Annotated in this window: 58 protein-coding genes and 1 pseudogene; 21 read left to right on the forward strand and 38 right to left on the reverse strand. The window is 52.2% G+C overall.

Going from position 1 to position 57,091, the window contains the following annotated elements:
* Positions 1-225: 225 nt before the first annotated feature.
* From hypF to hycA, 13 genes are all read right to left on the reverse strand, one after another.
* A complete protein-coding gene (hypF, locus tag A1SC_RS11125; RefSeq protein WP_016262462.1) occupies positions 226-2,478 on the reverse strand; it encodes a carbamoyltransferase HypF in 2,253 nt (750 codons plus the stop codon).
* A 151-nt stretch (positions 2,479-2,629) separates the two neighbouring features.
* Positions 2,630-3,157, reverse strand: coding sequence for an electron transport protein HydN (hydN, locus tag A1SC_RS11120; protein ID WP_001078778.1), 528 nt, complete (start codon positions 3,155-3,157; stop codon positions 2,630-2,632).
* Positions 3,135-3,467 (reverse strand): hypothetical protein, encoded by a 333-nt coding sequence (locus A1SC_RS25655; RefSeq protein ID WP_071985576.1) that lies wholly within the window; start codon positions 3,465-3,467, stop codon positions 3,135-3,137. Before A1SC_RS25655 ends, hydN begins: the two co-directional genes overlap by 23 nt.
* 21 nt (positions 3,468-3,488) lie before the next feature.
* Positions 3,489-4,244 (reverse strand): hypothetical protein, encoded by a 756-nt coding sequence (locus A1SC_RS11115; protein ID WP_001516942.1) that lies wholly within the window; start codon positions 4,242-4,244, stop codon positions 3,489-3,491.
* 42 nt (positions 4,245-4,286) lie between these two features.
* Positions 4,287-4,757, reverse strand: coding sequence for a hydrogenase maturation peptidase HycI (hycI, locus tag A1SC_RS11110; protein WP_000132959.1), 471 nt, complete (start codon positions 4,755-4,757; stop codon positions 4,287-4,289).
* On the reverse strand, positions 4,750-5,160 hold the full coding sequence (hycH, locus tag A1SC_RS11105; RefSeq protein ID WP_001291934.1) for a formate hydrogenlyase assembly protein HycH: 411 nt from the start codon (positions 5,158-5,160) through the stop codon (positions 4,750-4,752). The genes hycI and hycH overlap by 8 nt, the downstream gene beginning before the upstream one ends.
* Positions 5,157-5,924: a formate hydrogenlyase subunit HycG gene (hycG, locus tag A1SC_RS11100; protein WP_000067394.1), complete on the reverse strand. Its 768-nt coding sequence runs from the start codon at positions 5,922-5,924 to the stop codon at positions 5,157-5,159. Before hycG ends, hycH begins: the two co-directional genes overlap by 4 nt.
* Positions 5,924-6,466 carry a formate hydrogenlyase subunit HycF gene (gene hycF / locus A1SC_RS11095; protein WP_000493799.1) on the reverse strand — a complete coding sequence of 181 codons (543 nt, stop codon included), beginning with the start codon at positions 6,464-6,466 and terminating at the stop codon, positions 5,924-5,926. The genes hycG and hycF overlap by 1 nt, the downstream gene beginning before the upstream one ends.
* 9 nt (positions 6,467-6,475) lie before the next feature.
* Positions 6,476-8,185 (reverse strand): formate hydrogenlyase subunit HycE, encoded by a 1,710-nt coding sequence (gene hycE, locus A1SC_RS11090; RefSeq protein WP_001288146.1) that lies wholly within the window; start codon positions 8,183-8,185, stop codon positions 6,476-6,478.
* A gap of 17 nt (positions 8,186-8,202) precedes the next feature.
* Entirely contained in the window at positions 8,203-9,126 is a 924-nt protein-coding gene (hycD, locus tag A1SC_RS11085; protein WP_001516944.1) for a formate hydrogenlyase subunit HycD, read from the reverse strand.
* A gap of 2 nt (positions 9,127-9,128) precedes the next feature.
* Positions 9,129-10,955: a formate hydrogenlyase subunit 3 gene (gene hycC / locus A1SC_RS11080; protein ID WP_016262463.1), complete on the reverse strand. Its 1,827-nt coding sequence runs from the start codon at positions 10,953-10,955 to the stop codon at positions 9,129-9,131.
* Positions 10,952-11,563, reverse strand: coding sequence for a formate hydrogenlyase subunit HycB (gene hycB, locus A1SC_RS11075; protein WP_016262464.1), 612 nt, complete (start codon positions 11,561-11,563; stop codon positions 10,952-10,954). The genes hycC and hycB overlap by 4 nt, the downstream gene beginning before the upstream one ends.
* A 124-nt stretch (positions 11,564-11,687) precedes the next feature.
* Positions 11,688-12,149, reverse strand: coding sequence for a formate hydrogenlyase regulator HycA (hycA, locus tag A1SC_RS11070; protein ID WP_000158067.1), 462 nt, complete (start codon positions 12,147-12,149; stop codon positions 11,688-11,690).
* A gap of 212 nt (positions 12,150-12,361) precedes the next feature.
* Here hycA and hypA point away from each other — a divergent pair, with 212 nt between their 5' ends.
* The 7 genes from hypA to A1SC_RS11035 all read left to right on the forward strand — a co-directional run bounded on the left by hypA (position 12,362) and on the right by A1SC_RS11035 (position 18,604).
* On the forward strand, positions 12,362-12,712 hold the full coding sequence (hypA, locus tag A1SC_RS11065; protein ID WP_001516945.1) for a hydrogenase maturation nickel metallochaperone HypA: 351 nt from the start codon (positions 12,362-12,364) through the stop codon (positions 12,710-12,712).
* A gap of 3 nt (positions 12,713-12,715) precedes the next feature.
* Entirely contained in the window at positions 12,716-13,588 is an 873-nt protein-coding gene (gene hypB / locus A1SC_RS11060; RefSeq protein ID WP_000337678.1) for a hydrogenase nickel incorporation protein HypB, read from the forward strand.
* Positions 13,579-13,851, forward strand: coding sequence for a hydrogenase 3 maturation protein HypC (gene hypC / locus A1SC_RS11055; protein ID WP_000334875.1), 273 nt, complete (start codon positions 13,579-13,581; stop codon positions 13,849-13,851). The genes hypB and hypC overlap by 10 nt, the downstream gene beginning before the upstream one ends.
* Entirely contained in the window at positions 13,851-14,972 is a 1,122-nt protein-coding gene (hypD, locus tag A1SC_RS11050) for a hydrogenase formation protein HypD (RefSeq protein ID WP_001212982.1), read from the forward strand. Before hypC ends, hypD begins: the two co-directional genes overlap by 1 nt.
* On the forward strand, positions 14,969-15,979 hold the full coding sequence (gene hypE, locus A1SC_RS11045) for a hydrogenase maturation carbamoyl dehydratase HypE (protein WP_001059917.1): 1,011 nt from the start codon (positions 14,969-14,971) through the stop codon (positions 15,977-15,979). Before hypD ends, hypE begins: the two co-directional genes overlap by 4 nt.
* Before the next feature lie 73 nt (positions 15,980-16,052).
* Positions 16,053-18,131: a formate hydrogenlyase transcriptional activator FlhA gene (flhA, locus tag A1SC_RS11040; protein ID WP_001516947.1), complete on the forward strand. Its 2,079-nt coding sequence runs from the start codon at positions 16,053-16,055 to the stop codon at positions 18,129-18,131.
* 44 nt (positions 18,132-18,175) lie between these two features.
* Positions 18,176-18,604 carry a TOBE domain-containing protein gene (locus A1SC_RS11035; RefSeq protein ID WP_001516948.1) on the forward strand — a complete coding sequence of 143 codons (429 nt, stop codon included), beginning with the start codon at positions 18,176-18,178 and terminating at the stop codon, positions 18,602-18,604.
* Between the two features lie 40 nt (positions 18,605-18,644).
* Here A1SC_RS11035 and A1SC_RS11030 read toward each other — a convergent pair whose 3' ends face one another.
* The gene (locus tag A1SC_RS11030; protein ID WP_000015482.1) at positions 18,645-18,989 is read right to left on the reverse strand and encodes a nitrous oxide-stimulated promoter family protein; all 345 of its coding nucleotides are present in this window, start codon (positions 18,987-18,989) and stop codon (positions 18,645-18,647) included.
* A gap of 31 nt (positions 18,990-19,020) precedes the next feature.
* Positions 19,021-19,190, reverse strand: a pseudogene (locus tag A1SC_RS25485) (hypothetical protein).
* 75 nt (positions 19,191-19,265) lie between these two features.
* On the opposite strand from A1SC_RS25485, the gene mutS reads away from it, so the two are divergent.
* Positions 19,266-21,827, forward strand: a complete 2,562-nt coding sequence (gene mutS / locus A1SC_RS11025; protein ID WP_016262466.1) for a DNA mismatch repair protein MutS — start codon at positions 19,266-19,268, stop codon at positions 21,825-21,827.
* Between the two features lie 41 nt (positions 21,828-21,868).
* On the opposite strand, the gene A1SC_RS11020 is transcribed toward mutS, so the two are convergent.
* Positions 21,869-22,402 carry a hypothetical protein gene (locus A1SC_RS11020; RefSeq protein ID WP_016262467.1) on the reverse strand — a complete coding sequence of 178 codons (534 nt, stop codon included), beginning with the start codon at positions 22,400-22,402 and terminating at the stop codon, positions 21,869-21,871.
* A 92-nt stretch (positions 22,403-22,494) separates the two neighbouring features.
* Between A1SC_RS11020 and pphB the strand changes: the two genes are divergently transcribed.
* The gene (gene pphB, locus A1SC_RS11015; protein ID WP_016249119.1) at positions 22,495-23,151 is read left to right on the forward strand and encodes a protein-serine/threonine phosphatase; all 657 of its coding nucleotides are present in this window, start codon (positions 22,495-22,497) and stop codon (positions 23,149-23,151) included.
* A gap of 50 nt (positions 23,152-23,201) precedes the next feature.
* Here pphB and ygbI read toward each other — a convergent pair whose 3' ends face one another.
* Positions 23,202-23,969: a DNA-binding transcriptional repressor YgbI gene (gene ygbI / locus A1SC_RS11010; protein WP_001516952.1), complete on the reverse strand. Its 768-nt coding sequence runs from the start codon at positions 23,967-23,969 to the stop codon at positions 23,202-23,204.
* Positions 23,970-24,164: 195 nt separating this feature from the next.
* On the opposite strand from ygbI, the gene ltnD reads away from it, so the two are divergent.
* The 5 genes from ltnD to A1SC_RS10985 all read left to right on the forward strand — a co-directional run bounded on the left by ltnD (position 24,165) and on the right by A1SC_RS10985 (position 29,201).
* On the forward strand, positions 24,165-25,073 hold the full coding sequence (ltnD, locus tag A1SC_RS11005; RefSeq protein WP_016262468.1) for an L-threonate dehydrogenase: 909 nt from the start codon (positions 24,165-24,167) through the stop codon (positions 25,071-25,073).
* Positions 25,070-26,332, forward strand: a complete 1,263-nt coding sequence (gene otnK, locus A1SC_RS11000) for a 3-oxo-tetronate kinase (RefSeq protein ID WP_016262469.1) — start codon at positions 25,070-25,072, stop codon at positions 26,330-26,332. Before ltnD ends, otnK begins: the two co-directional genes overlap by 4 nt.
* Complete coding sequence (locus A1SC_RS10995) at positions 26,329-26,967, forward strand: 3-oxo-tetronate 4-phosphate decarboxylase (RefSeq protein WP_001278988.1); 639 nt, start codon at positions 26,329-26,331, stop codon at positions 26,965-26,967. The genes otnK and A1SC_RS10995 overlap by 4 nt, the downstream gene beginning before the upstream one ends.
* A gap of 4 nt (positions 26,968-26,971) precedes the next feature.
* On the forward strand, positions 26,972-27,748 hold the full coding sequence (locus A1SC_RS10990; protein ID WP_016262470.1) for an HPr family phosphocarrier protein: 777 nt from the start codon (positions 26,972-26,974) through the stop codon (positions 27,746-27,748).
* Positions 27,749-27,836: 88 nt separating this feature from the next.
* The gene (locus A1SC_RS10985) at positions 27,837-29,201 is read left to right on the forward strand and encodes a GntP family transporter (protein ID WP_000104436.1); all 1,365 of its coding nucleotides are present in this window, start codon (positions 27,837-27,839) and stop codon (positions 29,199-29,201) included.
* A gap of 258 nt (positions 29,202-29,459) precedes the next feature.
* Here the strand turns inward: A1SC_RS10985 and rpoS are convergent, their stop codons facing one another.
* From rpoS to cysD, 12 genes are all read right to left on the reverse strand, one after another.
* The gene (gene rpoS, locus A1SC_RS10980) at positions 29,460-30,452 is read right to left on the reverse strand and encodes an RNA polymerase sigma factor RpoS (protein ID WP_000081550.1); all 993 of its coding nucleotides are present in this window, start codon (positions 30,450-30,452) and stop codon (positions 29,460-29,462) included.
* A 62-nt stretch (positions 30,453-30,514) separates the two neighbouring features.
* On the reverse strand, positions 30,515-31,609 hold the full coding sequence (nlpD, locus tag A1SC_RS10975; protein WP_306667652.1) for a murein hydrolase activator NlpD: 1,095 nt from the start codon (positions 31,607-31,609) through the stop codon (positions 30,515-30,517).
* Between the two features lie 184 nt (positions 31,610-31,793).
* The gene (gene pcm / locus A1SC_RS10970; protein WP_000254703.1) at positions 31,794-32,420 is read right to left on the reverse strand and encodes a protein-L-isoaspartate O-methyltransferase; all 627 of its coding nucleotides are present in this window, start codon (positions 32,418-32,420) and stop codon (positions 31,794-31,796) included.
* Complete coding sequence (gene surE, locus A1SC_RS10965) at positions 32,414-33,175, reverse strand: 5'/3'-nucleotidase SurE (RefSeq protein ID WP_001516955.1); 762 nt, start codon at positions 33,173-33,175, stop codon at positions 32,414-32,416. The genes pcm and surE overlap by 7 nt, the downstream gene beginning before the upstream one ends.
* Positions 33,156-34,205: a tRNA pseudouridine(13) synthase TruD gene (gene truD / locus A1SC_RS10960; protein ID WP_000568971.1), complete on the reverse strand. Its 1,050-nt coding sequence runs from the start codon at positions 34,203-34,205 to the stop codon at positions 33,156-33,158. Before truD ends, surE begins: the two co-directional genes overlap by 20 nt.
* Positions 34,202-34,681 (reverse strand): 2-C-methyl-D-erythritol 2,4-cyclodiphosphate synthase, encoded by a 480-nt coding sequence (gene ispF, locus A1SC_RS10955; protein WP_001219242.1) that lies wholly within the window; start codon positions 34,679-34,681, stop codon positions 34,202-34,204. Before ispF ends, truD begins: the two co-directional genes overlap by 4 nt.
* Positions 34,681-35,391 (reverse strand): 2-C-methyl-D-erythritol 4-phosphate cytidylyltransferase, encoded by a 711-nt coding sequence (gene ispD, locus A1SC_RS10950; RefSeq protein ID WP_000246161.1) that lies wholly within the window; start codon positions 35,389-35,391, stop codon positions 34,681-34,683. Before ispD ends, ispF begins: the two co-directional genes overlap by 1 nt.
* Positions 35,392-35,409: 18 nt before the next feature.
* Positions 35,410-35,721, reverse strand: a complete 312-nt coding sequence (gene ftsB / locus A1SC_RS10945) for a cell division protein FtsB (protein WP_000517476.1) — start codon at positions 35,719-35,721, stop codon at positions 35,410-35,412.
* Between the two features lie 193 nt (positions 35,722-35,914).
* Entirely contained in the window at positions 35,915-36,238 is a 324-nt protein-coding gene (locus A1SC_RS10940; protein WP_001246116.1) for a DUF3561 family protein, read from the reverse strand.
* Between the two features lie 49 nt (positions 36,239-36,287).
* On the reverse strand, positions 36,288-36,893 hold the full coding sequence (cysC, locus tag A1SC_RS10935; protein ID WP_001173652.1) for an adenylyl-sulfate kinase: 606 nt from the start codon (positions 36,891-36,893) through the stop codon (positions 36,288-36,290).
* Positions 36,893-38,320, reverse strand: a complete 1,428-nt coding sequence (cysN, locus tag A1SC_RS10930; protein WP_016262471.1) for a sulfate adenylyltransferase subunit CysN — start codon at positions 38,318-38,320, stop codon at positions 36,893-36,895. The genes cysC and cysN overlap by 1 nt, the downstream gene beginning before the upstream one ends.
* A gap of 1 nt (position 38,321) precedes the next feature.
* The gene (gene cysD / locus A1SC_RS10925) at positions 38,322-39,230 is read right to left on the reverse strand and encodes a sulfate adenylyltransferase subunit CysD (protein ID WP_001072281.1); all 909 of its coding nucleotides are present in this window, start codon (positions 39,228-39,230) and stop codon (positions 38,322-38,324) included.
* 251 nt (positions 39,231-39,481) lie between these two features.
* On the opposite strand from cysD, the gene iap reads away from it, so the two are divergent.
* Complete coding sequence (iap, locus tag A1SC_RS10920) at positions 39,482-40,519, forward strand: alkaline phosphatase isozyme conversion aminopeptidase (protein ID WP_000490394.1); 1,038 nt, start codon at positions 39,482-39,484, stop codon at positions 40,517-40,519.
* 115 nt (positions 40,520-40,634) lie between these two features.
* Here the strand turns inward: iap and A1SC_RS10915 are convergent, their stop codons facing one another.
* The 4 genes from A1SC_RS10915 to cysJ all read right to left on the reverse strand — a co-directional run bounded on the left by A1SC_RS10915 (position 40,635) and on the right by cysJ (position 45,375).
* Positions 40,635-40,787 carry a Hok/Gef family protein gene (locus A1SC_RS10915; protein ID WP_000956462.1) on the reverse strand — a complete coding sequence of 51 codons (153 nt, stop codon included), beginning with the start codon at positions 40,785-40,787 and terminating at the stop codon, positions 40,635-40,637.
* A 263-nt stretch (positions 40,788-41,050) separates the two neighbouring features.
* Positions 41,051-41,785, reverse strand: a complete 735-nt coding sequence (gene cysH, locus A1SC_RS10910; protein ID WP_001516956.1) for a phosphoadenosine phosphosulfate reductase — start codon at positions 41,783-41,785, stop codon at positions 41,051-41,053.
* Positions 41,786-41,869: 84 nt separating this feature from the next.
* Positions 41,870-43,582 (reverse strand): assimilatory sulfite reductase (NADPH) hemoprotein subunit, encoded by a 1,713-nt coding sequence (gene cysI / locus A1SC_RS10905; RefSeq protein WP_001516957.1) that lies wholly within the window; start codon positions 43,580-43,582, stop codon positions 41,870-41,872.
* Positions 43,582-45,375: an NADPH-dependent assimilatory sulfite reductase flavoprotein subunit gene (cysJ, locus tag A1SC_RS10900; protein ID WP_016249126.1), complete on the reverse strand. Its 1,794-nt coding sequence runs from the start codon at positions 45,373-45,375 to the stop codon at positions 43,582-43,584. The genes cysI and cysJ overlap by 1 nt, the downstream gene beginning before the upstream one ends.
* Before the next feature lie 315 nt (positions 45,376-45,690).
* Here cysJ and queD point away from each other — a divergent pair, with 315 nt between their 5' ends.
* The 4 genes from queD to A1SC_RS10880 all read left to right on the forward strand — a co-directional run bounded on the left by queD (position 45,691) and on the right by A1SC_RS10880 (position 48,278).
* Positions 45,691-46,056 carry a 6-carboxytetrahydropterin synthase QueD gene (gene queD, locus A1SC_RS10895; protein ID WP_001329795.1) on the forward strand — a complete coding sequence of 122 codons (366 nt, stop codon included), beginning with the start codon at positions 45,691-45,693 and terminating at the stop codon, positions 46,054-46,056.
* A 77-nt stretch (positions 46,057-46,133) separates the two neighbouring features.
* Positions 46,134-47,435: an FAD-dependent oxidoreductase gene (locus A1SC_RS10890; protein ID WP_016262472.1), complete on the forward strand. Its 1,302-nt coding sequence runs from the start codon at positions 46,134-46,136 to the stop codon at positions 47,433-47,435.
* Positions 47,426-47,686, forward strand: coding sequence for a ferredoxin family protein (locus A1SC_RS10885; RefSeq protein ID WP_000109517.1), 261 nt, complete (start codon positions 47,426-47,428; stop codon positions 47,684-47,686). The genes A1SC_RS10890 and A1SC_RS10885 overlap by 10 nt, the downstream gene beginning before the upstream one ends.
* A gap of 16 nt (positions 47,687-47,702) precedes the next feature.
* A complete protein-coding gene (locus A1SC_RS10880; RefSeq protein ID WP_001130283.1) occupies positions 47,703-48,278 on the forward strand; it encodes a glycerol-3-phosphate responsive antiterminator in 576 nt (191 codons plus the stop codon).
* A 128-nt stretch (positions 48,279-48,406) separates the two neighbouring features.
* On the opposite strand, the gene A1SC_RS10875 is transcribed toward A1SC_RS10880, so the two are convergent.
* From A1SC_RS10875 to A1SC_RS10855, 5 genes are all read right to left on the reverse strand, one after another.
* Positions 48,407-49,267 carry an electron transfer flavoprotein subunit alpha/FixB family protein gene (locus tag A1SC_RS10875; protein WP_001103599.1) on the reverse strand — a complete coding sequence of 287 codons (861 nt, stop codon included), beginning with the start codon at positions 49,265-49,267 and terminating at the stop codon, positions 48,407-48,409.
* The gene (locus A1SC_RS10870) at positions 49,264-50,043 is read right to left on the reverse strand and encodes an adenine nucleotide alpha hydrolase family protein (protein WP_016262473.1); all 780 of its coding nucleotides are present in this window, start codon (positions 50,041-50,043) and stop codon (positions 49,264-49,266) included. Before A1SC_RS10870 ends, A1SC_RS10875 begins: the two co-directional genes overlap by 4 nt.
* Entirely contained in the window at positions 50,021-51,358 is a 1,338-nt protein-coding gene (locus tag A1SC_RS10865) for an MFS transporter (protein ID WP_024191904.1), read from the reverse strand. Before A1SC_RS10865 ends, A1SC_RS10870 begins: the two co-directional genes overlap by 23 nt.
* A gap of 93 nt (positions 51,359-51,451) precedes the next feature.
* A complete protein-coding gene (locus A1SC_RS10860) occupies positions 51,452-52,906 on the reverse strand; it encodes an FAD-binding oxidoreductase (RefSeq protein WP_001516963.1) in 1,455 nt (484 codons plus the stop codon).
* 69 nt (positions 52,907-52,975) lie between these two features.
* Positions 52,976-53,761, reverse strand: a complete 786-nt coding sequence (locus A1SC_RS10855) for an SDR family oxidoreductase (protein WP_000021321.1) — start codon at positions 53,759-53,761, stop codon at positions 52,976-52,978.
* 318 nt (positions 53,762-54,079) lie between these two features.
* On the opposite strand from A1SC_RS10855, the gene A1SC_RS10850 reads away from it, so the two are divergent.
* Together A1SC_RS10850 and A1SC_RS10845 are read left to right on the forward strand one after the other, a co-directional pair.
* Entirely contained in the window at positions 54,080-55,357 is a 1,278-nt protein-coding gene (locus A1SC_RS10850) for an MFS transporter (RefSeq protein ID WP_001164860.1), read from the forward strand.
* 26 nt (positions 55,358-55,383) lie between these two features.
* A complete protein-coding gene (locus tag A1SC_RS10845) occupies positions 55,384-56,862 on the forward strand; it encodes an FGGY-family carbohydrate kinase (RefSeq protein ID WP_000039760.1) in 1,479 nt (492 codons plus the stop codon).
* The last annotated feature ends 229 nt before the right edge of the window (positions 56,863-57,091 follow it).

Below are 57,091 nucleotides of genomic sequence, written 5' to 3' on the forward strand. Positions count from 1 at the left end.
CCTACTGTGCCCAAAATGTCGGATGCGACGCTGGCGCGTCTTATCCGACCTACTACGGAGAGCGCATATGTTGGTCACATAATACGTTCATGACGCATCCACCTACTGTGCCCAAAATGTCGGATGCGACGCTGGCGCGTCTTATTCGACCTACGGGGAGCACATGTGTAGGCCGGATAAGGCGTTTACGCCGCATCCGGCAATGGTGTCCAAATGCAACACGTTTTATCCGTTCTGGACTTCTTCCGCCAGCCAGCGAGCCGCAGCAATAACCCCCTGCCCCAGAGATAATCCACCATCACCCGCAGGTAAACTCTGCGGGAAAAGCAATGTGAAATCAGCGAGATAATGCGCCAGACGTGCACGCAGCAGGCGGTTATGAATAACCCCGCCGCTGAATACCAGCGTAGTGATACCGCGCATCGTAGCCTGCTCGCGCATCAACTCGGCAAACCCCTGCGCCAGCGCATCATGAAACGCCCACGCCCGTTGATTAACCGGAGCTTGCCAGTTCAGCCACTGCCGCCAGAAAATGGCGAGATCCAGGTGATTATTGACCAACGGCATTGTCACCGGATGCTTCACGCCGTGGCATGAAGACGCCAGCGCCTCCAGCGTACAAGCCGCTTCCCCTTCATAACTTAACGTGGCTGGCGCACAGCCCAGCGCCGCCGCCACGGCATCAAACAAACGCCCGCACGATGACGCCAGCGGCGCGTTAATGCCTCGTTCAATGGCCCGCGCCAGCACGCTCCAGTTTTGCTGTTGCACACTTACCGTTTCAGGATAATTCTGCCACTCCGGCACAAAGCGCAGGCACTGCGCCAGCAGGTTACGCCACGGCTGCTTTGCGGCAAGATCACCACCAGGAAGCGCCACTGCAGGCAAGCCGCCCAGGCGCTCGCATTCACGATAGTTCACCCGCAGGCACTCGCCGCCCCACAAAGCGCCGTTCTCGCCCATACCGATACCGTCAAGCGTCAAAGCAATGACATCACCGCCATCCAGCGGCCAGTTATGCTCCGCCAGACACGCCGCCGCATGAGCATGATGATGCAACACCGTTTGCGTCGGCAGATTCATTTCACTCGCCCACTGGCTGGAGACATAGCCCGGATGCGCGTCATGCACAACACATTGCGGGGTGAAATCGTAGATGTTCTGCATCAGGCGTAACGCTTCGCGCCACTGCATCTGGATACCATCGTCGCTTAAATCGCCCAGATGCTGACTCAACACGGCTTGTTCACCGCGCACCAGGCTGAAGGTGTTTTTCAGATCTGCGCCAAGACACAGCATCGGCGGCACATTTTTAAAACCCGGCGGCAAAGCCAGCGCATCCGGTACATAGCCACGCGAACGGCGCAACATTTCGCCACTTTCGCGCACTACCGAGTCATCCATCCGCTGCACAATATCGCGGTTATGCAACAAGAATCCGTCGGCAATGTCCTGCAAATCCTCCAGCGCCTGTTCATTGCTGATAGCCGGAGGTTTGCCACTCAGGTTGCCGGAGGTCATCACCAGCGGGCATTGCAGTTCCTGCAACAACAAATGTTGCAGTGGATTCGCAGGCAACATCACCCCAACTTCGTTAAGGCATGGGGCAATATCGTCACAAAGTTCGGGAACGTATTTTTTATCCACCAGCACAATCGGCGCGGCAGGCGTGGTGAGCAACTGACGGACAGCCTCTGGTAGGTTTTCTACCGTTGGCAACATAACCGCCAGCGGTTTCGCCGGGCGATGTTTGCGCGCTCGTAGTGTTGCTATCGCGTCACTGTTACGTGCATCACAGGCGAGATGAAATCCGCCAATCCCTTTGATGGCGACGATTTTTCCCGCTTTTAACTGTGCTATAGCAGCCTGTAAAGCAGCCTCTTGTTTGGCATGTACATCATTACTTACCCATTCAAGATGCGAACCACATTCCGGGCAAGCCACCGGCTGGGCATGGAAGCGACGATCGAGCGGGTCGCGGTATTCTTTGTCACAGGCCGGACATAACGGAAACGCAGCCATCACGGTAAATGGGCGGTCATAAGGCATCGCGCGAATAATGGTGAAACGCGGGCCGCAGTGGGTACAGTTGATAAACGGATAACGATAACGCCGTTCGCCCAGGGTATTCATTTCAGCAAGACAGGCAGGGCACGTGGCGGCATCCGGAACAATTTGCGTATTCATGGTGCCGCCTGTGCTCTGGCGGATAGTGAACTCAGTGGGCAGTTGTGACCAGATAAACGGCTCACGCTCAACGCTATCAATACGCGCCAGCGGCGGGCAGTGTTGATGCAATTGAACAAGAAACGTTTGCGGATCTTCCAGCAGTCGGACTTCCACGCCATCGCCGTCATTACAGACATCGCCGTGAAGATTTAATTGCTGTGCCAGTTGCCAGACAAACGGACGAAAACCAACGCCCTGCACTTTGCCACGAATACGCAGTTGAACACCGCAAGATGTGTTTTTTGCCATTGAGTTATTCCCGCCATCATGAATCCATAACCCACCCTACCGGATGCGACAGCATCGCATCCGGTAGTCACAGGTCAGCAATATCGCCCGCTCCGTATTCTACGAATATTTCGGGGAATTCCTTTGATGCCAGAATAGTTATGTAAGATTTTTAGAACATCATCGCCGTGCGGCGGCGTTTTTCTGCGCTCAGTTGCTCAAGTTTATTACGATCGACACAAATCAGCGCATGCGTCGGGCACGCAGCCATACACGCAGGGCCGTCTTCACGGTGGTTACACAGATCGCATTTATTGGCTTCGGCTTTATCGGCACGTACATTCAGCCCCGCGCCGCTGTTGCGAATCACCGGACGCACCACCACTTCCATCGCGCCGTACGGGCAAGCCACAACGCAGGTTTTGCAACCAATGCAGCGTTCCTGCATGACATGAACAAACCCTTTATCACGGCTGATAGCACCATTCGGGCAGACATTAGCGCACGGAGCATCTTCACACTGACGACAAACAGTAGCAGTGGAAATGTTCACACCTTTAATGACATGGATACGCGGTAAAAAAGTTTCCGGAGTCAGCGAAGCGCAATCCTGATTTTCCTGATGAGAAACCACGCACGCTACTTCACAGGTACGGCAACCAATACATTTACTCGCGTCAGCAATGATGAAACGGTTCATCAAATTCTCCAGCAATGACAGTTAATGCGCCGATACATTCATAAATCATGCCAGTTTTTAATTTGCTGTTATATAAGGAAAATAATTTTCTGGGGCCGACAAAAACACTGTCATCGACACTAGTGACGATGACATGTGATGACGGTAAGGCAATGAGAGAATCGCAGTGAATCAATTTTCTGATGAATGTTTTATCGTCGCCAGTATAAAAAAGTGATTGCCAGTAATGGTGAAGATTTAGATTAGGCAACCCTGCCGGATGCAGCTTACACGTCGCACGAACCATCCAGGCCCGATAAACGTAGCGCATCAGGCAATTTAGCGTTTGCTGTCAGAGCTGATTCACCCCATCAAGCACATCCCCCTTTATCAAACAACGCTGCGTCAGCGCCAGATCTTCCGTTTGCGGGTCGCGCCCGGCGATGGGTTTGATGATGAGTTTACGGTTGGGGGTATAAGCAAAACGCGTGAGAGCGGGATAGCTTAACTTGCCAAACCAGCCGTGAACGCGCTGCCATTTGGCGTCTTTTACCTGATACAGACTGGTTATCCAGTAACCAGAATCAAACTGCATATCCAGCAATTGCGTGTGACCATTGCCTTGCAAATCCAGCAAATCATCTACGCCAGTTTTGCTTGCGGTGTAAAAACCATCGACCTGGAAAACACACGGGCGACCTTGCTGATTAAAGGTCATCAGGATCAAAAACGAGGAAGGCGCCAGCCCGTTTCCCGAAACGCCTCGCCAGATAACCAAATCCTGAATGCCATTACGATCGAGGTCAGCACGGTAAAATTGCGCATTACCCGCCATATTTTGCAGCACACCCACAGGCACAAACCAGGATTTACCAGCGCGGTCTTTAGCGGTTAATTGCCAGTAATCCTCTTCATTTGGCATCTTCTCAAGCGTCACGCCAGCAACGCCCACTTTTCTAAAATGCCAGTTTTGATCGGTAAAATAAGGCATGGTCAGGAGAGATTTCAGCGCACGCTTTTGCGCGTATTCGCTGTCACTCATCGGCAGATATTCGGTAAAGCTGGTGGCCTGCGCAGGCAGCACAAAGCCCAATAAAAAAGCGCACATCCCTGTCCTGATTTTCAATTCCCTGAATTCCTTAACGAAGAACTACTCTTCTTCCGCCGCTAACTGCGCAAATCCGCCGTTTCCTTCCCAGCCTTCCAGCCGTTGATAAACGGTTTCCACCGCATCTTTAATCGGCTGGGTCATCGGGTAGTAAAAGCCGACGATATCCGGCTGGATGCCGAGGAAAATCACTTCGCCAATATCTTCTTTCAATTGGTCGATAAGGTAATTCAACGGCATGTTATGGGTCGTCATCATAAACATCTCAGCGATGTCATCCGGATCGATGATGCGGATCTCGCCGGGGTTTAGCCCCATATCAGTGGCGTCGACAATCAGCAGTCGTGTCGGGCGCAGCTCGCGGATGGCGACAATGTCGTTTTCCGGTGCGCTACCGCCGTCAATCACCACCCAGTTACCTTTCGGCGCGGCGGCACACTTTTCTGCCAGCAACGGGCCCGCGCCATCATCGCCCATCATGCTATTGCCAACACAAAGTAAAACGTCAGTCACGCAATCTCCTCACCATCAAATAGATGGCGTTTTCCTGATGAATATCATGCAGCATACTTAACAGCATTGTACTCCATTCCTTCTGCTGCGAAGTTTGCGCTGCCCGGGCTTTATCGAATGCATTGGCCAGCATCGGCACATGGTTAATGTCGATGACGATCTCACCGTATTTCGGCACGCCTTCCATTTTTCGGCGGGCTTCGCTGCCCGCCTCCAGTGTCGCAATCCATGCCAGGTATTCATCCCACGGGCAGGTAAGCGCCGCTTCCAGGCAATCGATAACCCCAAGGTGGTGACCAATCGCCAGGCTGTAATAGACCACCTGCTGCGCCTCAGAAGGCGTGGCATCGTTCTCATCAATAAATTTACGGCTCAGTTGACTGAACACCACCTTTTCACTCATCGGATACGCGCCTCTTCAACAACATGATTCAGATGGCTGACAATCTCGTTCAGACGCGGATCGTTTTCCGCCTCCAGCCAGCGTGCAACCTGCTCTTCGCCCTGCCCTAACTGCGTCAGGAAATCATCAGCAATCTGGCGACCGTAACGGTAACCCGCCAGGCGGCGCGCTTCGCGATCCACTTTTACGCGCAGCGGCTGCACCATTTCCGGGTGCAGGATTTCTGCTGGTTGTTCATCCAGTTCGCCGGGGCCACGGGCGTGGATTTTCTGTTCCAGCAAACCGAGCGCCATCGCAAAGCCGTACAGCGTGGCGGCAGGCGTTGGCGGGCAACCCGGAATGTAGACATCCACCGGGACGATTTTATCTGTACCGCCCCACACGCAGTAGAGATCGTGAAAAATGCCGCCGCTGTTACCGCAGGCACCGTAGGAGATACAGATTTTCGGGTCCGGCGCGGACTGCCACGCACGCAGCGCAGGGGATCGCATTGCACGGGTGACCGCGCCGGTAAATAGCAAAATATCCGCATGACGCGGGGACGGAACGACTTTAATGCCGAAGCGTTCTGCATCGAACAGCGGCGAAAGCGTGGCGAAAATTTCGATTTCACAGCCGTTACAGCCGCCACAGTCCACGCGGTAAACGTAGGCAGAACGTTTGATTTTTTTCAGTAACGACGCCTTCATGCTGGCGATGGATTCATCCACCGTCATCGGGACCGGAATGCCGTTGGCGTCACGGGGGCCTAATAAATTGCTCATCAGATGGCCTCTTTCATATGGCGAGTCAGTTCAATACGGTCGGACGGCACCAGGCATTTCTGGCGCTTACATTCCGGGCAAGTCTCAAAGCTTTCGCGGTGGTTTTCCGCGCGGCTGTCGCCGTTGTGCTTAAGCAGCGCAATGGCGTAGTCGATCTCTTTCTGTACGGCGAAAGGACGATTGCAGACGCGGCAGTTGCACAGCGCGAAACGGGACTGTTGCAGGAAGTCTTCTTTCTTCCACACTGCCAGTTCGTACTCTTGCGACAGTTTAATCGCCGCTGTCGGGCAGACTTCTTCGCAGCGGCCACAGAAGATGCAACGACCAAGATTGAACTGCCACGCCAGCTCACCAGTGGCGAGGTCGGTTTCAACCGTTAAGGCGTTTGACGGGCAGGCATTGACACAGGCCGCACAGCCGATGCACTGCTGCGGGTTCTGCTCTGGCTTACCACGGAAGTTTTTATCAACCGCAATCGGCTCCAGCGGATAAGACGAGGTCGCCGTGCCGGTTTTGATGACTTTTTTGATAAAGGTAAACATGGCGATTCCTTATTTCAGCGGCGAGTTTTTACGCTCAATGCTGTAGCGCTCAAGTTCTTTGTACGGCACCACTTTGCTCTTCTTCTTACGCACATCGACCACGGTCATGCGGTCGGTACAGGAGTAGCAAGGGTCGAGGCTACCGATAATCAGCGGTGCATCAGAAACGGTGTTGCCACGCAGCATATAGCGTAGAGTCGGCCAGTTAGCGTAGGTTGCCGCGCGGCAGCGCCAGCGGTACAGCTTCTGGTTGTCGCCGGTCATGCTCCAGTGAATATCATCACCACGCGGCGCTTCGGCAAAGCCCAACGCAAAACGGTGTGGAATATAGGTGAATCCTTCCACCGCCAGCGGGCCACCTGGCAAGTTATCCAGGCCGTAGTCGATCATATTGAGCGAAGTAAAGACTTCGTTGATACGCACTTTCAGACGCGAAATAACGTCACAACCCTGTTCGCTGTGTACTTCCATCGGCAGCAAGCCATAACCAACAAACGGGTGATCGGCACGGGTATCACGAGCGTGGCCGCTGGCGCGAACCATCGGCCCAACGTTACTGAAGTCGCGGGCGATTTCTGGATCAAGACGACCAATTCCGACGGTGCGCTGTTCCATGTTTGGCGTACTCAGCAGCACATCCACCAGTTCCCGCACTTCACGACGCATTTGCTGCGCCAGTTGGCGGGTCTGGATCATGTCATCTTTCAGTAGATCGCGACGAATCCCGCCGATCAAGTTCAGACCGTAAGTTTTACGCGCCCCGGTGAGGATCTCCGCCATTTTCATGGAGGATTCGCGCACGCGGAAGAACTGCATAAAGCCGGAGTCAAAGCCAGTAAAGTGGCAGGCAAGGCCGAGGTTGAGCAGATGCGAGTGCAGACGTTCCACTTCCAGCAGAATGGCGCGGATCATCTGCGCACGCTCTGGTACCTGAATGCCCATCGCGTTTTCCACCGACGTGGTGTAGGCGGTGCTGTGGGCGAAGCCGCAGATCCCGCAAACACGGTCAGAGAGGAACGTCACTTCGTTATAACCCATGCGGGTTTCCGCCAGTTTTTCCATGCCACGATGGACGTAGAACAGGCGGTAGTCGGCGTCGATAATGTTTTCGCCATCGACGAACAGACGGAAGTGCCCCGGTTCGTCAGAAGTGACATGTAGCGGACCAATCGGTACAACGTTATTTTTCTTATCACCCAGTTCGTTGATGAACTCGTAGGTTTCAGCATCGGTGGTCGGTGCCGGACGCTGACGATAATCCATGCTGTCTTTACGCAGCGGGTAGAGTTCATCCGGCCAGTCATCCGGCAGCACCAGACGACGTTCATCCGGCAGGCCAACCGGAATCAAACCGTACATATCGCGCACTTCACGCTCGCCCCACACCGCCGCCGGAACGCGCGGCGTCACGGACGGATATTCTGGTTTGTTGGCGTCAACTTCGACACGCACGGTTATCCAGCACCTGGTGCCCTTCTCCATCGACAGCACGTAGTAAACGGCATAATGGCCATTCAGTTTGCGCTCGTCGTTACCAAACAGCACCGACAGCCAGCCACCCTGTTTGTAGTAGAGAAACTCCACCACTTCCGGCAGGTAGTTCACCTTTACGGTAACGGTAAGCTGATCTTTGGTCTGCCAGGCGTGGTCCAGCACGACGCCCGGAAATGCCTCATTCAGCGCGGCGAGATAATGTTGACCTAATTTTTCTTCAGACATGCTCAAACTCTCTTTAATCACGCCGCCAGCAAGGAGACGAACGCTAAAAATGCAAAGCCAAAACCAGCCCAGGTCATGCGCGGAGTAATATCAAGACGCAGACGGGCCATGCTGTTTTCGAATAGCGCGATAACCAGTACACCGACCACCAGTTTGACGATGGCAATCACCAATGCCAGCAGCAGCCCACCGGCGGTGAAGGTTTCCATTTGTCCCCACGGGATAAACACCCCGACGAACATCTGCAACACCACCAGTTGTTTCAGGCTGATCCCCCATTTCATTACGCCAAAGCCGCTACCGCTGTATTCAGAGAGCGGCCCTTCCTGCAACTCCTGCTCGGCTTCCGCCAGGTCGAACGGCAGTTTGCCCATTTCGATAAAGGTGGCGAATGCACAGGCGCAGAGCGCCAGCACCAGTGGAATACTTTGGCTCAGCGGCCAGTGATAAACGGTGTCGGTGATGTTGCTGATGTTGGTGGAACCGGCAACCTGTGCGGCGACCCACAGCCCAAGCAGCAGCATCGGCTCAACCAGCACACCCAGCATCGCTTCACGGCTCGCGCCGATAGCGGTAAACGGGCTACCGGTATCCAGACCGGAAATGGCAAAGAAGAAACGCGCGATAGCGAAGAGATACAGTAAGGTGATCAAATCACCCAGTTGCGGCAGCGGAGAACCGACGGTCACTACCGGTAACGCAGTGGCGATAGTCAGCATGACGCCCACCATCACATACGGCGTCAGGCGAAACACCCAGCCAGAGGCATCCGGGCCAACGCTCTGGCGACCCAGCAGTTTGATAATGTCGCGATACTCCTGCAGCACGCCTGGTCCGCGACGGTTATGCAGACGGGCGCGCGCCACGCGGGTAATACCGGAGAGCAGCGGCGCAACGGCAAATAACACCAGCGCCTGAATTAACGGATACAAAACACTCATTCTCAGGCTCCTCGTGAAACAATAATCACCACCAGTACCGCCAGTTCAACCAGCGCCATCCGGCGGAACAGCAACGCACTTCCCTCGCTCTGCCAGCCCGGCACCAGCGACACCGGATTCAGCACTTTGCGCAGTTTCAGCACCGGCGCAAACGCCTGTTTCACCGGCATGGCAAAACCGTGAGCAGTAATCACCATTGATTTTTCGTGGTCATAGCCACACACCCATGCCGCGCCACGGGAACGTGACGGCAGACGGTCGCCTTTGCAAATCGCCATAATGATGAATGGCAGCAGCGGGCAGGCAATCAGCAGCAACGTGATCATCGGTTGAGAAACGGTGGTGTTAGCAGGCTCCAGCGGCAGAGGTACAGCAGCAGACAGCATCGGCAGCAGCCACGGCGCAGCAACACCGCCAATCACGCAGCAAATCGCCAGTGCCACCACACTTACGCTCATCAGGATCGGCGCACAGGTGGCGTTTTCGGCTTCTTTGGTACGCGGTGCGCCGAGGAAGGTTACGCCATAGACTTTCGCCATACACATCACCGCCAGCGCACCGGTAATTGCCAGACCCACAGCGAGCAGCGGCCCCAGCAGACGGGCAACAAACGCGCCGTTATTGCTCAGTTTGAAGAAGGATTGATAGATAACCCATTCACCGGCAAACCCGTTCAGCGGCGGCAGCGCCGCCATTGCCATCAGCCCGACTAACATGGCGATGGAGATAACCGGCATTTTCTTGCCAATTCCGCCCAGTTTTTCGATATCGCGATGACCAGTACGGAACCAGACGCTACCCGCGCCGAGGAACAGTACGCTTTTGAACAGGCTATGGTTAAGCAGATGGTACAGACCACCGACCAGGCCAAGGGCAATCAGCGCCGGTTGTTCAAGCGCGATACCCGTTACACCAGCACCCAGCCCCAGCAGGATAATGCCGATATTTTCCAGCGTGTGGTAAGCCAGCAGACGCTGGATATTGTGCTCCATCAGTGCATACAGACCGCCGACGAACGCGGTGATCATGCCGAGCACCAGCAGCGCAATCCCCCACCACAGCGGTGCGTTCCCCCCCAGCAGCGACAGAGTTAAAATACCCAGCAGGCCAATTTTCATCACTACTGTGGAAAACAGCGCTGCCGCTGGCGCAGAGGCGTTGGCATGAGCCTGCGGCACCCAACCATGCAGTGGGATAATCCCGGCCAGCAGGCCAAAGCCAATCACGCCAAGCAGCCAGATATCGGAACCGAGCGGCAGTTGTTGCACGCGCATATCCAACAGGCGCAAATCCAGCGTGCCATAACGCTGCCACACCAGCCAGCAAGCGATCGCCAGCAGCAAAGTACCAAGACGCCCCAGCGCAAACCACAGTTTGCCCTCTTTGCTATTACTGGTGAGGAACACCGCGCACAGGGCCATGATTTCAGCCATTACCACGAACATGCCCAGGTTACTGGCGATGACAGCGCACACGGCGGCAGCCATCAACATATTGATCTGCAAGCCGTTGCATTTCACCTGCGCATGGCGATGCCAGTCAATGTTGTAGAGGCTGACAAACAGGCCGCACAGACCAAGGGTAATCAGCCAAATCGCGTTAAGCGGGGAAATTTGGATATCAAAACTCACCAGCGACAGCGCACCGCTCACGCCGACCGCGCCCGTCAGCACGGTGAACCCTGCAGCAGCCGTGTACAGGCTACCGACCGCGCCGCCAATCCCGGCAATCCAGCCACTTAGCGCCTTATGAAAAGAAAAGAGAAATGCCAGAACAGCGGCGGCGGCAAACCACGCCACGCCGCTATTGATCAGTGAAATTGCGCTCATTTAGCCTCTCCACTTTGAGCCTGCTGAAACAAGGTGAGATCGCCAAAGTCCGTGTTAAAAGTCAGCTCACGCTTACGCTTGCTGACGCGGGCGATATCGGTGTTATCCACCAGATGCAGGGCTTTGGTCGGGCACATCCGCACGCAGGCCGGACCTTGTTCATCAAAACTACAGAGGTCACATTTGACGGCGATTGCGCGAATACCCGGCACCCAGTCAAGCAACGTGCTGACACGCGCCGGAGCAGGCGGTGCCGGTGGCGCTTTCGCGGTATTGGCGTTTGCCGGAATATCCAGCGGACGGCTGCCGGAAAATTCGATTGCGCCAAACGGACAGGCAATGCCGCACAGTTTGCAGCTTACGCACAGACTTTCATTAAGCTGGACTGCGCCATCAACGCGGGTAATGGCGTTAACCGGGCAGACCACCGCACAGGGCGCATCTTCGCAGTGATGGCAAAGCTGCGGTGCAGATTCTTTATCACTCAGCATCACTCGCAGGCGCGGCATAGATTGCAGGCCGTGCTGGCGATGCGTCTCTGAACAGGCTGCTTCACAGGTGTGGCAGCCGATACAGAGCGTGGAGTCAGCAATTACAAAACGATTCACCAGGCATTCCTCAGGTGATTGTCATTTTTGACGAAAACATGCCGATGAAATGTCATTTTCGACACTCATCGACACGCCCATCCCCAAACAGGCATGACGCCTGCAACACAGGCAAAGCCTCAGCTCATGCTGCCGAGCTTTGTCCCTTTACCAGTTGGCTTAAATTCACCGGGGTATTGTTTTCAATAGCGGTGTATAAGCTGTCGTAAACGCCAGCGATTTTTTCGAGATAGTGTTCCAGCACTTGTTCGCGATTGCGGATGTTGACCTTGCCATCAATCATGCCGTCAATGCCCAACTGAGCCTGTGCAATCTGCTGTTTATCTTCGCCGTCTTTCGTTTCAACGTAGTACTCGATGGTGTGGCTGTTAAAACCATCCCCGAGGGTGACGTAAATTCGAAAATGCTCAAAAAGAACGAAACAGAGTTCTTTATCTGGCGCGCAGCTCATAGCGTGATGCAAACGCGCTTTTGATAACGTGATCCCCTGAACCAGCGAATTGCAGTAAATATGCCACTGGTCCTGTAGGCGACGATGCCGCTGTGCGATGTAATCGGCTTTCTCGCTTATTTCCCAAATAGTCATTGTCAGGTTACCCGTTTAACAGAGATGCCTGCCCTCAAGCATTTTTTGTGCCAATTTTTAATCTATTGTTATTTAAGTATTTTTTATGATTCCACTGAATTTCGACGCCGTGTCGACGTGTCATTTCGACATCATCGACATTATTCACCGCAGCGATAATCAACGCTGGCACAATTATTGCTTATAGCTGGCAATAGTTAATGGGAGGCGATATGCACGAAATAACCCTCTGCCAACGGGCACTGGAATTGATCGAACAGCAGGCCGCAAAGCATGGCGCAAAACGCGTAACTGGGGTCTGGCTCAAAATTGGCGCATTTTCTTGTGTCGAAACCAGCTCTCTTGCCTTTTGTTTTGATCTGGTTTGCCGCGGCAGCGTGGCGGAAGGTTGTAAACTGCACCTCGAAGAACAAGAGGCCGAATGCTGGTGTGAAACATGCCAACAGTATGTGACGCTACTGACCCAGCGCGTCCGCCGCTGTCCACAGTGTCATGGCGACATGCTGCGCATTGTGGCAGACGACGGTTTACAGATTCGGCGGATAGAAATAGACCAGGAGTGAGCGATGTGTACAACATGCGGTTGCGGTGAAGGCAACCTGTATATCGAGGGTGATGAACATAACCCTCATTCCGCGTTTCGTAGCGCGCCTTTTGCCCCGGCAGCACGCCCGAAAATGAAAATCACCGGCATTAAAGCGCCTGAATTTACCCCCAGCCAGACTGAAGAAGGCGACCTGCATTACGGTCACGGAGAAGCTGGCACTCACGCGCCGGGCATGAGCCAGCGCCGGATGCTGGAAGTGGAAATTGACGTGCTGGACAAAAATAACCGTCTGGCTGAACGCAATCGCGCACGCTTTGCTGCCCGCAACCAACTGGTGCTCAACCTGGTTTCCAGCCCTGGTTCCGGTAAAACCACGCTGCTGACCGAAACCTTAATGCGCCTGAAAGATAGCGTTCCGTGTGCGGTTATCGAAGGTGACCAGCAGACAGTTAACGACGCCGCGCGCATTCGCGCTACCGGCACACCGGCAATTCAGGTAAACACCGGTAAAGGCTGCCATCTCGACGCACAGATGATTGCCGACGCCGCACCGCGTCTGCCATTAGACGATAACGGTATTCTGTTTATCGAAAACGTTGGCAATCTTGTATGCCCGGCCAGCTTCGATCTCGGTGAAAAACACAAAGTGGCGGTGCTCTCGGTCACTGAGGGTGAAGATAAGCCTCTGAAATATCCGCATATGTTTGCCGCTGCCTCGCTGATGTTGCTCAACAAAGTTGATCTGCTGCCGTATCTCAATTTCGACGTTGAGAAATGCATCGCCTGCGCCCGCGAAGTCAATCCAGAAATTGAAATCATCCTGATTTCCGCCACCAGCGGCGAAGGGATGGACCAGTGGTTGAACTGGCTGGAGACACAGCGATGTGCATAGGCGTTCCCGGCCAGATTCGCACCATTGACGGCAACCAGGCGAAGGTCGACATCTGCGGCATTCAACGCGATGTCGATTTAACGTTAGTCGGCAGTTGCGATGAAAACGGTCAGCCACGCGTGGGTCAGTGGGTACTGGTTCACGTTGGCTTTGCCATGAGCGTAATTAATGAAGCCGAAGCGCGCGACACCCTCGACGCCTTACAAAATATGTTTGATGTTGAGCCGGATGTCGGCGCGCTGTTGTATGGCGAGGAAAAATAATGCGTTTTGTTGATGAATATCGCGCGCCGGAACAGGTGATGCAGTTAATTGAACATCTGCGCGAACGTGCTTCACATCTCTCTTACACCGCCGAGCGCCCACTGCGCATTATGGAAGTATGCGGCGGCCATACCCACGCCATCTTTAAATTCGGTCTCGACCAGTTGCTGCCGGAAAACGTTGAGTTTATCCACGGTCCGGGTTGCCCGGTGTGCGTACTGCCGATGGGCAGAATCGACACTTGCGTAGAAATTGCCAGCCATCCGGAAGTCATCTTCTGTACCTTTGGTGACGCCATGCGCGTACCCGGTAAACAGGGGTCGCTGCTACAGGCAAAAGCGCGCGGTGCCGATGTGCGTATTGTCTACTCACCAATGGATGCGTTGAAACTGGCGCAGGAGAACCCAACCCGCAAAGTGGTGTTCTTCGGCTTAGGGTTTGAAACCACCATGCCGACCACCGCCATCACTCTGCAACAGGCGAAAGCCCGCGATGTGCAGAACTTTTACTTCTTCTGCCAGCACATTACGCTGATCCCGACTCTGCGCAGTTTGCTGGAACAACCCGACAATGGCATTGATGCGTTCCTCGCGCCGGGCCACGTCAGTATGGTTATCGGCACCGACGCCTATAATTTTATCGCCAGCGATTTTCATCGTCCGCTGGTGGTCGCTGGATTCGAACCACTTGATCTACTACAAGGCGTAGTGATGCTGGTAGAGCAGAAAATAGCGGCTCACAGCAAGGTAGAGAATCAGTATCGCCGGGTAGTACCTGATGCCGGTAATCTGCTGGCGCAACAGGCGATTGCTGATGTGTTCTGCGTTAACGGTGACAGCGAATGGCGCGGACTGGGCGTGATTGAATCTTCTGGCGTGCACCTGACGCCGGACTATCAGCGGTTTGACGCTGAAGCGCATTTCCGCCCGGCTCCGCAGCAGGTTTGCGATGATCCGCGCGCGCGCTGTGGCGAAGTATTGACGGGCAAATGTAAGCCGCATCAATGCCCGTTATTTGGGAACACCTGTAATCCTCAAACCGCGTTCGGTGCGCTGATGGTTTCCTCCGAAGGAGCCTGTGCAGCGTGGTATCAGTATCGTCAGCAGGAGAGTGAAGCGTGAATAATATCCAACTCGCCCACGGCAGCGGCGGCCAGGCGATGCAGCAATTAATCAATAGCCTGTTTATGGAAGCTTTTGCCAATCCGTGGCTGGCGGAACAAGAAGATCAGGCACGTCTTGACCTGGCGCAACTGGTGGCGGAAGGCGACCGTCTGGCCTTCTCCACCGACAGCTACGTCATTGACCCGCTATTCTTCCCTGGTGGCAATATTGGCAAGCTGGCGATTTGTGGTACGGCGAATGACGTTGCGGTCAGCGGCGCAATTCCACGTTATCTCTCCTGTGGTTTTATCCTTGAAGAAGGGTTGCCGATGGAGACGCTAAAAGCGGTCGTCACCAGCATGGCAGAAACCGCCCGCGCGGCTGGCATTGCCATTGTGACTGGCGATACCAAAGTGGTACAACGCGGTGCTGCAGACAAATTGTTTATCAACACCGCAGGAATGGGCGCGATCCCGGCGAATATTCACTGGGGCGCACAAACTCTGACCGCAGGCGATGTATTGCTGGTTAGCGGTACGCTCGGTGACCACGGTGCAACTATCCTTAACCTGCGTGAGCAACTGGGGCTGGATGGCGAACTGGTCAGCGACTGTGCAGTGCTGACGCCTCTGATTCAGACACTGCGTGACATTCCCGGCGTGAAGGCGCTGCGCGATGCCACCCGCGGTGGAGTGAACGCGGTGGTTCATGAATTCGCGGCAGCCTGCGGTTGCGGTATTGAACTTTCAGAAGCTGCACTGCCGGTTAAACCTGCCGTGCGCGGCGTTTGCGAACTGCTGGGACTGGATGCCCTCAACTTTGCCAACGAAGGCAAGCTGGTGATCGCCGTAGAGCGTAACGCGGCAGAGCAAGTGTTGGCGGCGCTGCATTCCCATCCACTGGGACAGGATGCTGCGTTAATTGGCGAAGTGGTGGAACGTAAAGGTGTTCGTCTTGCAGGGCTTTATGGTGTGAAACGAACTCTCGATCTACCACACGCCGAACCGCTGCCTCGTATATGCTAATAAAAATCTAAAGCTCCTTTAATTTGTCATTTACCTTTTGCACCGCTTAGCGGTGCTTTCCTGGAAGAACAACATGTCGTATACACCGATGAGTGATCTCGGGCAACAAGGGTTGTTCGACATCACTCGGACACTATTGCAGCAGCCCGATCTGGCCTCGCTGTGTGAGGCTCTTTCGCAACTGGTAAAGCGTTCTGCGCTCGCTGACAACGCGGCGATTGTGTTGTGGCAAGCGCAGACTCAACGTGCGACTTATTACGCGTCGCGTGACAAAGAACCCCCAATAAAATACGAAGACGAAACCGTTCTGGCGCATGGGCCGGTGCGCAGCATTTTGTCGCGTCCTGATACGCTGCATTGCAGCTACGAAGAATTTTGTGAAACCTGGCCACAACTGGCCACAAGCGGTTTATATCCCAAATTTGGTCACTATTGCCTGATGCCACAGGCAGCGGAAGGGCATATTTTTGGTGGCTGTGAATTTATTCGTTATGACGATCGCCCGTGGAGCGAAAAAGAGTTCAATCGCCTGCAAACATTTACGCAGATTGTTTCTGTTGTCACCGAGCAAATTCAGAGCCGCGTCATCAACAACGTCGACTACGAACTGTTATGTCGGGAACGGGATAACTTCCGCATTCTGGTCGCCATCACCAATGCGGTACTCTCCCGCCTGGACATGGACGAACTGGTCAGCGAAGTGGCGAAAGAGATCCACTACTACTTCGATATCGACGATATCAGTATCGTCTTACGCAGTCATCGTAAAAACAAACTCAACGTTTACTCCACTCATTATCTTGATAAACAGCATCCCACTCACGAACAGAGTGAAGTTGATGAGGCCGGAACCCTCACCGAGCGCGTATTTAAAAGCAAAGAGATGCTGCTGATTAATCTCCACGAACGAGATGATTTAGCCCCCTACGAACGCATGCTGTTCGACACCTGGGGAAACCAGATCCAGACGTTGTGCCTGCTACCATTGATGTCTGGTAATACCATGCTGGGCGTATTGAAACTGGCACAGTGTGAAGAGAAAACCTTTACCACCACCAACCTGAGTTTACTGCGCCAGATTGCCGAACGTGTGGCGATTGCCGTGGATAATGCTCTTGCCTACCAGGAAATCCACCGTCTGAAAGAGCGGCTGGTTGATGAAAACCTCGCCCTGACAGAACAACTCAACAATGTGGATAGTGAATTTGGCGAGATTATTGGTCGCAGCGAAGCCATGTATAGCGTGCTCAAACAGGTTGAGATGGTGGCGCAAAGCGACAGCACCGTACTCATTCTTGGTGAAACTGGCACAGGAAAAGAGCTGATAGCCCGCGCAATTCACAATCTGAGTGAGCGAAACGGTCGTCGAATGGTGAAAATGAACTGCGCCGCCATGCCTGCCGGATTGCTGGAAAGCGATCTGTTTGGTCATGAGCGTGGCGCCTTTACTGGTGCCAGCACCCAGCGCATCGGTCGTTTTGAACTGGCGGATAAAAGCTCGCTGTTCCTCGATGAAGTGGGTGATATGCCGCTGGAGTTACAGCCGAAGCTACTGCGCGTGTTGCAGGAACAGGAGTTTGAACGCCTCGGCAGCAACAAAATTATTCAGACGGACGTGCGTTTAATCGCCGCGACTAACCGCGATCTGAAAAAAATGGTCGCTGACCGTGAGTTCCGTAGCGATCTCTATTACCGCCTGAATGTCTTCCCGATTCATCTGCCACCGCTACGCGAGCGTCCGGAAGATATTCCGCTGTTGGCGAAAGCCTTCACCTTCAAAATAGCCCGCCGTCTGGGGCGCAATATTGACAGTATTCCAGCCGAGACTCTGCGCATATTGAGCAACATGGAATGGCCGGGTAACGTCCGCGAACTGGAAAATGTCATTGAGCGCGCGGTGCTGCTGACTCGCGGTAACGTTCTACAACTCTCTTTACCCGATATCTCACTACCGGAACCTGAAACGCCGCCTGCCGCGACGGTCGTCGCCCAGGAAGGTGAAGATGAATATCAACTGATTGTCCGTGTACTGAAAGAGACCAATGGTGTAGTTGCGGGGCCGAAAGGAGCTGCACAACGTCTGGGGCTAAAACGCACCACCCTGCTGTCACGGATGAAACGGCTGGGAATTGATAAAGCGGCATTGGTTTGACAGATTTAGTTATACTCAGTCAACATTCAATGAAAGGAGGCAGTATGGCAGTTTCAGCAAGAAATCAATTAACCGGAACCGTTAGCGCAGTAGCAATGGGCGCGGTGAATGATGAAGTAGAACTGACGCTGGCAGGTGGCGCTAAGCTGGTGGCGATTGTGACCCACAGCAGCCAGCAAGCCCTGGGGCTGGCAAAAGGGAAAGAAGCGATTGCCCTGATTAAAGCCCCGTGGGTAACGCTGGCAACGGAAGACTGTGGACTGAAATTCTCCGCTCGCAACCAGTTTGCTGGCAGTGTGTCGAAAATCACCGAAGGCGCAGTGAATGCCACTGTCCATATCAAAACGGATGCGGGTTTTGAAATTGTGGCGGTGGTAACAAATGAAAGCCAGGATGAGATGAAACTCACCGCTGGCTCGCGCGTTATTGCGTTGATCAAGGCATCAGCAATCCTGATTGCGACCAAAGCGTAAGCGCCGTATTTGCCGGGGAATATAAACTCCTCCGGCAAATTTATTTCTTCGGGCGATATTTTTCTGGCAGTTCCGGCACCGGACGCTTGTCATCAATCAGATGACGCACGGTTAAGATCGGATGACGCCACAGCATTCGCGGCCCCGCCCAACGCATAATCTGCTTCATCTCTTCACGCTTCGCAGGCTGATAACAGTGCACCGGACACTGCTTACAGGCCGGTTTCTCTTCGCCAAACACACATTTATCCAGCCGTTTTTGCGCATAAGCAAACAACGCCTCGTAATGCTCCGGCTCCGCTGACGCCTGCGGGCATTTCGCTTGATAAAGATCGATCATTTTTTTAATCGTCAGTTTTTCACGAGAGATACGCTTGCCGGACATGCTGCCTCCACACTCTTAAGGTGCATTTATATTACAACTTAATTTTAAAGGGGACTATGGCTCTGAAGGAGGAGGTTTCTTCAACCAACGCAATGTTTTCATAATCAACACGCAAAAGCTGCAAAACAGCATCTTTCCCGGAACCAGCATCAAGAACTCACCGTTCGCGTCTTCCCCTGAAATGATTAACTCCGGTATCATGTGCGCCTTATGTGATTACAACGAAAATAAAAACCATCACACCACATTTAACATCAGGGAACCGGACCTAACTCCATGAGTGTAATAGAAAATTTCGAAGCCCATACGCCTATGATGCAGCAGTATCTCAAGCTGAAAGCACAGCATCCGGAGATCCTGCTGTTCTACCGGATGGGTGACTTTTACGAGCTGTTTTATGACGACGCGAAACGGGCGTCGCAACTGCTGGATATTTCGCTGACTAAACGTGGCGCTTCCGCGGGTGAGCCAATCCCGATGGCAGGTATCCCCTATCACGCGGTAGAAAACTATCTTGCCAAACTGGTAAATCAGGGCGAATCCGTCGCTATTTGTGAACAGATTGGCGATCCGGCGACCAGCAAAGGGCCCGTTGAGCGCAAAGTTGTCCGTATCGTCACGCCGGGTACTATCAGCGATGAAGCCCTGTTGCAGGAGCGCCAGGACAACCTGCTGGCGGCTATCTGGCAGGACAGTAAAGGTTTCGGTTACGCGACGCTGGATATCAGTTCCGGGCGTTTTCGTCTGAGCGAACCGGCTGACCGCGAAACGATGGCAGCAGAACTGCAACGCACCAATCCGGCGGAACTGCTGTACGCAGAAGATTTTGCTGAAATGTCGTTAATTGAAGGTCGTCGCGGCCTGCGCCGTCGCCCGCTGTGGGAGTTTGAAATCGACACCGCGCGCCAGCAGTTAAACCTGCAATTTGGCACGCGCGATCTGGTAGGTTTTGGTGTTGAAAATGCGTCACGCGGTCTTTGTGCCGCTGGTTGCCTGTTGCAGTATGCAAAAGATACCCAGCGCACAACCTTGCCACATATCCGCTCTATCACGATGGAACGCGAGCAGGACAGCATCATTATGGATGCTGCGACGCGCCGTAATCTGGAAATCACCCAGAATCTGGCGGGTGGCGCGGAAAATACGCTGGCTTCCGTGCTTGACTGCACCGTCACGCCGATGGGTAGCCGTATGCTGAAACGCTGGCTACATATGCCAGTGCGCGACACCCGCGTGTTGCTTGAGCGCCAGCAGACCATCGGCGCATTGCAGGATTTCACCGCCGAATTACAGCCGGTACTGCGGCAGGTGGGCGATCTGGAGCGTATTCTGGCACGACTGGCGTTACGTACCGCTCGCCCACGCGATCTTGCTCGCATGCGTCACGCCTTCCAGCAACTGCCGGAACTGCGCGCACAGTTAGAAACTGTCGATAGTGCACCGGTACAGGCGCTGCGTGAGAAAATGGGCGAATTTGCCGAACTGCGCGATCTGCTGGAGCGGGCAATCATCGACACGCCGCCGGTACTGGTGCGCGACGGTGGTGTTATCGCACCGGGCTATAACGAAGAGCTGGATGAGTGGCGCGCGCTGGCTGACGGCGCGACCGATTATCTGGAGCGTCTGGAAGTCCGCGAGCGTGAACGTACCGGCCTGGACACGCTGAAAGTTGGTTTTAACGCGGTGCACGGCTATTACATTCAAATCAGCCGTGGGCAAAGCCATCTGGCACCGATTAACTACATGCGCCGCCAGACGCTGAAAAACGCTGAACGCTACATTATTCCGGAGCTGAAAGAGTACGAAGACAAAGTCCTCACCTCAAAAGGCAAAGCACTGGCGCTGGAAAAACAGCTTTATGAAGAGTTGTTTGACCTGCTGCTGCCGCATCTGGAAGCGTTGCAACAGAGTGCGAGCGCACTGGCAGAACTCGACGTGCTGGTTAACCTGGCAGAACGTGCCTATACCCTGAACTACACCTGCCCGACCTTTATTGATAAACCCGGTATTCGCATTACCGAAGGTCGCCATCCGGTGGTTGAACAGGTACTGAATGAGCCGTTTATCGCTAACCCGCTGAATCTGTCGCCACAGCGCCGCATGTTGATCATTACCGGTCCGAACATGGGCGGTAAAAGTACCTATATGCGCCAGACCGCGTTGATTGCGCTGATGGCCTATATCGGCAGTTATGTACCGGCACAAAGCGTGGAAATTGGTCCGATTGACCGTATCTTCACCCGCGTCGGCGCGGCGGATGATCTGGCTTCCGGGCGTTCAACCTTTATGGTGGAAATGACCGAAACCGCCAATATTCTGCATAATGCCACCGAGTACAGTCTGGTGTTGATGGATGAGATTGGTCGCGGGACGTCCACTTACGATGGTCTGTCGCTGGCGTGGGCGTGTGCGGAAAATCTGGCGAATAAGATTAAAGCGTTGACACTGTTTGCCACCCACTATTTCGAACTGACACAGCTACCAGAGAAAATGGAAGGCGTGGCGAACGTGCATCTTGATGCACTGGAGCACGGTGACACGATTGCCTTTATGCACAGTGTGCAGGACGGCGCGGCAAGTAAGAGCTACGGTCTGGCGGTTGCTGCGCTGGCGGGCGTACCAAAAGAGGTAATCAAGCGCGCGCGGCAGAAACTGCGTGAGCTGGAGAGCATTTCACCTAATGCGGCCGCTACGCAGGTTGATGGTACGCAGATGTCTTTGCTGTCATTACCGGAAGAAACCTCGCCAGCAGTCGAAGCACTGGAAAATATCGATCCAGATTCACTGACCCCGCGTCAGGCGCTGGAGTGGATTTATCGGTTGAAGAGTCTGGTGTAAACCTGATATTCCCGACGGCACTATGCCGTCGGGTTGATTCACTACTTTTTCATTTGCACCCGGCAATACTGAGTCACCACATCTGAAATAGAGGGATATTTCACTTTCACCTGGTAATCAGGAAATGTCGTAAATGTGATACCCTCATGATCAATAAACACGGGGGCAGTTTTCCGTGCAGCTTCTGCTAAGATCGCTTCTTGCTCTGGTGCTAACGGATAAAATACCTTTACACTGTCAGGTACAATCTCTTCTTTTATCTTCGATTTTTCATGAGTAACAATGATATCCATCTCATGGCGGACAAAGGATATTGTGGAACCATTTAAACGATAATATTGTGTCGTGTGGTAGCGTTTTTCATTTTCTACCGAGTAAATGACTTTCATTATTCCCAAAATGCTAAGTTGATATTTTTCGTTATTCTCCGTCACACTGAAATCTGTTGTACACTTAACTACATCACCTTCAGTTATAAGTTTTTCAAAACGATTTATTTCTTCTATAGAAGCAGCTTGTACATTAGATGTAAAAAAACAGAAAGCTAACAGGAAAGCATAAAAATATCTAAGCATCTTAAAACATCCTTTTGTAATTTATTACTCCAAAGACTTCGACACTCTGGTCGGGTATAATAATACATTGCTATAATTTTGAGTCTATGCAAATGTCTACCACCCGCTATCAAAAAATTGATGCTCATAACTATCGCCATATATGGGCCGTTGGTGATATTCATGGTGACTATCAATTATTACAATCCCGCTTACATCAATTATCTTTTTGTCCCGAAACAGACTTACTTATTTCTACAGGCGATAATATTGATCGTGGGGCGGAGAGTCTTAACGTACTACGCCTGTTAAACCATCCCTGGTTTACCTCTGTTAAGGGCAACCACGAAGCGATGGCTCTTGATGCATTCGCGACTGGCGATGGCAATATGTGGCTGGCCAGTGGCGGTGACTGGTTTTTCGATTTAAATAAGACGGAACAAAAAGAGGCAATAGATCTGTTGCTTCGTTTTCATCATCTTCCCCATATTATTGAATTAGATAACGATAATATAAAATATATCATCGCACATGCAGATTACCCAGGAGATAAATATCAGTTTGGTAAAGAAATAGCGGAAAGTGAATTACTCTGGCCTGTTGATCGCGTGCAGAAATCGCTTAAAGGCGAATCACAAAAAATAAACGGTGCCGACCGCTTTATCTTTGGTCATATGATGTTTGATAACATTCAGACGTTCGCTAACCAGATTTATATTGATACCGGCTCACCGAAAAGCGGACGGTTATCGTTTTATAAAATAAAGTAATCTCATGCTTCCTCTGTGAAGCATGAGTATCCCGGTTTTATTTCAGGCCATTATTCGTTTTTCGCCACCAGCAAAGAGAGATCAAGCTTCGCCAGCGTGCGGCTGGCGCTTTCCGGCAGACCGCCGTCAGTAATGATCTGATCAAACTCACTTAACGGTAACGCCAGCCATGTCGCCACCTGACCATATTTCGTGGCATCACAGACCAGAATCCGCTGGCGGCTGGCACTGGCAATCGCCCGTTTCACCGTGACTTTATCTTCCGCTGGCGTAGAGATCCCCCGCACACTCCATGACGATGCAGAAATAAAAGCCTGATCAATCATCAAGCTGCGTAGCATGGTCGCGGCGGCTTCTCCGACACAGGAACGGTTTTCCCGACAAACTGCACCACCAGTGTGAATAATTGTGCAATTACTGTTGTCGAGCAAGTAGTTTGCGATAACGAAATCGTTGGTGACTACAGTGAGTGGCTCCATGTGAATCAAATGCTGTGCAATCGCTAACGTGGTCGTTCCCGCATCCAGATAGATACAACTCCCCGGCTGAACGAGACTTGCCGCCAGCTTGCCAATAGCCGCTTTTTGCGTCATTGCCAGCGCAGTTTTTACCTGGTGAGAAGGTTCATGCGCCACACGTCCCGGCGACTGGACACCTCCGGACACCAATACAACAGCGCCCTGCTGCTCCAGTTTTTGCAAATCCCGACGAATGGTCATATGTGACACATTCATTCTGTCCGTCAGTTCAGCAATACTGACAATGCCTTTTTCAGCTACCATCTCAAGGATGATTTGGCGACGCTCTACGGGTATCAACTTTTGCTCCTTCCTTTGTCCTGCGGACATTCTACGCTATTTGCCTGCGAAACGTGCGCAACGCAACTATCGCTTAGTTCACATAAAATAACACGCCATGTTAATTTTTGTGAATCAGCTCACCATATCGTTATCGCCTGGCGCTTATATTCACAACATCAAACAAAATATCACTTAAATTAACAAGGAGAGCAGATGAAAACGGGATCTGAGTTTCATGTCGGTATCGTTGGTTTAGGGTCAATGGGGATGGGAGCGGCGCTGTCGTGTGTCCGCGCGGGTCTTTCTACCTGGGGCGCAGACCTGAACGCCAATGCCTGCGCTACGCTGAAAGAGGCTGGCGCTTGCGGGGTTTCCGATAACGCCGCGACGTTTGCCGAAAAACTGGATGTTCTGCTGGTGCTGGTGGTAAATGCGGCCCAGGTCAAACAAGTACTGTTTGGTGATAAAGGCGTTGCACAGCATCTGAAACCCGGCACGGCTGTAATGGTTTCTTCCACTATCGCCAGTGCTGATGCGCAGGAAATTGCCACTGCTCTGGCTGCGTTCGATCTGGAAATGCTGGATGCGCCAGTTTCTGGTGGCGCGGTAAAAGCCGCTAACGGTGAAATGACCGTTATGGCCTCCGGTAGTGATCTTGCCTTTGAACGCCTGACCCCCGTGCTGGAAGCCGTCGCCGGAAAAGTTTATCGCATTGGTGCAGAGCCGGGTCTGGGTTCGACAGTAAAAATTATCCACCAGTTGTTAGCTGGCGTGCATATTGCTGCCGGGGCCGAAGCGATGGCGCTTGCTGCCCGTGCGGGGATCCCACTGGATGTAATGTATGACGTCGTAACCAATGCCGCCGGAAATTCGTGGATGTTCGAAAACCGGATGCGCCATGTGGTGGATGGCGATTACACCCCGCATTCTGCCGTAGATATTTTTGTGAAGGATCTCGGGCTGGTTGCTGATACCGCTAAAGCCCTGCACTTTCCGCTGCCGTTGGCCTCAACAGCGTTGAATATGTTCACCAGCGCCAGCAACGCAGGTTACGGAAAAGAAGACGACAGCGCAGTCATCAAGATTTTCTCTGGCATCACTCTACCGGGAGCGAAATCATGATCAAGATTGGCGTTATCGCTGATGATTTTACCGGCGCGACGGATATCGCCAGTTTTCTGGTGGAAAATAGTCTGCCAACGGTGCAAATCAACGGTGTCCCGACAGGGGAAATGCCGGAAGCAATCGATGCCGTTGTGATCAGTCTGAAAACTCGCTCCTGCCCGGTGGCAGAAGCCACACAGCAATCGCTGGCGGCTCTGCGCTGGTTGCAACAACAAGGTTGCAAACAAGTCTACTTCAAATACTGCTCCACTTTCGACAGTACTGAGAAAGGCAATATCGGCCCGGTGACTGATGCATTAATGGATGCACTCGACACGCCGTTTACGGTCTTTTCCCCGGCTCTGCCAGTCAACGGGCGCACGGTTTATCAGGGTTATTTGTTCGTGATGAATCAACTGCTGGCCGAATCCGGGATGCGGCATCATCCAGTAAATCCTATGACCGACAGCTACCTTCCGCGTCTGGTTGAAGCACAATCCACAGGGCGCTGCGGCGTCGTTTCGGCGCATATTCTCGAAAAAGGTGTGGAAGCCATGCGTCAGGAACTGGCCCGTTTACAGCAAGAGGGCTATCGCTACGCGGTGCTTGATGCCCTGACCGAACGCCATCTGGAAATTCAGGGTGAAGCCTTGCGTGATGCCCCATTAGTAACCGGCGGTTCTGGCCTTGCGATAGGTCTGGCCCGGCAGTGGGCGCAAGAAAACGGTAACCAGGCACGCGAAGCAGGGCGTCCACTCGCAGGGCGCGGCGTAGTGCTCTCCGGTTCATGCTCACAAATGACCAATTGCCAGGTGGCACATTACCGTCAGATGGCGCCAGCCCGTGAAGTTGATGTGGCACGTTGTCTCACAACAGAAACACTGGTCGCTTATACACACGAACTGGCGAAATGGGTTCTGAGTCAGGAAAGTGAACTTGCTCCGCTGGTTTTTGCCACCGCCAGCACCGACGCGCTGGCCGCTATTCAACAGCAATATGGCGCACAAAAAGCCAGCCAGGCAGTGGAAGCGCTGTTTTCGCTACTGGCTGCCAGGTTAGCGGCGGAAGGTGTAACGCGTTTTATTGTCGCAGGCGGTGAAACTTCCGGAGTGGTCACGCAGAGTCTGGGCATAAAAGGGTTCCATATTGGCCCAACAATTTCCCCCGGTGTGCCGTGGGTTAACGCACTGGATAAACCTGTCTCACTGGCCCTTAAATCCGGCAATTTCGGTGACGAAGCCTTTTTTTCACGAGCCCAAAGAGAGTTTCTACCATGAGCGATTTCGCAAAAGCAGAGCAGTCTTTGCGAGAAGAGATGACGCGGATTGCCAGTTCGTTCTTTCAGCGCGGCTATGCCACCGGTTCGGCTGGCAATCTGTCGCTGCTTTTGCCTGACGGGAATTTACTGGCAACGCCGACAGGTTCATGCCTGGGTAATCTCGATCCGCAGCGGCTTTCCAAAGTCACCGCGGATGGCGAATGGCTAAGTGGTGACAAACCCTCAAAAGAAGTGCTCTTTCATCTGGCGCTGTATCGCAATAATCCGCGCTGTAAAGCTGTCGTGCATTTGCACAGTACGTGGTCGACGGCACTTTCCTGCCTTCAAGGGCTGGACAGCAGTAACGTTATTCGTCCGTTCACACCGTACGTGGTGATGCGGATGGGGAACGTCCCGTTGGTGCCCTATTATCGCCCGGGCGATAAACGCATCGCACAGGATCTGGCGGAACTGGCAGCAAATCATCAGGCCTTTTTGTTAGCAAATCATGGCCCAGTGGTTTGCGGTGAAAGCCTGCAAGAAGCTGCCAACAATATGGAAGAGCTGGAGGAAACGGCCAGGCTGATTTTTATTCTCAGCGACCGCCCGATCCGCTATCTGACCGCAGATGAAATTGCGGAATTAAGGAGTTAATGCAATGCCTCGTTTTGCAGCTAATTTATCCATGATGTTCACCGAAGTGCCTTTTATTGAACGCTTCGCCGCAGCGCGAAAAGCTGGTTTTGATGCCGTGGAATTTCTGTTTCCCTATGACTATTCCATCCAGCAAATCCAGCAACAACTGGCGCAAAACCATCTGACGCTGGCGCTGTTCAATACCGCTCCTGGGGATGTTAATGCGAGTGAATGGGGATTATCCGCCCTTCCCGGACGTGAGCACGAAGCTCGCGCGGACATCGATCTGGCTCTGGAATATGCGCTGGCGCTCAATTGCGAACAAGTTCATGTGATGGCAGGAGTAGTGCCCGCAGGCGAAGACGCTGAACGGTATCGGGCAGTGTTTATCGATAATCTCCGCTACGCTGCCGATAGCTTTGCGCTGCACGGCAAGCGAGTTTTGGTTGAAGCACTCAGCCCAGCCGTTAAACCTGGTTATCTCTTCTCCAGTCAGTATCAGGCACTGGCAATTGTTGAAGAGGTCGCTCGCGATAATGTGTTTATTCAGTTGGATACCTTCCATGCGCAAAAAGTAGATGGCGACCTGACGCATTTAATCCGCGATTACGCTGGGAAATATGCCCACGTGCAAATTGCCGGACTGCCTGACCGACATGAACCAGACGATGGCGAGATCAATTATCCGTGGCTGTTTCGCCTGTTCGATAAGGTGGGATATCAGGGTTGGATCGGTTGTGAATACAAACCCCGCGGCCTCACCGAAGAAGGGCTTGGCTGGTTTGACGCCTGGCGCTAATTCGCTAAATCCATAATTACAACGTACCCATACATCCCCCCATCTACGGATGGGGTAGGTTAACTATAACTTTCAGACAGGGTTTTCCATGTCCACAATTACATTGTTATGCATTGCGTTAGCTGGCGTAATCATGCTGTTGCTGCTGGTCATCAAGGCAAAGGTACAACCATTCGTCGCGCTGCTTCTCGTCAGCCTGTTAGTCGCACTTGCAGCGGGTATCCCGGCTGGCGAAGTAGGTAAAGTGATGATCGCCGGGATGGGTGGCGTGCTTGGTTCCGTCACCATTATCATCGGCCTTGGCGCTATGCTGGGGCGCATGATCGAGCACTCTGGCGGCGCAGAATCACTGGCCAATTATTTCAGCCGCAAGTTAGGGGATAAACGAACAATCGCCGCACTGACTCTGGCAGCATTCTTCCTCGGCATCCCCGTCTTCTTTGATGTCGGCTTTATTATTCTTGCGCCAATCATTTATGGCTTTGCCAAGGTTGCAAAAATATCACCGCTTAAATTTGGTCTGCCTGTTGCTGGGATCATGCTGACCGTTCACGTAGCTGTGCCGCCACATCCTGGCCCCGTCGCCGCAGCGGGACTCCTTCACGCAGACATCGGCTGGCTGACCATAATCGGTATTGCGATTTCTATTCCAGTGGGCATTGTCGGCTATTTTGCAGCGAAAATAATCAATAAGCGCCAATATGCGATGTCGGTGGAAGTACTGGAGCAGATGCAACTGGCTCCAGCCAGTGAGGGAAACGCAACAAAATTAAGCGATAAAATAAATCCGCCAGGCGTAGCGCTGGTCACCTCGCTAATTGTTATCCCTATCGCGATTATTATGGCGGGTACGGTTTCGGCAACACTAATGCCAGCCTCGCATCCCCTGCTTGGTACGTTGCAACTGCTCGGCTCACCGATGGTAGCATTGATGATTGCGCTGGTACTGGCGTTCTGGTTATTGGCCTTACGTCGCGGCTGGAGCCTGCAACACACCAGCGATATTATGGGCTCAGCCCTTCCCACTGCGGCGGTAGTTATTCTGGTTACTGGAGCTGGTGGGGTGTTCGGCAAAGTGCTGGTGGAATCTGGCGTCGGTAAGGCTCTTGCCAACATGCTACAAATGATTGACCTGCCTCTGTTGCCTGCGGCATTTATTATTTCACTGGCGCTGCGTGCATCGCAGGGTTCGGCAACCGTAGCAATCCTGACAACAGGCGGACTGCTTTCAGAAGCGGTTGTGGGGCTGAATCCGATTCAGTGCGTACTGGTGACACTGGCGGCCTGCTTTGGTGGGCTTGGCGCATCGCACATTAACGACTCCGGTTTCTGGATCGTCACCAAATATCTGGGTTTATCGGTGGCAGATGGTCTGAAAACCTGGACAGTGTTAACGACCATCCTCGGTTTTACCGGATTCTTAATCACCTGGTGCGTGTGGGCAGTAATTTAACCTTAGCGAAAAGGTTCGATGGGTACTTGCTGCGGCGATCCCATTGGTAACCGCGTGGATGATGAATTTTTGGGGCGTTTGAGTAGAGAAGAGCAGGTGTTGTTTATGCGACTGGTGCGCAAGATGATGAACACATAGGGTGCTGATTGCCGGATGCGACGCTGTCGCATCTTATCCAGGCGACAAAATACACCAACGCCCCAAACAAAAGAAAAAGGCCAGCCTCATATGAGACTGGCCTTTCTGACAGATGCTTGCTTATTCGCGGAACAGCGCTTCGATATTCAGCCCCTGAGTCTGCAAAATCTCACGCAGACGGCGCAGGCCTTCAACCTGAATCTGGCGAACACGTTCTCGTGTGAGGCCTATTTCACGACCTACATCTTCCAGTGTTGCCGCTTCATACCCCAGCAAACCGAATCGACGTGCCAGCACTTCACGCTGCTTGGCGTTCAGTTCGAACAGCCATTTGACGATGCTCTGCTTCATATCGTCATCTTGCGTGGTGTCTTCCGGACCGTTCTCTTTTTCGTCGGCCAGGATGTCCAGCAACGCTTTTTCGGAATCACCACCCAGCGGGGTGTCTACCGAGGTAATGCGCTCGTTAAGACGAAGCATACGGCTGACGTCATCAACTGGCTTATCCAGTTGCTCTGCGATTTCTTCCGCGCTCGGTTCGTGATCCAGCTTATGGGACAACTCACGTGCGGTTCGCAGGTAAACGTTCAGCTCCTTTACGATGTGGATCGGCAAACGAATCGTACGGGTTTGGTTCATAATCGCCCGTTCGATCGTCTGGCGAATCCACCATGTTGCGTATGTTGAGAAGCGGAAACCACGTTCCGGGTCAAACTTCTCAACCGCGCGGATCAGCCCCAGGTTACCCTCTTCGATAAGATCCAGCAACGCCAGACCACGATTGCCATAACGGCGGGCAATTTTTACCACCAGACGCAAGTTACTCTCGATCATCCGGCGGCGGGAGGCGACATCTCCACGCAGTGCGCGACGCGCAAAATAAACTTCTTCTTCGGCCGTTAACAGTGGCGAATAACCAATCTCACCAAGGTAAAGCTGAGTCGCGTCCAGCACACGCTGTGTGGCACCCTGCGATAACAGCTCCTCTTCGGCCAAATCGTTATCACTGGGTTCCTCTTCAACTAAGGCCTTTTCGTCAAAAACCTCAACTCCGTTCTCATCAAATTCCGCATCTTCATTTAAATCATGAACTTTCAGCGTATTCTGACTCATAAGGTGGCTCCTACCCGTGATCCCTTGACGGAACGCTCAAGCAAAAGCCTGGTTCCGCCGAATTATCGCTGCGGTAAATAACGCAGCGGGTTTACGGATTTCCCCTTGTAACGAATTTCAAAATGCAATCGTGTTGAACTGGTTCCGGTGCTACCCATGGTTGCTATTTTTTGCCCCGCCTTCACTTCTTGTTGTTCCCGGACCAGCATTGTGTCGTTATGGGCGTAGGCACTCAGGTAATCATCATTATGTTTGATGATAATCAGATTACCGTAGCCGCGCAGCGCATTACCGGCATAAACAACGCGGCCATCTGCGGTCGCGATAATTGCCTGTCCTTTGCTACCTGCGATATCAATCCCCTTGTTGCCTCCCTCAGAAGCGCCAAAGGTTTCAATCACTTTGCCCTCAGTTGGCCAGCGCCAGGTGGAAATCGGCGTACTGGTTGATGTACTGCTGACAGTCGGCTCGGTTGTGCTTGCTGTTGGTACAGTTACAGGCGCTGTGACCGTGGTCGCAGTTGGCTTGTTGTTCGGCAACATTTTGTTAGCACTCTGTTCACCCGAAGATTCAGAATACGTAATTGTCGGTTGCGACGCAACAGCAACGGTGGAATTTTGTGCAGGCTTGATCACAACTCCTTGCTCTGCTGCATCCGCCTGGGTAATGGCATTTCCGCCAGTGATTGGCGTGCCAGAAGCATTGCCAACCTGTAAAGTCTGACCTACGTTCAACGCGTATGGTGCCTCAATATTATTACGTTGGGCGAGATCGCGGAAATCGTTACCGGTGATCCAGGCAATATAGAAAAGTGTGTCGCCTTTTTTCACGGTATAAGTACTACCGCTATAACTGCCTTTCGGAATATTCCCGTACTGACGGTTGTAGACGATACGCCCATTTTCCATTTGCACCGGTTGCTGAGTGACAGGCTGCACCGGCTGGATTTGTGGTTGTTGCGTAGATTGAATTTGTGGCTGCTGTACCGGCTGAATTTGCGGTTGCTGCGTTTTAGACGTCGTCCCCATTTTCGGCGGTGGCGTAATCAACATACCTGAATTGGTATTTGCAGGTGCATTGCCGTTAACGGAACTGACTGGTGCCGGTGGATTCGATGTGTCAGAACAGCCAGCCAACCATAGCGAAACCAGTGACAAAGCCGCAATACGGCGAACGGTGAATTTTGGGCTTCCCGCGCTCATTTATCCCCCAGGAAAAATTGATTAATAACCAGTGACATAATTACCGTGCAAGGCACCCTACTGAACACTGGAAAAGATGTTCACGATACGCTGACCTGCTGCAAAATAACCAGGAAAATTCCAGGTATTTCCTCGCACTTTAAGCCAGCTCCCCCTTCACTAAGGGAACAAAGCGCACGGCCTCTACGGTATCGATAATAAATTCGCCCCCGCGACGACGCACCCGCTTCAAATACTGGTGCTCTTCCCCTACCGGCAAGACGAGAATCCCGCCTTCATCCAGTTGCGTCATTAGTGCAGTAGGAATTTCGGGCGGTGCTGCCGTTACAATGATAGCGTCAAACGGCGCACGTGCTTGCCAACCTTGCCATCCATCGCCGTGACGGGTTGAAACATTATGTAAATCAAGATTTTTCAGGCGGCGACGCGCCTGCCACTGCAATCCTTTAATCCGTTCAACCGAACATACATGCTGGACAAGATGTGCCAGGATTGCCGTTTGATAGCCCGAACCGGTGCCGATTTCCAGCACCCGCGACTGCGGCGTCAGTTCGAGTAATTCGGTCATTCGCGCCACCATGTACGGCTGCGAAATTGTCTGCCCCTGACCTATCGGCAACGCGATATTGTCCCAGGCTTTTTGTTCAAACGCTTCATCAATGAATTTTTCACGCGGCACGGCGGCAAGTGCGTTCAACACCTGCTCATCCTGAATACCTTGCGCACGTAATTGATCCAGAAGTGCTTGTACGCGTCTGCTTACCATTGCGTGCCAACTCCCACGCTGTTTAACCAGTCTGAAACCACATCTTGCGCGTTGTGCGCGGTTAAATCTACATGCAGCGGCGTGATGGAGACATAGCCTTCATCTACCGCAGCAAAATCAGTCCCCGGACCGGCATCGCACTTACCGCCCGGCGGGCCAATCCAGTACAACGTATTACCGCGCGGATCCTGTTGCGGGATAACTTGATCTGCCGGATGTCGTGTACCGCAGCGAGTGACGCGGATACCTTTAATCTGATCCAGCGGTAAATCCGGGACGTTAATATTGAGAATACGCCCGGTGCGCAGCGGCTCTTTGCACAGTGCGCGCAAAATAGAACAGGTTACCGCCGCAGCAGTGTCATAATGCTTATGCCCGTCAAGCGAGACGGCCAGCGCTGGAAATCCTAAATGACGGCCTTCCATCGCGGCTGCCACCGTACCGGAATAGATAACATCATCACCCAGATTCGGCCCGGCGTTAATGCCCGAAACCACAATATCCGGACGCGGACGCATCAGTGCATTCACACCAAGATATACACAATCGGTCGGGGTTCCCATTTGCACGGCGATATCACCATTTTCAAAGGTAAACGTGCGCAGGGAGGATTCCAGTGTCAGAGAATTTGAAGCGCCGCTGCGGTTACGATCGGGGGCAACCACCTGAACGTCAGCAAACTCACGCAAGGCTTTCGCCAGCGTTTGTATACCGGGTGCATGTACCCCGTCATCATTACTCAGCAATATGCGCATAATCACCTGTTGTGTTGATAAGTTCCCTGACAACGCTGGTTGCAAAACTTCCCGCCGGAAGCCAGAAACGGATTTCTACGGTGACGTCATCCCACCAGTTCCAGCTTAATTGTTGTGGATATAACAGCATCGCTCTGCGCGCGGCGTCTACTTTTTCGCGTACCAGTAATGCTTGCAATTCAGTTTCGTCGGCAACCGCCGCTTGTTCGAATGCCAGCGCCTCACGCTGGGTTCCCCACTCGCCGCTACCGGGCAAAGCAGCGGTAATCATCAGCTCTTTATCGTTGACGCGACGCTGTAATTCCGCCATTTCATCGTTAGTAGCAACAAACCAGCTACCACGCCCGGCTAATTGTAGCGCATCGCCGTCAACAACTTGATTAACGTCCGCTTTTTTGAGGCGCTCAGCAACAATCTGATTAAACAACGCACTACGGGCTGCCGACAACCAAAAACTGCGTTTATTGCGATCGCGCACCGGAGTATTCGTTTGCGCCCAGCGCAGCGCCCCCTGCAAGTTACTGCCGCCAATACCAAAACGTTGCGCACCAAAGTAGTTCGGTACACCTTTCACGCAAATATCGATCAGACGCTGTTCAACGTCATCGCGATTGCTCACTTCGCGTAGCACCAGGGTAAAGGCGTTACCTTTCAGCGCCCCTAAACGCAGCTTACGCTTGTGCCGCGCATACTCCAGCACCTGGCAACCTTCCAGTTGAAACGCACTCAGATCAGGCATTTCTTTGCCCGGTACACGCGCGCATAACCACTGTTCCGTAACGGCATGTTTGTCTTTCTGCCCCGCGAAGCTGACTTCACGAGCATGAATTTTCAGGAATTTTGCCAGTGCGTCCGCCACAAACCGGGTATTGCAACCGTTTTTAAGCACCCGCACCAGAATATGCTCACCTTCACCATCAGGCTCAAAGCCTAAATCTTCCACCACCACAAAGTCTTCCGGGTTGGCTTTCAGCAGCCCGGTGCCTTGCGGTTTGCCGTGGAGGTAAGTGAGATTATCAAACTCAATCATTTTGTTGCCTTAATGAGTAGCGCCACCGCTTCACAGGCAATCCCTTCCCCACGTCCGGTAAATCCAAGTTTTTCCGTGGTGGTGGCTTTCACGTTAACATCATCCATATGGCAGCCGAGATCTTCGGCAATAAACACGCGCATTTGTGGAATGTGCGGCAACATCTTCGGTGCCTGAGCGATGATAGTGACATCAACGTTGCCGAGGGTATACCCCTTCGCCTGAATGCGTCGCCAGGCTTCGCGTAGCAGCTCGCGGCTATCGGCACCTTTAAATGCCGGATCGGTATCCGGAAACAGCTTGCCGATATCCCCCAGCGCCGCGGCACCAAGTAGTGCATCGGTCAGCGCATGCAGCGCCACGTCGCCATCAGAATGCGCCAACAGCCCTTTTTCGTAAGGAATGCGCACGCCACCAATGATAATTGGGCCTTCGCCACCAAAGGCGTGTACATCAAAACCGTGTCCAATTCGCATTATGTATTCTCCTGATGGATGGTTCGGGTGAGGTAAAATTCAGCAAGCGCCAAATCTTCCGGGCGCGTGACTTTAATGTTATCCGCACGGCCTTCGACAAGCTGCGGATGAAAACCGCAATATTCCAGCGCCGAGGCTTCATCGGTAATGGTTGCGCCTTCATTTAAAGCACGCGTCAGGCAGTCATATAACAGCTCTCGAGGGAAAAATTGCGGCGTCAGCGCGTGCCATAAACCGTTGCGATCAACGGTATGTGCAATGGCATTTTTATCAGGTTCGGCGCGTTTCATGGTATCGCGCACCGGAGCGGCAAGAATCCCCCCCGTGCGGCTGGTTTCGCTCAGAGTTAACAGCCGTGCAAGATCATCCTGATGCAGGCAAGGACGAGCGGCGTCATGCACCAACACCCACTGCGCGTCGCCAGCAGCTTTCAGTCCTGCCAGCACAGAATCGGCACGCTCTTCACCACCATCAACAACAGTGATTTGCGGATGATTCGCCAGAGAAAGTTGTGCAAAACGACTATCGCCCGGGCTTATTGCAATGACGACACGCGTCACCCGGGGATGCGCCAGGAGCGCATACACCGAGTGTTCAAGAATGGTTTGATTACCTATTGAGAGATATTGCTTAGGACATTCCGTTTGCATTCGGCGGCCAAATCCGGCCGCCGGAACCACGGCGCAAACATCCAAATGAGTGGTTGCCATGTTAATTCCTGGGCTGATTTATCGATTGTTTTGCCCCGCAGACTGCGCGCGCTTCGACGCGTCAGGCACCAGACGATAAAAAGTTTCGCCCGGCCTGGTCATGCTGAGTTCATTACGCGCACGCTCTTCGAGCGCCTCCTGGCCGCCATTGAGATCGTCAATTTCGGCAAAAAGCTGATCGTTTCGCGCTTTAAGTTTCGCGTTTGTAGCTTGCTGTGCCGCCACATCATCATTGACGCGGGTATAGTCATGTATACCGTTCTTACCGAACCACAGCGAATACTGTAGCCAGACCAGAATAGCCAGCAACAGCAGCGTTAGTTTACCCATCCTGCCCCCTGAAAAACGGCATCATCATCCCATGCATCCGAAGACGACTCTACATCCTCTGTTGGGGATACCGCGACAACGCGGGCAAATGTACCACATTTGTCCATTGTTACGTATACCCAGGGCGTGCAGAACATAATCTCATTATTGGTTACGGTTTGAATTATGAACAGACCAGACGGGAAAGAACAAATTAGCCCAGCAACCACATAAACAGTGCGGCAAACATAATGCCGACTGTCACCAGGGTGAAAACAATGCTGTAGCGTAGCTTTCCGTCCATCAATGAATGCAGCGCAATACCCACCACCACCGCGACGGGCATCAGCGCCAGAAAGAAAGGCCAGGTATAGATAAAGAAGAACAGCGTGTTAGAGCCATAAATCAACATCGGTATCGCCAGCGCGCACAGCCAGGAGACAAAACCGACCACGGCCCCTGACAGCGACCATGTGGTTTCTTCATCTTCGGTAAGGCTTTCGCTATTTGTTAGTGTAATGTTATGGCTATTACGCATATCGGATCCTGTTACTTTGACGAACCGGGCATGTAAACCCGGTGGTGTCTCAGGATCTGATAATATCGTTCTGTCTCAGTAGATCTAATAATTGCTGAACCAAATTTGTTACCAATTGTTCACCATTGAGATGAATTTCTGCTGATTCAGGCGCTTCGTAAACGGCATCTATCCCCGTAAAGTTACGCAGTTCACCGGCACGCGCTTTTTTATATAAACCTTTTGGATCGCGAGCTTCACAAATCGCCAACGGCGTATCGACAAACACTTCGATAAACCGCCCTTCTCCTACACGTTCGCGAACCATCTGACGTTCAGCGCGATGTGGTGAGATAAACGCAGTCAGCACTACCAGACCGGCTTCAACCATTAAATTCGCCACTTCGCCAACCCGACGGATATTTTCTTTACGATCGGCATCGCTAAAACCGAGATCGCTGCATAAACCGTGGCGAACGTTGTCGCCATCCAGCAAATACGTGCTGACGCCAAGTTTATGCAGCGCCTCCTCCAGCGCCCCGGCAACTGTCGATTTCCCTGAACCAGAGAGGCCGGTAAACCACAACACAACACCACGATGCCCGTGGTGTTGCTCGCGCTGTTGTGGAGTCACCGGATGGCTATGCCAGACGACGTTTTCGTCATGCAGCGCCATTATTTACCTCCCAGCAAATCGCGCGCGCCCCAGTGTGGGAAGTGGTGACGTACCAACGCATTCAGTTCCAGCTCAAATGCGCTAAATTCTGATGGCGCAACGGCAGCCTCATTTTTCGGCTCATGCACCATACCGGCACCAACGGTCACGTTGCTCAGGCGATCGATAAAAATCAGCCCACCAGTTACCGGATTTTGTTGATAACGATCTAACACTAGCGGCTCATCAAAAGTGAGATCCACCAGACCAATGCCGTTCAGCGGCAGATTTTCAACTTCACGCTGGTTAAGGTTATTAATATCAATCTGATAATGAATGTCATCAACACGAGCACGCGTCTTCTTCCCGGCAATTTTGATGTCGTAACTCTGCCCTGGGGAAAGCGGTTGTTCCGCCATCCATACCACATCCACTGACGCGCTCTGCACCGTCGACAACGCTTCATCTGCTGCCAGCAGCAAATCGCCACGACTGATGTCGATCTCATCCGTCAGCACCAGGGTGATCGCTTCTCCGGCAAAGGCGTCTTCGCGATCGCCATCAAACGTGACGATCCGCGCAATATTTGACTCAACACCAGAGGGGAGCACTTTGACATGTTGCCCGACTTTCACGCTGCCAGAGGCCAGCGTTCCTGCGTAGCCTCGAAAATCAAGATTCGGGCGGTTAACGTACTGCACCGGGAAGCGCATTGGCTGGTCATCAACCACTCGCTGAATCTCAACGGTTTCCAGCACTTCCAGCAGTGTCGGGCCGCTGTACCACAGCATACTTTCACTTTGCGAAGCAACATTATCGCCTTCCAGCGCGGAGAGCGGCACAAAGCGGATATCCAGATTGCCCGGCAGTTGCCCGGCAAAGGTCAGATAATCTTCACGAATGCGGGTGAACGTTTCTTCGCTGTAATCCACCAGATCCATCTTGTTGATCGCCACTACCAGATGTTTGATCCCCAGAAGCGTGGAGATAAAACTGTGACGACGGGTTTGATCAAGCACACCTTTACGGGCGTCGATCAATAAGATCGCCAGATCACACGTCGACGCGCCGGTCGCCATATTGCGGGTGTACTGCTCGTGCCCTGGGGTGTCGGCAATAATAAATTTGCGTTTTTCGGTGGAGAAATAACGGTAAGCCACGTCAATGGTGATGCCTTGTTCACGCTCAGCCTGCAGGCCATCCACCAGCAGCGCCAGATCCAGCTTTTCACCCTGGGTGCCGTGGCGTTTACTGTCGTTATGCAGCGATGAGAGCTGATCTTCGTAGATCTGGCGGGTATCGTGCAACAGGCGACCTATCAGGGTACTTTTGCCGTCATCAACGCTGCCACAGGTCAGAAAACGCAGCAAGCTTTTGTGTTGTTGCGCGATCATCCAGGCTTCGACTCCGCCTTCATTGGCGATTTGTTGTGCAAGTGCGGTGTTCATCTTAAAAATACCCCTGACGTTTTTTCAGCTCCATAGAACCGGACTGGTCGCGGTCAATCACACGGCCCTGACGTTCGCTGGTAGTGGAAACCAGCATCTCTTCGATGATCTCGGGCAGTGTTTGCGCGTTTGACTCTACTGCGCCGGTCAGCGGCCAGCAGCCCAGCGTACGGAAACGCACCATCCGTTTTTTAATCACTTCGCCGGGTTGCAGGTCGATACGGTTGTCATCAATCATCATCAACATACCGTCGCGTTCCAGAACCGGACGTTCAGCAGCAAGATACAGCGGAACAATGTCGATATTTTCCAGCCAGATGTATTGCCAGATATCCTGCTCGGTCCAGTTAGAGAGTGGGAAGACGCGGATACTTTCGCCTTTGTTAATCTGCCCGTTGTAGTTATGCCACAGCTCCGGACGCTGGTTTTTCGGATCCCAGCGATGGAAACGGTCACGGAAAGAGTAGATACGTTCTTTAGCGCGGGATTTCTCTTCATCGCGGCGCGCGCCGCCGAAGGCAGCATCAAAACCATATTTGTTCAGCGCCTGTTTCAGGCCTTCGGTTTTCATGATGTCAGTGTGTTTGGCGCTGCCGTGAACGAATGGATTAATCCCCATCGCCACACCTTCTGGATTTTTATGCACCAACAGCTCGCAGCCGTAGGCTTTTGCCGTACGATCGCGAAATTCATACATCTCACGGAATTTCCAGCCGGTATCAACATGCAGCAACGGGAAAGGCAGCGAACCTGGATAAAACGCCTTGCGCGCCAGATGTAGCATGACGCTGGAATCTTTGCCGATGGAGTAGAGCATCACCGGATTTGAGAATTCTGCCGCCACCTCGCGAATGATGTGGATGCTTTCCGCCTCCAGTTGCCGCAGGTGAGTCAGTCGTTTTTGGTTCATAACCGTTCCTTTGCAATACTGCTATTTGCTTGCCATCAGATATTCCGACTATAGGGAGCGTAAGAGTGCGAATGAAATTACCAATTAGAATGAGTAGTTCCTTAACGGAATAACGATTTGGCAAAGCTAATATCAAAAAGTGCTTAAGGCTCCGGATTTCGGGCATTTAGGAAGATTTGAAATTGTTTTAGCGCAGCGGCAGTTTCATACTATGGCAGTAAAAAAATTTGCATGGTATTTAAGGACTCACTATGTTTTCCGCATTGCGCCACCGTACCGCTGCCCTGGCGCTCGGCGTATGCTTTATTCTCCCCGTACACGCCTCGTCACCTAAACCTGGCGATTTTGCTAATACACAGGCGCGACACATTGCCACTTTCTTTCCGGGGCGAATGACCGGAACACCCGCAGAAATGTTATCTGCCGATTATATCCGGCAACAGTTTCAGCAAATGGGTTATCGCAGTGATATCCGGACATTTAATGGCCGATATATTTATACCGCCCGCGATAACCACAAAAACTGGCATAACGTGACAGGAAGTACGGTGATTGCCGCTCATGAAGGCAAAGCACCGCAGCAGATCATTATCATGGCGCATCTGGATACCTACGCCCCACAGAGCGACGCGGATGCCGATGCCAATCTCGGCGGGCTGACATTACAAGGTATGGATGATAACGCCGCAGGTTTGGGGGTCATGCTGGAGCTGGCAGAACGCCTGAAAAATACGCCAACCGAATATGGTATTCGTTTTGTGGCGACCAGTGGTGAAGAGGAAGGGAAATTAGGCGCTGAGAATTTACTCAAACGAATGAGTGACGCCGAAAAGAAAAATACTCTGCTGGTGATTAATCTCGATAACTTAATTGTCGGTGATAAATTGTATTTCAACAGTGGCGTAAAAACCCCCGAAGCAGTAAGGAAATTAACGCGCGATCGGGCGCTGGCAATTGCCCGCAGTCATGGAATTGCCGCGACAACCAATCCTGGTTTGAATAAAAATTATCCAAAAGGCACCGGGTGTTGTAATGACGCTGAAGTTTTTGACAAAGCCGGTATTGCTGTACTTTCGGTAGAAGCAACAAACTGGAATCTGGGAAATAAAGATGGTTATCAGCAACGCGCAAAAACAGCCGCATTCCCCGCAGGAAATAGCTGGCATGACGTAAGACTGGATAATCAACAGCATATTGATAAGGCACTTCCAGGAAGAATAGAACGCCGCTGCCGTGATGTTATGCGGATAATGCTGCCACTGGTGAAGGAACTGGCGAAGGCGTCTTGATGGGTTTGAGCTGATTCCCCATGACTGTGAGGAGTCAATTCTGCCTATAAAAAAATAGGGTGCAGGAGGCCAAACTATAACAATTCAATACGCGGGGTTTCCCCCCGCGTGGTGGCTACTTCTTCGGTTCGTAAGCGAGAACAGCCTTAAACTCCATACCACGTTCTCTGATATTCAACTCACACAACGAGTCGTCTACCATCAGCGTGAATCCCAGCACTGTACAACACAGCACTATGACTGCCACAAGGGCATATTTTGTTAGCATGTCTTGCCTCTCTGCAAAGAAGAGACTAGCATTCGAATTGTTGGGTTCGAACGTAGGCCTCAGGTGGATAGAAATATCGCCTGGGGCTTTTGTCCATCTGGAACCTCGCGAATGCTTAACGCCAGACAGCCTCAAGCACCCGACGCCATTCTATACCTGTTGATTCTCCCTGCGACGTTCTCGTTTAAAGGCCAGAATGCTGCTCGCAAAATAAAAACGCCCCCATCATTTCTGACAGAGGCGTTTAATTTATCCGGAAATATTTACCCTTCGTGTAATCCACATTCCCTTTTTAAGCCAAAGAAGCGCGTTTCTTCTTCGGCCATGCCGGGTTCCCATTTACGGGTTGTATGGGTGTCGCCAACCGATAAATATCCTTCGTCCCATAATGGGTGATATTTCAGGCCATGTTTTTGCAGGTACTGATAAATAGTTCGGTTATCCCAGTCGATAATCGGCAGCACTTTAAATACGCCACGCTGGATAGCCAGCACTGGTAAATTGGCACGGCTGCCAGATTGCTCACGGCGCAGACCAGCAAACCACGTTTGCGCGTTAAGTTCTTTCAGTGCACGGTTCATGGGTTCGACTTTGTTGATCTCATTGTACTTTTCAATGCCTTCAACACCCTGCTCCCACAGTTTGCCATAGCGTGCCTCCTGCCAGGCGGCGCTTTCAGTGGCACGGTACACTTTCAGGTTGAGTTTAAGTTTGTCCGTTAACTCGTCAATAAAGCGGTAGGTTTCCGGGAACAGATAACCAGTATCGGTAAGAATCACCGGGATATTCGGGCAGATCTGGTTCACCAGATGCAGGCTGACTGCCGCCTGAATGCCAAAGCTGGAAGAGAGCACGTATTCGCCGGGCAGATTCTCCAACGCCCAGGCAACGCGGCCTTCAGCGTCCAGTTTTTCCAGTTGAGCGTTGGTTTGTGCCAGAGCCAGAATGCGCTCTACCTTCGGCAGTTCATTCAGGTCGTTTAGATCAAGTCTGGACATAGATTCCTCACTGTTTGCCTTGCCTGATGCGACGCTTATGCGTCTTATCAGGCCTACAAAACCGAGCAGACACGGCGATTTATGTTAATCCCACAAATCGCGAGCCGGATCGAGCACCGGGCGAATGATGCCCGCACGCACCGTAAAGTCACCGAAGCCTTCACCCGCTTCGCGCTCTTTCGCCCAGCGCCCTATCAGTTCATCAAGCGACGCCAGGATTTCCGGCTCGGTGATGTTTTCTTTATACATCCGTGGGATACGTGTCCCCATACGGTTGCCGCCAAGATGCAGGTTGTAGCGCCCCGGCGCTTTACCCACCAGACCAACTTCTGCCAGCATCGCCCGGCCACAGCCGTTCGGGCATCCCGTCACACGCATTACGATATGCTCATCGCTGATGCCATGTTTCGCCATTAAGTTATCGATGTTGTCGATAAACGAGGGCAGGAAACGTTCGGCTTCCGCCATCGCCAGCGGACAGGTCGGGAATGACACACATGCCATTGAGTTTTCACGCTGTGGTGTGACGGCATTCATCAACCCGCTCTCTTTGGCGATCTTCTCGATCTTCGCTTTTTCACTTTCCGGTACACCCGCGATAATCAGGTTCTGGTTCGCCGTAATGCGGAAATCGCCTTTGTGGATCTTTGCGATCTCCAGCAGACCGGTTTTCAGCGGACGCCCCGGATAATCGAGAATACGACCATTTTCGATAAACAGCGTCAGGTGCCAGTTATCATCGATACCCTTAACCCAGCCGATGCGATCGCCGCGTCCAGTAAATTCATACGGGCGGATCGGTTCGAACTTGATCCCCGCGCGACGTTCAACTTCCGCCTTAAACGTCTCTACCCCCACGCGTTCCAGCGTGTATTTGGTTTTGGCATTTTTACGGTCAGTACGATTACCCCAGTCACGCTGAGTCGTAACCACAGCTTCCGCCACTGCCAGCGTATGCTCAAGTGGCAGATAACCAAACTCGCTCGCCGTGCGGGCATAGGTTTTTTTATTGCCGTGTTCCATAGAAAGACCGCCCCCCACCAGCAGGTTGAAGCCCACCAGCTTGCCGTTTTCCGCGATAGCCACAAAGTTCATGTCGTTGGCGTGCAGATCGATATCGTTCTGCGGCGGAATAACCACCGTCGTTTTGAACTTACGCGGCAGATAGGTCTGCCCGAGGATCGGTTCTTCATCAGTGGTAGCAACTTTCTCCTGATCGAGCCAGATCTCCGCATAGGCGCGGGTACGCGGCAACAGATGTTCAGAGATCTTCTTCGCCCACTCATAGGCTTCCGCGTGCAACTGTGACTCGTACGGATTCGAGGTGCACAGCACGTTACGGTTCATGTCGTTGGCGGTCGCCAGCGCATCAAGACCGACTGAGTGCAACATTTGGTGTGCAGGTTTGACGTTCTTTTTCAGAATACCGTGGAACTGGAAGGTCTGACGGTTGGTCAGGCGAATGCTACCGTAAATGGTGTTTTCCACTGCAAATTTGTCGATCGCCTGCCACTGTTTGGTGGTGATAACGCCCCCCGGCAGGCGGCAGCGGAGCATCATGGCGTGACGCGGCTCCAGCTTCTGTTCAGCTCGTTCGGCGCGAATGTCGCGGTCATCCTGCTGATACATGCCGTGGAAGCGGATCAGCAGGAAGTTATCGCCCTTAAACCCGCCAGTCAGGCCATCATTCAAATCTTCGGCAATCGTGCCGCGCAGAAAGTTGCTTTCAAGCTTCATGCGCTCGGCGTCTGCCAGTTTACCTTCGACCACTAAAGGCCCTGGATGTTTTTCGCTCATTAGTAGACATCTCGCTGATAACGGCGCTCTACGCGCAGCTCACTTAAAAATTCATCCGCCGCTTCAGTGTCCATGCCACCAAATTCGGCAATCACTTCCAGAAGTGCCTGTTCAACGTCTTTCGCCATGCGATTAGCGTCGCCGCAAACATAAATGTGGGCACCGTCATTGATCCAGCGCCACAGCTCTGCCCCCTGTTCACGCAGTTTGTCTTGTACGTAAATTTTTTCTTTTTGATCGCGTGACCAGGCCAGATCGATACGCGTCAGCACGCCCTCTTTGACATAACGCTGCCATTCCACCTGGTAGAGGAAATCTTCCGTAAAGTGCGGATTGCCGAAGAACAACCAGTTTTTGCCCGGCGCTTCGTCGGCGGCACGCTGCTGCATAAAGGCGCGGAATGGCGCGATACCGGTGCCAGGGCCAATCATAATCACCGGGGTTTCCGGGTTAGCTGGCAGGCGGAAGTTGTCGTTATGTTCGATAAAGACGCGAACTTCGCCCTCTTCTCCCACGCGATCCGCGAGGAAGCTGGAGGCACCACCGGCACGGGCACGGCCTTCCACGTCATAACGCACAACGCCGACAGTAACGTGCACTTCACTCTCGACTTCCGCCTGCGATGAGGCGATGGAATAAAGGCGCGGCGTCAGCGGACGCAAAATACTGATGAACGCATCAGCGTCCAGTTGTGCCGGAGAGAAACGCAACATATCGACAATCGGCGTCGTCGCAGCGTAATACTGCAACTTCGTTTTATCGCCCACCAGCGGCAGCAGCGTTTCGCTGCGCGTTAAGGTGGCGTAATTTTCAACAATGTTCGCGGTGTTGACGGTCAGTTCAAAATGCCACTGTAAGGCTTCCGCCAGCGGCAGCGTTTTGCCCTCGACAGTGACGGGTTCATCGCCTTTCAGCCACAGCAGTTCGACAATCTCTTTTACCAGTGCCGGATCGTTCTGATACCAGACGCCCAGCGCATCGCCCGGCTGATAGCGCAGGCCTGAGTCACCTAAATCGATCTCAATATGGCGAACGTCTTTTTCAGAGTTACGTCCAGTGATTTTCTGGTTAACAGAGAGGCTCGCCACCAGCGGCGCTTCTTTACTATACGGACTGGTGTGGATTTCATTCACCGCGCCAGTGGCGACGGATGTCGAAGGTGCTGCGACAGGCGCGCGCGATTTCAGTACATCAACTACATGGGCGCGCCATTCGCTGGCGGCTGCCTGATATTCAACATCGGCATCGACCCGGTCGAGCAGGCGTTCGCCGCCCAGTTCAGCCAGTTTGCTGTCGAAATCTTTACCGGACTGGCAGAAAAACTCATAAGAGGTGTCACCGAGGCTAAACACAGCAAAAGCGGTGTTTTCCAGTTTCGGCGCTTTTTTGGAGAACAGAAACTTGTGCAGCGCGACGGCTTCTTCCGGCGGTTCCCCTTCACCTTGTGTTGAAGTCACCACGATAAGCAGTTTTTCGCTGGCGATTTGTTTGAATTTATAGTCGCCTGCGTTCACCAGCTTAGCGTTCAGTTTTGCCGCTAATAAGTCGTCACGTAATGCTTCAGCGACCCGGCGAGCATTACCCGTTTGCGAGGCGGAGATGATGGTGATACCCGGCATTTCTGCGGCTGGTGTAGCGGCAAGTGTACCTGGCTGCTGGTTAAGCATTCCCCAGAAATAACCAGATACCCACGCAAGCTGGGTCGGTGTCAAATCAGTAGTGGCTGCCTGAAGGCGAGCCAGTTGCTCCGGGTTCAGCGGAAGCAAAGCGGAAGGAGGGACCTGTGTCGTCATGCGTCGTTATGTTCCAGTAAGCAAAGCTGTTTATCGGCCCTGTCAGCGCCCATAAAACAGAAGAGAAGGTAAGGTTAACGGCGCGAAGGGGGTGGATTAAAGACGGGATAGCGATAACTAATAACCAAATCGACTAACCTGTTTTAGCAATAGTCTTTAACAACAAAATAGATTTATTAACTCAATGAAAAATAGATAAATATCGACCGCAATTAAGATAAATCGGTCATTTTGCGCAACAAACCCGTTTTTGGTAATGCGAAAAAACAGGCTTTCCGGTACTCTACGGCGGTTTTATCGTCCAGTAGAGAAATTATGATGTCCACCACGTTATTTAAAGATTTCACCTTCGAAGCCGCTCACCGCTTACCACACGTCCCAGAAGGGCATAAATGTGGTCGCCTGCACGGGCATTCTTTTATGGTGCGCCTGGAAATTACCGGGGAAGTCGATCCGCATACGGGCTGGATTATCGATTTCGCTGAACTGAAAGCGGCGTTTAAACCGACTTACGATCGTCTCGACCACTATTATCTCAATGATATACCCGGACTGGAAAACCCGACCAGCGAAGTTTTAGCAAAATGGATTTGGGATCAAGTTAAACCCGTTGTACCACTATTAAGCGCTGTGATGGTGAAAGAAACCTGCACCGCAGGCTGCATCTATCGCGGTGAATAATCAGAGTGTGTCGGCGGTCAATTTCCCTTAAGTAACGCTATGTTAGGGTGTTGTGCTCTGGATATCTGGGGCATGACATGGAAGACGACTGCGACATTATTATTATTGGTGCCGGTATTGCGGGCACCGCTTGTGCGTTACGCTGCGCGCGAGCGGGATTATCTGTTCTGTTACTGGAACGCGCTGAAATCCCTGGCAGCAAAAACCTTTCCGGCGGGCGGTTATATACCCATGCGCTCGCGGAACTTCTCCCTCAATTTCACCTGACCGCGCCCCTTGAGCGACGTATCACTCACGAAAGCCTTTCTCTGTTAACGCCCGATGGCGCAACGACGTTTTCCAGCTTACAACCCGGTGGTGAATCCTGGAGCGTATTACGCGCACGATTCGATCCGTGGCTGGTTGCCGAAGCTGAAAAAGCAGGAGTTGAGTGTATTCCCGGCGCAACAGTAGACGCGTTATATGAAGAAAACAGCAGAGTGTGTGGCGTTATCTGTGGTGATGATATTCTCCGCGCCCGTTATGTTGTGCTGGCGGAAGGGGCCACCCGTTATGTTGTGCTGGCGGAAGGGGCCAATAGTGTGCTGGCAGAACATCACGGGTTAGTTACCCGTCCTGCTGGCGAATCGATGGCGTTAGGGATCAAAGAAGTGCTGTCGCTGGAAACGCCCATTATTGAAGCGCGTTTTCATCTGGAAAACAACGAAGGTGCAGCGATACTGTTCAGCGGGGAAATCTGTGATGACCTGCCAGGCGGTGCATTTCTTTATACCAATCAGCAAACGCTCTCTTTGGGGATTGTTTGCCCGCTCTCTTCCCTTGCACAAAACCGCGTTCCGGCAAGCGAGTTGCTGGCTCGTTTTAAGACACATCCGGCAGTAAGACCTCTCATTAAAAACAGTGAAACGCTGGAATACGGTGCACATCTGGTGCCGGAAGGCGGTTTACGCAATATGCCCGTGCAGTTCGCCGGTAACGGCTGGCTGCTGGTGGGCGATGCGTTGCGCAGTTGCGTCAATACTGGAATTTCAGTGCGAGGCATGGATATGGCGTTCATTGGCGCACAGGCAGCAGCACAAACACTGATTAGCGCCTGCCAGCAACGCGAGCCGCAAAATCTGTTCCCGATTTATCATCACAACGTAGAACACAGTTTGCTGTGGGATGTTCTACAACGTTATCAGCATGTTCCAGCACTTTTGCAACGCCCTAGCTGGTATCGGACGTGGCCTGCGTTAATGCAGGATATTTCCCGCGACTTATGGGATCAGGGAGATAAACCTGTTCCACCACTTCGCCAGTTGCTCTGGCGTCATTTACGTCGTCACGGCCTGTGGCATCTGGCGGGCGATGTTATCAGGAGTCTGCGATGTCTGTAGCCCGTAATCTCTGGCGTGCTGCTGATGCGCCACACATTGTTCCGGTTGACCCCGTTGAGCGCCAGACAGCAGAACGGTTGATTAATGCCTGCCCGGCAGGTCTTTTTTCGCTCACGCCGGAAGGCGACTTGCGTATTGATTATCGTAGTTGCCTGGAGTGCGGCACCTGCCGTTTGTTATGCGATGAAAAAACACTACAACAGTGGCGCTATCCGCCTTCTGGATTCGGCATCACCTACCGCTTTGGATAAATAATAAGGATAATTTATGCCCCTCTTACACCTGCTCCGTCAGAATCCGGTGATTGCTGCCGTTAAAGATAATGCCAGCCTGCAACTGGCCATTAATTCTGAATGCCAGTTTATTTCCGTGCTGTACGGCAATATCTGCACCATCAGCAATATCGTCAAAAAGATTAAAAACGCCGGGAAATATGCCTTTATTCATGTCGATTTGCTGGAAGGCGCGTCAAATAAAGAGGTGGTGATTCAGTTTTTGAAACTGGTGACCGAAGCAGATGGCATTATCAGCACTAAAGCGTCGATGCTGAAAGCCGCCAGAGCAGAAGGTTTTTTCTGTATTCATCGCCTGTTTATTGTCGATTCGATTTCGTTTCACAATATTGATAAGCAGGTTGCGCAATCGAACCCAGATTGCATTGAGATCCTGCCTGGCTGTATGCCCAAAGTGCTGGGCTGGGTGACGGAGAAAATCCGCCAACCGCTGATTGCTGGCGGGCTGGTGTGCGATGAAGAAGATGCGCGTAATGCAATTGACGCCGGTGTCGTGGCGCTTTCTACTACTAATACCCGCGTCTGGACGTTAGCGAAAAAATTGCTTTAACGGGATAAACGTAACGAATTGAATTTGTGTGATTTGTAGGCCACATCCGGCATTCAACGCCTGATGCGACGCTAACGCGTCTTATCAGGCCTACAAGTCCCTGACCCAGAACCGCATCCGCCAGTACGTTATTGGCAATCTGCGTGAATATTTGTCACCAGTGCCTCCAGCACCGCTTTCCAGTCATCCACCACGCCAACATCTGCCTGTGAAAAAACAGCCGCGCTGGCGTCATGATTCACAGCCACCACAAACTGGCTATTACGCACACCTGCCATTAACGCTGCCGCGCCGGACGCCCCGGCAACAATGCAAATCTCTGGCGCCAGCAAGTGCCCGGAAATTCCAATCACTTTTTCCGCATCAAAACCACCATTCATCACTCGCGCCCGACTGTAGCCCACTTCGGCGCCCAGCTTTTCAGCCAGCGTAGCGATGTCATGGCTATCAGCCTCGCCGCCCTGCCCTACCACCAGCACCCGTCTGGCTTCTACTAATGGGTCACGGGTAGTATTTTTCAGGTTTTCGATGCTAACAAACCAGTCTGGAAGTGCGCCGGGGACAATGTTTAGTTGCTGCATACCAGATGGCAACATTGCGTTTTTCGCAGCTCCAGCCTGGCGCGCCAGAGAAAGGCATAGCGGACGTTTTTCTGTTTGCAGCGTCGCCGTCAGCGCATTTCCCCAGTGGGATTTGCGCACGCTTGCTGTCGGTATATCCAACGAAATGATCTGGCAGATGCTGGTGCCATGTAAACGCCAGGCCAGTCGGGTCGCCAGTTCATCGCCAGACGCCCCCGGAGGGAAGAGCACAAATTCCGCAGGTGTTCGCTGCCACTGTTCCACAAGCGCATCCAGCACCTGTTCCGCCACTACGGGCTGAGGTTCAATCTGCCAGTGCGTCAGTGTACAACCGCTGAAATCCTGTTCTGCCAGCCAGCCTGCGATAGCTGCATTGTCCTGATTTATTGTCACTATTACGACATTCATGGCTGCATCCTCTGGCGCAAATAATCCCGCCACAGTATTTGTGCTTTTTCTTCTGCTGTTTGCCCATCAATCAACGTCGCGCCACGTCGTTGCTCCGGCCTTTCCAGTTGCAGGCACTGTATCGCTGACGATTCGGCGGCGAGAGTTTCGCGTAAAATTTCCACTTTCCCTGCCGCCATACGCTGGCGCATTCCCGGTACAGGCAAAGCGACTTCGCCACACTGGCGCACGGCAATGACCGCAGGCAAGCGTACCCGGCAACAGCGCAGCCCGTTTTCAGTACGCTGTTCGAGAGTGATAAATGGCGCGTCGAGTGTGAAACGCTCCACCAAGGTAAAACAGGGCCAGGCCAGTATTTCCGCCAGCAAAAACGGCGTTTGCCCGTTCTGCCCCTCGCTGCTTTGGCAGCCGGTAATAATCAGCTCCATCGGATTCTGGTGCTGCCATTCGGCAATATGGCGAGCAACAAATTCCGGCGCAAAACGCAGATCTGCCGCAGTCTCCAGCAATACTGCTTCCTCAAACCCGAGAGCCGTGAAATAGCGAAGCCAATGCAACGCCCGTTCATCCCCCATGCTCAACGCGGTTAAAGTCATCGGCGTGCCGCTTTTTCTCTGCGCCAATAGAATTGCGGCGGCGGCCTGTTCATCAGCACCGGGTAAACTTCGCAACAGTGAAACATCCGGCCCATAATTTGCCGTAGCAGCAGCCTGCCACTCTTTTTCCGCCAGCATTCCGGCATCCGGTTCGGCTTTAAACGCTAACAGAATGTTCATTCGCACCTCCGACATTTCCCGCCGCAACCAGCGGGAGAGCTTTAGTTTCTGGAGCCCATAGCCAGGTCACAACAAAACCAACCAATAGCACGATGGCCAGTAACAATAAGGTGGCCTGCATTCCCCACTGCGCCAGAACCCACGGCAACAAACCGGTGCTAATTGCCGCGCCAAGTCTACTCATGGCGGTCGCAAAACCGACGCCCAGAGAGCGGATATCAGTAGGAAAACTTTCGGCAGGTAGAATGCCAACCAGATTGCTGACCGCCGAAATGGTGGTGCTGAAGAGAATAAAAAGCAGCAGCGTTAACGAACTGCCGGAAGGCAAACAGGCCATCACCATCAGCGTGGCCGCCAGCAGCAAAAAGCTCCCCAGTAAAAATTTGCGATGGGCTAACAAGTGGGTCAACACTAACCCTAATAACGCGCCAACAATTAACAAGGCATTGAGCATCAGGCTGGCGGTCAGCGCATCTTCCAGACCAATAGTCTGGGCGATAGTCGGCAGCCAGGTATAAATCACAAACCACGGGATCACGAGGCAGACAAAGAACACGCTGTTAAATACCGTGCGCCGCCAGTAACGCGAAGAGAACAAGGTTTTGATGTGCTTAGTGGTGGCCGTTGCCACTTCATCGCCCAGTAATACATGAGAGCCAAAGTAACGATGCACAATGGCATGAGCTTCTGCAAAACGCCCCTGTCGCAGCAGCCAGCGCGGCGATTCCGGTGTGCCCCAACGTAACAACGTAATCAACAGCGCGGGCAGAGCTGTTGATGCCAAAAGCCATCGCCAGGCCTCCGGACTTTCTGAAATAAAGTGATGTCCGGCAATACTTGCCAGCACATAACCCACCGTCCACACCACGCTGAACGCGCCCAGCAAAATACCGCGGTGGCGGCGCGGGGAAAATTCTGCCAGCAAGGTATGCCCCACAGAGTAATCACCACCCAGCCCAATGCCGATCAAAATGCGCAAACCAATCAGGTGCTCCGGCGTGGTGGCAAAATATTGTAAAAACGAAGCGAGCGTAATCAGCAAAAAGCTGAAAGTGAAGATTTTTTGCCGCCCGATATGGTCGGAGATCCAGCCCAAAACCAGGCTGCCGATAAACAGGCCAAGTAGCGCTGAGCCACCAATCATTCCCGCCATAAACGGTGTCAGTTGCATGGCTGGAGTAAGCTGAATAATGGCGTAACCAATGACGCCGAGGACATAACCGTCAGTCAGGTGCGCGCCGAAAGTAAGCGCAGCAATGCGACAGTGAAAACGGTTAAGTGGTAAATCATCCATTCGCACCGGTGAAGTGTTCATCTTTACCCCTTCATTGTCCGGTAATAAGAACGGCTTCTCGCTTGAGAAGCCGAAAAGGCAACGCCCCGACATCACAGGACGCTGCCTGACACATTATTTTTCAATCGGATAGATAGTACCCGTGTTCATAATGCCGTTAGGATCGAACTGCTTTTTCAGCCCTTCCAGCAACGCCCACGCGCTGCCGTGTTCCAGTTTGCTCCAGTGAACGCGATGTTTACCAATGCCGTGGTGATGCACCATCGAACCACCGAGGCGAATGGTTTCTTCACAGATGATTTTGTTGAGCGGGTTGTGGTACTTGTCGATTTCCTCTTCCGGTTTGCAGTCAACAACGTTGTAGTCGTAAACGAAGTACATGTTGGTGCCGTTTTGGTAGCTGTGAGAAGAGTGACCGCCCAGCATAGTGATGTCGTCGGCGTGCGGGAACTCGGTACGAATACGGTTAATGACGTTTTCATAGATTTCGTGAATACAACTCCAGCAGCCGGACACTTCGGTGGTAAAGCCCATGTTGCCGGTTTTGAGGATCTGCACACGTTCGGCGGCCACTTTATCCGGCCCCCAGTTCAGGTTGTTGAACCAGGTTTCGATCAGTTTGCTGTCCACACGATGGCACTGCGGGTAACGCGCCACGATTTCGGCAATTCCTTCGCCTGTCGCCTGCGCAATACGTGGGTTACCCTCGGCCATAAAGATCAGCACGCATTTACCATCAGCAAAATGAGTGAAGTGTTGCGTGCCATCTTCAGCGTCATACAAACGAGCAATCGACGGGCGATACCCTTCCACCATGATTTCACGCAGGATGTTGAAGCCGGTTTTCATGTCTTCCAGCACATAGCCGTAGAAGAGATTGTTTTCCGGGGTGAATTTGAAGATTTTCACTGTAACTTCAGTGATATAGCACAGTGCACCTTCGTTACCAATAATGATGTGACGAATGTCCGGACCAGCCGCGCGACGTGGAACGTTTTTAATGCGCGTCACGGTGCCATCTGCCAGTACCGCTTCCAGGCCAACGACCATATCTTCAATTGCGCCGTAAAGTGTGGAGAACTGCCCAATACTGCGGGTTGCCACCAGGCCACCCATCTGCGCCAGCGGTTTTGACTGCGGAGAATGCCCCGTGGTGTAGCCTTTTTCACGCAACGCGTTTTCCAGCACCTCCAGCGGAACGCCACATTGCGCCGTGGCCTGCATATTCTCAATATCAATATTAATGATTTGATTCATGGCGGAGCCGTCGAGCACCACCGAGTTTTCTACGACAGTTTCCAGCCCACCTTCGGTGGCGGAAGCGCCGGTACGCGGCACACCGTTAATTTTGTGCGCATTCATAAAATTCAGCACGCGGGACACTTGCTCTGTGGAACCGAGTTTTACGACCGCTGCCGGAATCGGCAAAGTATAAATTCCATGAATATCCGGAAATTTACGAAAACGGTCAATACTGTTTTTCTTTAATACAGTTTCATCGGTAATTACGCGATCTGCACCAACAATTTCCTTTAGCTGGTCGACAATCGCTGCGCGAGATAAAGACATAATAAATCCTTTCTGATAATAAAAATGGAATAGTCATTAATAAAAGAAAACAGAAACCACCGTTATGGATTAGCGCACTAAATAACCACCATCAACCACCAGCAAATGACCATTCACATAATTCGATGCCGGGCTTGCGAGGAATACGGCTGCGCCCATTAAATCCTGTGTATCGCCCCAACGATTTGCCGGAATATGATCAAGAACGCGCTGATTTGTTTCTGGATTGCTGCGTGTCGCCAGCGTAATATCGGTTGCATAATAACCAGGGGCAATACCATTTACCTGAATATTATATTGACCTAATTCATCGCAATAGGCTTTAGTGAATCCAGCAAGTGCGTGTTTAGTTGCAGAATATGCTGGAGACCATTGCCCGCCCAGGTAAGAAAACAATGAACAGATATTAATGATTTTACCGCTTTTTTGCGGGATCATAATTTTTGCCGCTTCGTAACTCAGCTCAAAAGCGGCTGTCAGGTTCACATCAATCATCGGGTCCCAGTCGGCACGGCCGAAGTCCAGCACCTTATTCAGCTTACAAATACCTGCGTTATTGACCAGAATATCGACAGTGCCAAAACGCTCACAACAGGCAGCGATTATCTTCTGCGGCGCGCCTTCTGCGGTGATATCCACCTGCATGAAGTCCACTTCAACGCCTTGTTTTTCAATCATTTCCTTCGTTTCGCCATTATCTTTGACGAAGCTTGGAATAAAGATATTTGCACCTGCTTTTGCCAGTGCCATCGCAAATGCCTGGCCTAAACCACTATTCCCGCCGGTAACAATTGCAGTTTTACCTTTCAGGGAGAAAAAATCCATTGAGAACGCATTGAGTGATTCGATTGACATAGTTAGCTCCAATTTCCGTAAGGCAAAAAAAAAGAAAGGTAACTTCCCCCGCGAGAGGGAAGTTACCTTTCTCATTATCTCTGGTAACTGGCGATAATTTTTAGCATAAGGGCATAGTCGCTAATGTGATCATACTCACAGAGTATTACTCGTATAATCAAATAATTTTAAAAAGCAGAAGCGTGATTACTCTCACACAACACCTCTGCTTTCCATGTTATTTCTTATCGCAATTACTAGAGACCTGAGAAAAGTAATCCTCCTGAAAAGGCGGCTTACTTTTCTCTTTTTTTTGTCTATTACAAATGGGAATACGATATGCAACACAGCTCATATCGACGTTGGATAACCCTCGCGATAATTAGTTTTAGCGGCGGAGTTAGTTTTGACCTGGCTTATTTACGTTATATTTATCAAATTCCCATGGCGAAATTTATGGGATTCAGCAATACCGAGATAGGTTTAATTATGAGCACCTTTGGTATTGCCGCCATTATTCTTTATGCGCCCAGCGGGGTTATTGCCGATAAATTTTCACATCGCAAAATGATTACTTCCGCGATGGTAATTACCGGATTATTAGGCCTGATAATGGCAACGTATCCACCATTATGGGTCATGCTCTGTATTCAGGTTGCCTTTGCGATAACGACTATTTTAATGCTGTGGTCGGTGTCGATTAAAGCCGCCTCGTTGCTTGGTGACCATAGCGAACAAGGGAAAATCATGGGCTGGATGGAAGGACTGCGCGGCGTCGGTGTAATGTCGCTGGCAGTGTTTACCATGTGGGTCTTTTCCCGCTTCGCCCCGGATGACAGCGCCAGCCTGAAAACGGTCATTATCATCTACAGCGTGGTTTACATCTTGTTGGGGATTCTGTGCTGGTTTTTTGTTAGCGATAACAACAGCCTGCGTAGTACCCATAACGAAGAAAAACAGTCATTCCAGCTTAGCGACATCCTGGCCGTTTTGCGTATCAGTACAACCTGGTATTGCAGCATGGTGATTTTTGGGGTCTTCACCATCTACGCCATTCTGAGTTACTCCACCAACTATCTGACCGAAATGTATGGCATGTCGCTGGTGGCGGCGAGCTACATGGGGATCGTGATCAACAAAATCTTCCGCGCACTGTGCGGCCCACTTGGCGGCATTATCACCACCTACAGCAAAGTGAAATCCCCTACCCGCGTGATCCAAATTCTTTCCGTGGTCGGCCTGCTGGCACTCACTGCCCTACTCATGACTAACTCTAACCCGCAATCGGTCGCGATGGGGATTGGCCTGATTTTACTACTGGGATTCACCTGCTACGCCTCACGCGGGCTGTACTGGGCCTGCCCCGGCGAAGCGAGAACACCATCTTACATTATGGGCACCACGGTAGGTATTTGTTCGGTGATTGGCTTCCTGCCTGATGTCTTTGTTTACCCGATTATCGGTTACTGGCAGGACACCCTGCCCGCAGCAGAAGCCTACCGCAACATGTGGCTGATGGGCATGGCGGCGCTCGGCATGGTGATCGTCTTTACCTTTTTGCTGTTCCAAAAAATTCGTACTGCTGATAGCGCCCCCGCAACGGCTAACAGCAAGTAAGCCCAGAACATTACAGGAGAAAAATCATGTCGAAGAAATACATCATAGGGATTGATGGCGGAAGTCAGAGTACAAAAGTGGTGATGTACGATCTGCAAGGCAACATAGTTTGCGAAGGCAAAGGTTTATTACAGCCGATGCACACGCCGGATGCCGATACCGCAGAACATCCTGACGACGATTTATGGGCATCATTATGTTTTGCCGGTCACGATTTAATGAGCCAGTTTGCCGGGAATAAAGAAGATATTGTTGGCATCGGCCTGGGATCAATCCGTTGCTGCCGTGCCTTACTGAAAGCTGACGGTACACCCGCCGCACCACTGATTAGCTGGCAGGATGCACGAGTTACGCGCCCTTACGAACACACGAATCCTGACGTGGCGTATGTCACTTCTTTTTCGGGCTATCTGGCGCACCGCTTAACAGGCGAGTTTAAAGACAATATCGCCAACTATTTTGGCCAGTGGCCGGTGGATTATAAAACCTGGGCCTGGAGTGAAGATGCCGCGGTAATCGAGAAGTTTAATATCCCCCGCCATATGCTTTTTGGCGTACAAATGCCGGGGACCGTTCTCGGGCATATCACACCACAAGCAGCACTGGCGACACATTTCCCGGCAGGACTGCCGGTAGTTTGTACCACCAGTGATAAACCGGTAGAAGCATTAGGAGCCGGATTGCTGGACGATGAAACGGCGGTGATTTCCTTAGGCACCTATATCGCGCTGATGATGAATGGCAAAGCACTGCCGAAAGACCCGGTAGCGTACTGGCCGATTATGTCTTCTATTCCAGAAACATTGCTGTATGAAGGTTACGGTATTCGCAAAGGGATGTGGACGGTAAGTTGGTTGCGCGACATGTTGGGCGAGTCGTTAATTCAGGATGCCAGAGCACAGGATCTTTCGCCGGAAGATTTGCTCAACAAAAAAGCCTCTTGCGTGCCACCTGGCTGTAATGGGTTGATGACGGTGCTGGACTGGCTGACCAACCCGTGGGAACCGTACAAACGCGGAATTATGATCGGCTTTGATTCCAGTATGGATTACGCATGGATTTATCGTTCGATTCTGGAAAGCGTGGCGCTGACGCTGAAGAACAATTACGACAATATGTGTAATGAAATGAATCACTTTGCGAAGCATGTGATCATTACTGGCGGCGGTTCAAACAGCGATCTGTTTATGCAAATTTTTGCCGACGTGTTCAATCTTCCGGCAAGACGTAACGCCATTAACGGGTGCGCTAGTTTGGGAGCGGCTATCAACGCGTCTGTAGGGCTTGGCTTGTACCCGGATTACGCAACGGCTGTTGACAAAATGGTTCGCGTGAAAGACATCTTTATGCCTGTTGAGAGCAACGCCAGACGTTACGACGCGATGAATAAAGGCATTTTCAAAGACCTAACCAAACACACTGATGTGATCCTGAAAAAATCGTATGAAGTGATGCATGGAGAATTGGGCAATGTGGACGCTATTCAAAGCTGGTCTAATGCGTAAGTGAAGAAGACCGGGCGGGAAACCGCCCGCTCTGAGCATACCTGAATGGTTACCTCTAAACATAACCTGTTATTAATTAATGATTTTTCAAGCCAGTTCCAATCTACCAAAATTTGTAGCGATGATTTTTACTCCAGTGAAAAATTAACACTACGGACTTTGTTTTAGTTTGCAATGACGAGTCCGGAAAAACCAGAAGAGAACAATCAGAAGAGGCAAAAATATAAAT

Origin of the sequence: Escherichia sp. KTE52 (genome assembly GCF_000408325.1) — a bacterium.
Classification (GTDB): domain Bacteria; phylum Pseudomonadota; class Gammaproteobacteria; order Enterobacterales; family Enterobacteriaceae; genus Escherichia; species Escherichia marmotae.

Excerpts from the sequence above, each read along its gene's own strand:
- hypF (WP_016262462.1), bottom strand. The coding sequence starts at position 2,478 with ATGGCAAAAAACACATCTTGCGGTGTTCAACTGCGTATTCGTGGCAAA.
- hydN (WP_001078778.1), bottom strand. The coding sequence starts at position 3,157 with ATGAACCGTTTCATCATTGCTGACGCGAGTAAATGTATTGGTTGCCGT.
- A1SC_RS25655 (WP_071985576.1), bottom strand. The coding sequence starts at position 3,467 with ATGCGCTACGTTTATCGGGCCTGGATGGTTCGTGCGACGTGTAAGCTG.
- A1SC_RS11115 (WP_001516942.1), bottom strand. The coding sequence starts at position 4,244 with ATGTGCGCTTTTTTATTGGGCTTTGTGCTGCCTGCGCAGGCCACCAGC.
- hycH (WP_001291934.1), bottom strand. The coding sequence starts at position 5,160 with ATGAGTGAAAAGGTGGTGTTCAGTCAACTGAGCCGTAAATTTATTGAT.
- hycG (WP_000067394.1), bottom strand. The coding sequence starts at position 5,924 with ATGAGCAATTTATTAGGCCCCCGTGACGCCAACGGCATTCCGGTCCCG.
- hycF (WP_000493799.1), bottom strand. The coding sequence starts at position 6,466 with ATGTTTACCTTTATCAAAAAAGTCATCAAAACCGGCACGGCGACCTCG.
- hycE (WP_001288146.1), bottom strand. The coding sequence starts at position 8,185 with ATGTCTGAAGAAAAATTAGGTCAACATTATCTCGCCGCGCTGAATGAG.
- hycD (WP_001516944.1), bottom strand. The coding sequence starts at position 9,126 with ATGAGTGTTTTGTATCCGTTAATTCAGGCGCTGGTGTTATTTGCCGTT.
- hycC (WP_016262463.1), bottom strand. The coding sequence starts at position 10,955 with ATGAGCGCAATTTCACTGATCAATAGCGGCGTGGCGTGGTTTGCCGCC.
- hycA (WP_000158067.1), bottom strand. The coding sequence starts at position 12,149 with ATGACTATTTGGGAAATAAGCGAGAAAGCCGATTACATCGCACAGCGG.
- hypA (WP_001516945.1), top strand. The coding sequence starts at position 12,362 with ATGCACGAAATAACCCTCTGCCAACGGGCACTGGAATTGATCGAACAG.
- hypB (WP_000337678.1), top strand. The coding sequence starts at position 12,716 with ATGTGTACAACATGCGGTTGCGGTGAAGGCAACCTGTATATCGAGGGT.
- hypC (WP_000334875.1), top strand. The coding sequence starts at position 13,579 with ATGTGCATAGGCGTTCCCGGCCAGATTCGCACCATTGACGGCAACCAG.
- hypD (WP_001212982.1), top strand. The coding sequence starts at position 13,851 with ATGCGTTTTGTTGATGAATATCGCGCGCCGGAACAGGTGATGCAGTTA.
- flhA (WP_001516947.1), top strand. The coding sequence starts at position 16,053 with ATGTCGTATACACCGATGAGTGATCTCGGGCAACAAGGGTTGTTCGAC.
- A1SC_RS11035 (WP_001516948.1), top strand. The coding sequence starts at position 18,176 with ATGGCAGTTTCAGCAAGAAATCAATTAACCGGAACCGTTAGCGCAGTA.
- A1SC_RS11030 (WP_000015482.1), bottom strand. The coding sequence starts at position 18,989 with ATGTCCGGCAAGCGTATCTCTCGTGAAAAACTGACGATTAAAAAAATG.
- mutS (WP_016262466.1), top strand. The coding sequence starts at position 19,266 with ATGAGTGTAATAGAAAATTTCGAAGCCCATACGCCTATGATGCAGCAG.
- A1SC_RS11020 (WP_016262467.1), bottom strand. The coding sequence starts at position 22,402 with ATGCTTAGATATTTTTATGCTTTCCTGTTAGCTTTCTGTTTTTTTACA.
- pphB (WP_016249119.1), top strand. The coding sequence starts at position 22,495 with ATGTCTACCACCCGCTATCAAAAAATTGATGCTCATAACTATCGCCAT.
- ltnD (WP_016262468.1), top strand. The coding sequence starts at position 24,165 with ATGAAAACGGGATCTGAGTTTCATGTCGGTATCGTTGGTTTAGGGTCA.
- otnK (WP_016262469.1), top strand. The coding sequence starts at position 25,070 with ATGATCAAGATTGGCGTTATCGCTGATGATTTTACCGGCGCGACGGAT.
- A1SC_RS10995 (WP_001278988.1), top strand. The coding sequence starts at position 26,329 with ATGAGCGATTTCGCAAAAGCAGAGCAGTCTTTGCGAGAAGAGATGACG.
- A1SC_RS10990 (WP_016262470.1), top strand. The coding sequence starts at position 26,972 with ATGCCTCGTTTTGCAGCTAATTTATCCATGATGTTCACCGAAGTGCCT.
- A1SC_RS10985 (WP_000104436.1), top strand. The coding sequence starts at position 27,837 with ATGTCCACAATTACATTGTTATGCATTGCGTTAGCTGGCGTAATCATG.
- rpoS (WP_000081550.1), bottom strand. The coding sequence starts at position 30,452 with ATGAGTCAGAATACGCTGAAAGTTCATGATTTAAATGAAGATGCGGAA.
- pcm (WP_000254703.1), bottom strand. The coding sequence starts at position 32,420 with ATGGTAAGCAGACGCGTACAAGCACTTCTGGATCAATTACGTGCGCAA.
- surE (WP_001516955.1), bottom strand. The coding sequence starts at position 33,175 with ATGCGCATATTGCTGAGTAATGATGACGGGGTACATGCACCCGGTATA.
- truD (WP_000568971.1), bottom strand. The coding sequence starts at position 34,205 with ATGATTGAGTTTGATAATCTCACTTACCTCCACGGCAAACCGCAAGGC.
- ispF (WP_001219242.1), bottom strand. The coding sequence starts at position 34,681 with ATGCGAATTGGACACGGTTTTGATGTACACGCCTTTGGTGGCGAAGGC.
- ispD (WP_000246161.1), bottom strand. The coding sequence starts at position 35,391 with ATGGCAACCACTCATTTGGATGTTTGCGCCGTGGTTCCGGCGGCCGGA.
- ftsB (WP_000517476.1), bottom strand. The coding sequence starts at position 35,721 with ATGGGTAAACTAACGCTGCTGTTGCTGGCTATTCTGGTCTGGCTACAG.
- A1SC_RS10940 (WP_001246116.1), bottom strand. The coding sequence starts at position 36,238 with ATGCGTAATAGCCATAACATTACACTAACAAATAGCGAAAGCCTTACC.
- cysC (WP_001173652.1), bottom strand. The coding sequence starts at position 36,893 with ATGGCGCTGCATGACGAAAACGTCGTCTGGCATAGCCATCCGGTGACT.
- cysN (WP_016262471.1), bottom strand. The coding sequence starts at position 38,320 with ATGAACACCGCACTTGCACAACAAATCGCCAATGAAGGCGGAGTCGAA.
- cysD (WP_001072281.1), bottom strand. The coding sequence starts at position 39,230 with ATGAACCAAAAACGACTGACTCACCTGCGGCAACTGGAGGCGGAAAGC.
- iap (WP_000490394.1), top strand. The coding sequence starts at position 39,482 with ATGTTTTCCGCATTGCGCCACCGTACCGCTGCCCTGGCGCTCGGCGTA.
- A1SC_RS10915 (WP_000956462.1), bottom strand. The coding sequence starts at position 40,787 with ATGCTAACAAAATATGCCCTTGTGGCAGTCATAGTGCTGTGTTGTACA.
- cysH (WP_001516956.1), bottom strand. The coding sequence starts at position 41,785 with ATGTCCAGACTTGATCTAAACGACCTGAATGAACTGCCGAAGGTAGAG.
- cysI (WP_001516957.1), bottom strand. The coding sequence starts at position 43,582 with ATGAGCGAAAAACATCCAGGGCCTTTAGTGGTCGAAGGTAAACTGGCA.
- cysJ (WP_016249126.1), bottom strand. The coding sequence starts at position 45,375 with ATGACGACACAGGTCCCTCCTTCCGCTTTGCTTCCGCTGAACCCGGAG.
- queD (WP_001329795.1), top strand. The coding sequence starts at position 45,691 with ATGATGTCCACCACGTTATTTAAAGATTTCACCTTCGAAGCCGCTCAC.
- A1SC_RS10890 (WP_016262472.1), top strand. The coding sequence starts at position 46,134 with ATGGAAGACGACTGCGACATTATTATTATTGGTGCCGGTATTGCGGGC.
- A1SC_RS10885 (WP_000109517.1), top strand. The coding sequence starts at position 47,426 with ATGTCTGTAGCCCGTAATCTCTGGCGTGCTGCTGATGCGCCACACATT.
- A1SC_RS10880 (WP_001130283.1), top strand. The coding sequence starts at position 47,703 with ATGCCCCTCTTACACCTGCTCCGTCAGAATCCGGTGATTGCTGCCGTT.
- A1SC_RS10875 (WP_001103599.1), bottom strand. The coding sequence starts at position 49,267 with ATGAATGTCGTAATAGTGACAATAAATCAGGACAATGCAGCTATCGCA.
- A1SC_RS10870 (WP_016262473.1), bottom strand. The coding sequence starts at position 50,043 with ATGAACATTCTGTTAGCGTTTAAAGCCGAACCGGATGCCGGAATGCTG.
- A1SC_RS10865 (WP_024191904.1), bottom strand. The coding sequence starts at position 51,358 with ATGAACACTTCACCGGTGCGAATGGATGATTTACCACTTAACCGTTTT.
- A1SC_RS10860 (WP_001516963.1), bottom strand. The coding sequence starts at position 52,906 with ATGTCTTTATCTCGCGCAGCGATTGTCGACCAGCTAAAGGAAATTGTT.
- A1SC_RS10855 (WP_000021321.1), bottom strand. The coding sequence starts at position 53,761 with ATGTCAATCGAATCACTCAATGCGTTCTCAATGGATTTTTTCTCCCTG.
- A1SC_RS10850 (WP_001164860.1), top strand. The coding sequence starts at position 54,080 with ATGCAACACAGCTCATATCGACGTTGGATAACCCTCGCGATAATTAGT.
- A1SC_RS10845 (WP_000039760.1), top strand. The coding sequence starts at position 55,384 with ATGTCGAAGAAATACATCATAGGGATTGATGGCGGAAGTCAGAGTACA.